The sequence below is a fragment of the Paenibacillus sp. FSL H7-0918 genome (genome assembly GCF_038007025.1).
Taxonomy (GTDB): domain Bacteria; phylum Bacillota; class Bacilli; order Paenibacillales; family Paenibacillaceae; genus Paenibacillus_AQ; species Paenibacillus_AQ odorifer.
Genome location: NZ_JBBOWJ010000003.1, coordinates 173,015 through 230,685 on the forward strand (window position 1 = coordinate 173,015; position 57,671 = coordinate 230,685).

Annotated in this window: 56 protein-coding genes (2 of these 56 running past the window's edge); 42 read left to right on the forward strand and 14 right to left on the reverse strand. The window is 43.4% G+C overall.

The genetic code is table 11. The features are described from left to right. From MHI15_RS20705 to MHI15_RS20730, 6 genes are all read left to right on the forward strand, one after another. Positions 1-486, forward strand: the 3' portion of a protein-coding gene (locus tag MHI15_RS20705; RefSeq protein WP_341164779.1) for a sugar ABC transporter ATP-binding protein. 1,014 nt of this gene lie to the left of the window's left edge; the window shows 486 of its 1,500 coding nt (coding positions 1,015-1,500); its start codon lies beyond the left edge, outside the window; its stop codon occupies positions 484-486. A 32-nt stretch (positions 487-518) separates the two neighbouring features. Beyond that, positions 519-1,511, forward strand: coding sequence for an ABC transporter permease (locus MHI15_RS20710; protein WP_051491519.1), 993 nt, complete (start codon positions 519-521; stop codon positions 1,509-1,511). 60 nt (positions 1,512-1,571) lie between these two features. After that, on the forward strand, positions 1,572-2,552 hold the full coding sequence (locus tag MHI15_RS20715; RefSeq protein WP_076277598.1) for an ABC transporter substrate-binding protein: 981 nt from the start codon (positions 1,572-1,574) through the stop codon (positions 2,550-2,552). 80 nt (positions 2,553-2,632) lie between these two features. After that, a complete protein-coding gene (locus MHI15_RS20720) occupies positions 2,633-4,243 on the forward strand; it encodes a response regulator (protein ID WP_076281748.1) in 1,611 nt (536 codons plus the stop codon). Beyond that, positions 4,240-6,024: a cache domain-containing sensor histidine kinase gene (locus MHI15_RS20725; RefSeq protein ID WP_341164780.1), complete on the forward strand. Its 1,785-nt coding sequence runs from the start codon at positions 4,240-4,242 to the stop codon at positions 6,022-6,024. The genes MHI15_RS20720 and MHI15_RS20725 overlap by 4 nt, the downstream gene beginning before the upstream one ends. Then, a complete protein-coding gene (locus tag MHI15_RS20730; RefSeq protein ID WP_341164781.1) occupies positions 6,021-7,010 on the forward strand; it encodes a substrate-binding domain-containing protein in 990 nt (329 codons plus the stop codon). The genes MHI15_RS20725 and MHI15_RS20730 overlap by 4 nt, the downstream gene beginning before the upstream one ends. 53 nt (positions 7,011-7,063) lie before the next feature. On the opposite strand, the gene MHI15_RS20735 is transcribed toward MHI15_RS20730, so the two are convergent. Further along, positions 7,064-7,954: a LysR family transcriptional regulator gene (locus MHI15_RS20735; RefSeq protein ID WP_076306014.1), complete on the reverse strand. Its 891-nt coding sequence runs from the start codon at positions 7,952-7,954 to the stop codon at positions 7,064-7,066. Positions 7,955-8,285: 331 nt separating this feature from the next. Here MHI15_RS20735 and MHI15_RS20740 point away from each other — a divergent pair, with 331 nt between their 5' ends. The 10 genes from MHI15_RS20740 to MHI15_RS20785 all read left to right on the forward strand — a co-directional run bounded on the left by MHI15_RS20740 (position 8,286) and on the right by MHI15_RS20785 (position 17,139). Beyond that, positions 8,286-9,221: a phosphate ABC transporter substrate-binding protein PstS family protein gene (locus MHI15_RS20740; RefSeq protein ID WP_076126671.1), complete on the forward strand. Its 936-nt coding sequence runs from the start codon at positions 8,286-8,288 to the stop codon at positions 9,219-9,221. 90 nt (positions 9,222-9,311) lie between these two features. After that, positions 9,312-10,214 (forward strand): phosphate ABC transporter permease subunit PstC, encoded by a 903-nt coding sequence (gene pstC / locus MHI15_RS20745; RefSeq protein ID WP_036687519.1) that lies wholly within the window; start codon positions 9,312-9,314, stop codon positions 10,212-10,214. Continuing rightward, positions 10,211-11,107: a phosphate ABC transporter permease PstA gene (gene pstA / locus MHI15_RS20750; RefSeq protein ID WP_036687518.1), complete on the forward strand. Its 897-nt coding sequence runs from the start codon at positions 10,211-10,213 to the stop codon at positions 11,105-11,107. Before pstC ends, pstA begins: the two co-directional genes overlap by 4 nt. Positions 11,108-11,145: 38 nt before the next feature. Continuing rightward, on the forward strand, positions 11,146-11,922 hold the full coding sequence (pstB, locus tag MHI15_RS20755; RefSeq protein ID WP_036687516.1) for a phosphate ABC transporter ATP-binding protein PstB: 777 nt from the start codon (positions 11,146-11,148) through the stop codon (positions 11,920-11,922). Positions 11,923-12,144: 222 nt separating this feature from the next. Next, positions 12,145-12,747, forward strand: a complete 603-nt coding sequence (locus MHI15_RS20760; protein ID WP_076099095.1) for a nitroreductase family protein — start codon at positions 12,145-12,147, stop codon at positions 12,745-12,747. 1,612 nt (positions 12,748-14,359) lie between these two features. After that, complete coding sequence (locus MHI15_RS20765; protein ID WP_036676881.1) at positions 14,360-14,563, forward strand: helix-turn-helix transcriptional regulator; 204 nt, start codon at positions 14,360-14,362, stop codon at positions 14,561-14,563. Positions 14,564-14,565: 2 nt separating this feature from the next. After that, positions 14,566-15,033 carry a DUF6773 family protein gene (locus MHI15_RS20770; RefSeq protein WP_341164782.1) on the forward strand — a complete coding sequence of 156 codons (468 nt, stop codon included), beginning with the start codon at positions 14,566-14,568 and terminating at the stop codon, positions 15,031-15,033. Between the two features lie 98 nt (positions 15,034-15,131). Further along, on the forward strand, positions 15,132-15,848 hold the full coding sequence (locus MHI15_RS20775) for an MBL fold metallo-hydrolase (RefSeq protein WP_341164783.1): 717 nt from the start codon (positions 15,132-15,134) through the stop codon (positions 15,846-15,848). Further along, on the forward strand, positions 15,849-16,421 hold the full coding sequence (locus MHI15_RS20780) for a TetR/AcrR family transcriptional regulator (protein ID WP_076190237.1): 573 nt from the start codon (positions 15,849-15,851) through the stop codon (positions 16,419-16,421). Positions 16,422-16,446: 25 nt separating this feature from the next. Then, a complete protein-coding gene (locus MHI15_RS20785; RefSeq protein WP_341164784.1) occupies positions 16,447-17,139 on the forward strand; it encodes an AlkZ-related protein in 693 nt (230 codons plus the stop codon). Positions 17,140-17,213: 74 nt separating this feature from the next. Here the strand turns inward: MHI15_RS20785 and MHI15_RS20790 are convergent, their stop codons facing one another. The 3 genes from MHI15_RS20790 to MHI15_RS20800 form a co-directional block, all read right to left on the reverse strand. Continuing rightward, positions 17,214-17,396, reverse strand: a complete 183-nt coding sequence (locus MHI15_RS20790; RefSeq protein ID WP_076126661.1) for a hypothetical protein — start codon at positions 17,394-17,396, stop codon at positions 17,214-17,216. A 227-nt stretch (positions 17,397-17,623) separates the two neighbouring features. Further along, positions 17,624-18,853 (reverse strand): aminopeptidase, encoded by a 1,230-nt coding sequence (locus MHI15_RS20795; RefSeq protein ID WP_076126659.1) that lies wholly within the window; start codon positions 18,851-18,853, stop codon positions 17,624-17,626. Between the two features lie 44 nt (positions 18,854-18,897). Then, positions 18,898-20,130 (reverse strand): aminopeptidase, encoded by a 1,233-nt coding sequence (locus MHI15_RS20800; protein ID WP_076281757.1) that lies wholly within the window; start codon positions 20,128-20,130, stop codon positions 18,898-18,900. Between the two features lie 178 nt (positions 20,131-20,308). Between MHI15_RS20800 and MHI15_RS20805 the strand changes: the two genes are divergently transcribed. Further along, positions 20,309-20,584: a hypothetical protein gene (locus tag MHI15_RS20805; protein ID WP_076280402.1), complete on the forward strand. Its 276-nt coding sequence runs from the start codon at positions 20,309-20,311 to the stop codon at positions 20,582-20,584. A gap of 57 nt (positions 20,585-20,641) precedes the next feature. Here MHI15_RS20805 and MHI15_RS20810 read toward each other — a convergent pair whose 3' ends face one another. Then, a complete protein-coding gene (locus tag MHI15_RS20810) occupies positions 20,642-21,958 on the reverse strand; it encodes a TrkH family potassium uptake protein (protein WP_076184980.1) in 1,317 nt (438 codons plus the stop codon). Between the two features lie 191 nt (positions 21,959-22,149). On the opposite strand from MHI15_RS20810, the gene MHI15_RS20815 reads away from it, so the two are divergent. Genes MHI15_RS20815 through MHI15_RS20825 form a run of 3 tightly spaced genes read left to right on the forward strand, consistent with a single transcriptional unit; the run spans position 22,150 to position 23,515 of the window. Continuing rightward, positions 22,150-22,503 carry a VOC family protein gene (locus tag MHI15_RS20815; protein ID WP_036677380.1) on the forward strand — a complete coding sequence of 118 codons (354 nt, stop codon included), beginning with the start codon at positions 22,150-22,152 and terminating at the stop codon, positions 22,501-22,503. Positions 22,504-22,528: 25 nt separating this feature from the next. Then, positions 22,529-22,957, forward strand: coding sequence for a GNAT family N-acetyltransferase (locus MHI15_RS20820; protein WP_076184843.1), 429 nt, complete (start codon positions 22,529-22,531; stop codon positions 22,955-22,957). Positions 22,958-22,984: 27 nt separating this feature from the next. Next, positions 22,985-23,515, forward strand: a complete 531-nt coding sequence (locus tag MHI15_RS20825) for a GNAT family N-acetyltransferase (RefSeq protein WP_341164785.1) — start codon at positions 22,985-22,987, stop codon at positions 23,513-23,515. Positions 23,516-23,564: 49 nt separating this feature from the next. On the opposite strand, the gene MHI15_RS20830 is transcribed toward MHI15_RS20825, so the two are convergent. Continuing rightward, a complete protein-coding gene (locus MHI15_RS20830; RefSeq protein ID WP_076126650.1) occupies positions 23,565-24,875 on the reverse strand; it encodes a hemolysin family protein in 1,311 nt (436 codons plus the stop codon). Positions 24,876-24,989: 114 nt separating this feature from the next. On the opposite strand from MHI15_RS20830, the gene MHI15_RS20835 reads away from it, so the two are divergent. From MHI15_RS20835 to MHI15_RS20870, 8 genes are all read left to right on the forward strand, one after another. Beyond that, positions 24,990-25,757 carry a DUF1836 domain-containing protein gene (locus MHI15_RS20835; protein ID WP_076190239.1) on the forward strand — a complete coding sequence of 256 codons (768 nt, stop codon included), beginning with the start codon at positions 24,990-24,992 and terminating at the stop codon, positions 25,755-25,757. A 90-nt stretch (positions 25,758-25,847) separates the two neighbouring features. Next, positions 25,848-27,050 carry an MFS transporter gene (locus MHI15_RS20840; protein ID WP_036677382.1) on the forward strand — a complete coding sequence of 401 codons (1,203 nt, stop codon included), beginning with the start codon at positions 25,848-25,850 and terminating at the stop codon, positions 27,048-27,050. 185 nt (positions 27,051-27,235) lie between these two features. Next, positions 27,236-28,792, forward strand: a complete 1,557-nt coding sequence (locus MHI15_RS20845; RefSeq protein WP_076306011.1) for a TerB N-terminal domain-containing protein — start codon at positions 27,236-27,238, stop codon at positions 28,790-28,792. A 15-nt stretch (positions 28,793-28,807) separates the two neighbouring features. Continuing rightward, positions 28,808-30,127: an ATP-binding protein gene (locus tag MHI15_RS20850; RefSeq protein ID WP_076126647.1), complete on the forward strand. Its 1,320-nt coding sequence runs from the start codon at positions 28,808-28,810 to the stop codon at positions 30,125-30,127. Next, on the forward strand, positions 30,124-32,322 hold the full coding sequence (locus MHI15_RS20855) for a DEAD/DEAH box helicase (RefSeq protein WP_076126645.1): 2,199 nt from the start codon (positions 30,124-30,126) through the stop codon (positions 32,320-32,322). The genes MHI15_RS20850 and MHI15_RS20855 overlap by 4 nt, the downstream gene beginning before the upstream one ends. Before the next feature lie 172 nt (positions 32,323-32,494). Then, positions 32,495-34,165 carry a spore germination protein gene (locus MHI15_RS20860; protein WP_076126801.1) on the forward strand — a complete coding sequence of 557 codons (1,671 nt, stop codon included), beginning with the start codon at positions 32,495-32,497 and terminating at the stop codon, positions 34,163-34,165. A gap of 37 nt (positions 34,166-34,202) precedes the next feature. Next, positions 34,203-35,306 carry a GerAB/ArcD/ProY family transporter gene (locus MHI15_RS20865; RefSeq protein ID WP_341164786.1) on the forward strand — a complete coding sequence of 368 codons (1,104 nt, stop codon included), beginning with the start codon at positions 34,203-34,205 and terminating at the stop codon, positions 35,304-35,306. After that, positions 35,299-36,489, forward strand: coding sequence for a Ger(x)C family spore germination protein (locus tag MHI15_RS20870; protein ID WP_341164787.1), 1,191 nt, complete (start codon positions 35,299-35,301; stop codon positions 36,487-36,489). Before MHI15_RS20865 ends, MHI15_RS20870 begins: the two co-directional genes overlap by 8 nt. A 76-nt stretch (positions 36,490-36,565) precedes the next feature. Here MHI15_RS20870 and MHI15_RS20875 read toward each other — a convergent pair whose 3' ends face one another. Together MHI15_RS20875 and MHI15_RS20880 are read right to left on the reverse strand one after the other, a co-directional pair. Then, a complete protein-coding gene (locus MHI15_RS20875) occupies positions 36,566-36,874 on the reverse strand; it encodes a DUF4190 domain-containing protein (protein WP_036676925.1) in 309 nt (102 codons plus the stop codon). A gap of 24 nt (positions 36,875-36,898) precedes the next feature. Beyond that, a complete protein-coding gene (locus tag MHI15_RS20880) occupies positions 36,899-37,585 on the reverse strand; it encodes a GNAT family N-acetyltransferase (protein ID WP_175620034.1) in 687 nt (228 codons plus the stop codon). 281 nt (positions 37,586-37,866) lie between these two features. Here MHI15_RS20880 and MHI15_RS20885 point away from each other — a divergent pair, with 281 nt between their 5' ends. Together MHI15_RS20885 and MHI15_RS20890 are read left to right on the forward strand one after the other, a co-directional pair. After that, positions 37,867-39,087: an MFS transporter gene (locus MHI15_RS20885; RefSeq protein ID WP_076126637.1), complete on the forward strand. Its 1,221-nt coding sequence runs from the start codon at positions 37,867-37,869 to the stop codon at positions 39,085-39,087. Between the two features lie 39 nt (positions 39,088-39,126). Then, the gene (locus MHI15_RS20890; protein WP_370510713.1) at positions 39,127-39,657 is read left to right on the forward strand and encodes a GrpB family protein; all 531 of its coding nucleotides are present in this window, start codon (positions 39,127-39,129) and stop codon (positions 39,655-39,657) included. Positions 39,658-39,667: 10 nt separating this feature from the next. Here MHI15_RS20890 and MHI15_RS20895 read toward each other — a convergent pair whose 3' ends face one another. Beyond that, a complete protein-coding gene (locus MHI15_RS20895) occupies positions 39,668-40,531 on the reverse strand; it encodes an AraC family transcriptional regulator (protein ID WP_076126635.1) in 864 nt (287 codons plus the stop codon). Positions 40,532-40,788: 257 nt separating this feature from the next. On the opposite strand from MHI15_RS20895, the gene MHI15_RS20900 reads away from it, so the two are divergent. The 12 genes from MHI15_RS20900 (at position 40,789) to MHI15_RS20955 (ending at position 51,471) form a co-directional block, all read left to right on the forward strand. After that, positions 40,789-42,087, forward strand: coding sequence for an alpha-glucosidase/alpha-galactosidase (locus tag MHI15_RS20900; protein WP_076132990.1), 1,299 nt, complete (start codon positions 40,789-40,791; stop codon positions 42,085-42,087). A 180-nt stretch (positions 42,088-42,267) separates the two neighbouring features. Continuing rightward, positions 42,268-42,945, forward strand: coding sequence for a M99 family carboxypeptidase catalytic domain-containing protein (locus MHI15_RS20905; protein WP_076280406.1), 678 nt, complete (start codon positions 42,268-42,270; stop codon positions 42,943-42,945). Positions 42,946-43,101: 156 nt separating this feature from the next. Continuing rightward, positions 43,102-43,482 carry a GntR family transcriptional regulator gene (locus tag MHI15_RS20910; protein WP_076126630.1) on the forward strand — a complete coding sequence of 127 codons (381 nt, stop codon included), beginning with the start codon at positions 43,102-43,104 and terminating at the stop codon, positions 43,480-43,482. After that, positions 43,479-44,348, forward strand: a complete 870-nt coding sequence (locus MHI15_RS20915) for an ABC transporter ATP-binding protein (RefSeq protein ID WP_076281762.1) — start codon at positions 43,479-43,481, stop codon at positions 44,346-44,348. The genes MHI15_RS20910 and MHI15_RS20915 overlap by 4 nt, the downstream gene beginning before the upstream one ends. After that, complete coding sequence (locus tag MHI15_RS20920) at positions 44,341-44,976, forward strand: ABC-2 transporter permease (protein ID WP_076280407.1); 636 nt, start codon at positions 44,341-44,343, stop codon at positions 44,974-44,976. Before MHI15_RS20915 ends, MHI15_RS20920 begins: the two co-directional genes overlap by 8 nt. Positions 44,977-44,993: 17 nt before the next feature. Next, entirely contained in the window at positions 44,994-45,632 is a 639-nt protein-coding gene (locus MHI15_RS20925) for an ABC-2 transporter permease (protein WP_341160063.1), read from the forward strand. A gap of 81 nt (positions 45,633-45,713) precedes the next feature. Next, the gene (locus MHI15_RS20930) at positions 45,714-46,808 is read left to right on the forward strand and encodes a HAMP domain-containing sensor histidine kinase (protein ID WP_036676951.1); all 1,095 of its coding nucleotides are present in this window, start codon (positions 45,714-45,716) and stop codon (positions 46,806-46,808) included. 188 nt (positions 46,809-46,996) lie between these two features. Beyond that, entirely contained in the window at positions 46,997-47,413 is a 417-nt protein-coding gene (locus tag MHI15_RS20935) for a MarR family winged helix-turn-helix transcriptional regulator (RefSeq protein ID WP_341164788.1), read from the forward strand. Positions 47,414-47,473: 60 nt separating this feature from the next. Continuing rightward, positions 47,474-47,686, forward strand: coding sequence for a DUF896 domain-containing protein (locus tag MHI15_RS20940; protein WP_036676956.1), 213 nt, complete (start codon positions 47,474-47,476; stop codon positions 47,684-47,686). Between the two features lie 278 nt (positions 47,687-47,964). After that, positions 47,965-48,903, forward strand: coding sequence for an alpha/beta fold hydrolase (locus MHI15_RS20945; protein ID WP_341164789.1), 939 nt, complete (start codon positions 47,965-47,967; stop codon positions 48,901-48,903). A 147-nt stretch (positions 48,904-49,050) separates the two neighbouring features. Beyond that, positions 49,051-50,928: an asparagine synthase (glutamine-hydrolyzing) gene (asnB, locus tag MHI15_RS20950; protein WP_341164995.1), complete on the forward strand. Its 1,878-nt coding sequence runs from the start codon at positions 49,051-49,053 to the stop codon at positions 50,926-50,928. Positions 50,929-50,943: 15 nt separating this feature from the next. Then, positions 50,944-51,471: a putative immunity protein gene (locus MHI15_RS20955; RefSeq protein ID WP_081383441.1), complete on the forward strand. Its 528-nt coding sequence runs from the start codon at positions 50,944-50,946 to the stop codon at positions 51,469-51,471. A gap of 1,018 nt (positions 51,472-52,489) precedes the next feature. On the opposite strand, the gene MHI15_RS20960 is transcribed toward MHI15_RS20955, so the two are convergent. From MHI15_RS20960 to MHI15_RS20980, 5 genes are all read right to left on the reverse strand, one after another. Continuing rightward, positions 52,490-53,308: an alpha/beta fold hydrolase gene (locus MHI15_RS20960; RefSeq protein ID WP_305953995.1), complete on the reverse strand. Its 819-nt coding sequence runs from the start codon at positions 53,306-53,308 to the stop codon at positions 52,490-52,492. A gap of 23 nt (positions 53,309-53,331) precedes the next feature. Further along, a complete protein-coding gene (locus tag MHI15_RS20965) occupies positions 53,332-54,531 on the reverse strand; it encodes an NAD(P)-dependent malic enzyme (protein ID WP_445668010.1) in 1,200 nt (399 codons plus the stop codon). Between the two features lie 71 nt (positions 54,532-54,602). Further along, positions 54,603-56,003 (reverse strand): M20 family metallopeptidase, encoded by a 1,401-nt coding sequence (locus MHI15_RS20970; protein ID WP_076307877.1) that lies wholly within the window; start codon positions 56,001-56,003, stop codon positions 54,603-54,605. Positions 56,004-56,019: 16 nt separating this feature from the next. Continuing rightward, on the reverse strand, positions 56,020-57,444 hold the full coding sequence (gene aspA / locus MHI15_RS20975; RefSeq protein ID WP_341164790.1) for an aspartate ammonia-lyase: 1,425 nt from the start codon (positions 57,442-57,444) through the stop codon (positions 56,020-56,022). Positions 57,445-57,608: 164 nt separating this feature from the next. Next, positions 57,609-57,671 carry the end of a DMT family transporter gene (locus MHI15_RS20980; protein WP_341164791.1) on the reverse strand. 819 nt of this gene lie beyond the right edge of the window, so the window shows 63 of its 882 coding nt (coding positions 820-882); its start codon lies beyond the right edge, outside the window; it ends in the stop codon at positions 57,609-57,611.

Sequence of the window (57,671 nt, forward strand, 5' to 3'; positions counted from 1 at the left end):
GACCGCAAACGTTTCGGATTGCTTGTGGATATGGATATCAGCATGAATAATGCGATTGCCTCCTTTTATAAATTCAGTAATTCATTTGGCTGGATGAAGGAGCGGGAGATGCGAAGCTCAGCGGAGCAGCATGTTGAAGCGCTAGCCACCAAAACTCCAAGTGTAGGTCAAAAGGTTAAGTTTCTGTCCGGAGGTAATCAACAGAAAGTGGTCATCGGCAAGTGGTTGACTAGAGACTGTGATGTACTCATCTTCGATGAGCCCACACGAGGTATTGATGTAGGCGCGAAAAGTGAAATTTATAAGCTGCTGGATCAGCTTGCGAGCGAAGGGAAGGCGATCATTATCATTTCTTCAGATCTTCCTGAGATTCTAAGAATGAGCCACCGGATTATCATTATGTGTGAAGGGCGTATAACAGGAGAACTCCCCGCAGAAGAAGCATCGCAGGAGGCGATTATGAAATATGCGACGAAACGTTCATAACTGTTCAAGAGTTAACCGGAGGTGTCAGGACTATGAAGATCGCGGATAAAGAGATTAGTCAGCCAGCGGGTATGAAGCAAACGGGAGGGCAATCCGGATTCAAACAAAAATTATTGGCATTTGCCAGTCTGATCATATTGGTCATCGTATTTTCTTTATCCTCCAGCAACTTTTTTCAATTCTCAAATCTTGTCGGAATTCTAGTTTCTACAGCTGTAATCGGAGTATTAGCGCTTGGAGCTACCTTTGTTATTATTACGGGCGGCATCGACCTTGCTCTCGGTACTGTAATGACATTCTCATCTGTTATGGTTGGAGTCATTATTACCTTCTGGGGTCTGCCCGTCCCGTTAGGCATTGTAGGTGGGATTCTGGCTGGAGCACTGTGCGGCTTTATCAGCGGTTTGATGGTGGCGAAGATGAACATTCCACCCTTCATCGCCACTCTGGCGATTATGATGGTGACCAAAGGCTTGTCGCTTGTCATCACCGGAGCCAAACCTATTTATTTCAACGATGATCCGATCTTCGCCAAGATCGCCATGGGTAAAATGATCCCTGGTATACCCAACACCATCGTTATCTTCTTATTACTCGGTATGATCGCAAGCATAATCTTGTCTAAGACGATTATTGGGCGTTACAACTTCGCGCTTGGCAGTAATGAAGAAGCTACTCGCTTATCAGGTGTGAACACAGTCAAATGGAAGATTATTATCTATTCCATTACAGGGATTTTTAGTGGAATCGCAGGTATTCTGATGGCATCACGTTTGAATTCAGCTCAGCCATCACTGGGCACTGGCTATGAACTAGAGGCTATTGCGGCAGTGGTCATTGGCGGAACTTCCTTAAGTGGAGGTGTAGGTTCTATTCTAGGCACGATTATTGGCGCACTGATTATGAGTGTGCTGACGAATGGCTTGCAGATTATGTCCGTGGCTCAGGAATGGCGGACGGTCATTGTCGGTGTTGTAATCATTATTGCGGTTTACGCTGATATTCTACGCCGCCGTAAGCAATAAACTTGGTATGATCTCCATCCGGAGTGATATACAAAGCAAATGACGAGGGGGAAGATTCAAATGAAACTGCGTCGTAGAGGGTTTATCATGCTTGCCTGTCTATTATTAGTCACTACATTGCTGAGTGCATGTAACAACAATGATAGTAACAAGAGTGCATCCGGTTCAGACAAACCATACATTCCAGTCATATCAAAAGGGTTCCAGCATCAATTCTGGCAAGCGGTGAAGCAAGGAGCGGAGAAAGCTGCTAAGGAATTTGATGTTGAGATTACCTTCGAAGGTCCAGAAAATGAGAGTCAGGTGGATAAACAAATTGAGATGCTGCAAACCGCTCTCGACAAGAAGCCAGCTGCAATTGCGCTTGCTGCACTGGACAGCAAAGCTGCGATTCCTTATCTAGAAAAGGCAAAGGAAAATAAGATTCCGGTCATCGGCTTTGACTCTGGTGTAGACAGTGATATCCCTGTAGCAACAGCAGCGACTAACAATAAAGCAGCAGCTGCTTTGGCCGCAGATAAAATGGCTGAACTGATTGGCAAGAAAGGTAAAGTGGGCCTTGTCATACATGACCAAACGAGCAGCACGGGGCAACAGCGTCGCGATGGCTTCTTGGAACAAATGAAAGCAAAATATCCGGATATTCAAGTGTTAGAGCCGCAATATGGAGGTGGAGATCAGTTAAAGTCCACAGACCTTGCGAAAGCGATGATGCAGGCAAATCCGGATCTGAAAGGAATCTATGGCTCTAATGAAGGCTCTGCTGTAGGTGTGGCTAATGCAGTTAATGAATTGCAAATGAATGGTAAGATCGTAGTCGTCGGCTTTGATTCTGGCAAGCAGTTGATGGATGCTATCCGCAGTGGTGTTGTGGCTGGTGCTGTTACACAAGACCCCATTGGTATTGGCTATCAAGCTGTGAAGGCAGCTGTGCAAGCGATTAAAGGGGAAGCGGTTGAAAAGAACATCGACACGGGGTTCCACTGGTATGATAAAAACAATATGGATTCCGATGAGATCAAACCTCTACTATACGAATAGAGTTTAATGATAGAGGTTGCCTCCCGCAGGCGGCCTCTATTATGCTTATGCTGATAAGTTCAAAGTTGTGGAGGTGTTGGATGTATAAGATAATTCTGGTTGATGATGAAGATGAGGTTCGTGAAGGGATCAAACAAAAGATCTCATGGAGTAAATATGGGTTTGAGCTGGTTGGTGATTTTGATAATGGCAGAGATGCACTGGAAGCAATCGAGCAGCATCGTCCTGACGTAATTATTACTGATATTTGTATGCCTTTTATGGATGGACTGGGATTGGCCAGAGCTGTGATGGATAGGTACCGGGATATGAAGGTCATTATCGTCACTGGATATGAAGACTTCGAATATGCGAAGCAGGCCATAACACTGAAGGTGACTGAGTACTTATTAAAACCGATTAATGCACGTGAGTTTGCTGAATTTCTAAGTAAGATGAAGCAGGATTTAGATGAAGAGCATCTACAAAAAGCGAATTTAGTTAAGCTTCGTATGCAACTTAATCAGAGTCTTCCATTGCTGCGGGAACGATTCTTGGAGCAGCTGGTAACTACTCGAATGAAAAGCGAAGAAATCGAGAATAAATTGAGTTATTTTCATATTCCGTTGCAGGGTCAAGTGTACCTTGCGCTCGTTATAGATATAGAATTGGAGAAACGAAGCCAGGACCTAGCTTTTGATGCAGAGCTACTGCGTTTCGGTGCCTTTAACATTGTTCAAGAGCAGCTGGAGAAAGAGCAAGAGGGAGTGGTATTCCAGACGAGAGATGGAAAAATCGCTGCGATATTATCCGGCAATTTAGAGACGGTAGAAGTAGCAACGCAGCATCTTGCAGAGCAAGTCCAGGGTAGCTTAAATAAATATTTGAAGCTGTCATCCACCATAGGCATCGGTAGAAAATATAATACTTTGCAACAAATTCCACAATCCTTCCAAGAAGCGATCTCCTCCATAGAATATCGTTACCTTTTAGGCATAGATAAAGTTATCTCCATACAGGATCTTGAGTTTGGGAAGGGATTGGATCAGGCGCATTTCACCTCATGGGAAAAGCAATTTATATCCGCTTTAAAGACAGGTAAAGCTTCTGCTGTATCGGAAATTCTGTTGAAGTGGTTTCAGGAGCTTAAAAGTAATACCTCCTCTATAGAAGGCTGCCGTAGCAGCATCTATCAGCTGCTGGTTTCTTTGATGAACTATGTGGTCGACATCGGCTTCCCAAATACAGTAGTTGTTTCGCATAATATGTTTGCAGAGGTTGCTACGCTTAAGACGTTAGATGAAGCAAGGCATTATCTGGAGAGGACTTGCCATGCGCTGATACTTAAACTATCGGAACAGAGAACAACGGTTCGGACTTCTCAGATGCAAGCCGCAGAAGCTTATATTCGCGAGAATTATTGTAATGACAGCTTTTCACTCAATGAGCTGTGCAGCCATATTTTTATGAGCATCAGTTATTTCAGTGCAACTTTTAAACAGCATACCGGTGAAACATTTATAGAGTATCTGACTCGACTCCGTTTGGAAAAAGCAAAAGAACTCCTTACGGTCACACAGTTGAAGACATATGATATCGCTGCCAGAGTTGGTTATGCTGATCCACAGTATTTTAGTGTTATTTTCAAACGTAATGTAGGAAGCACACCGAAGGAATATCGACACCGGCAGAAGGAGAATCTCTCTCTATGAGATCACAGCGCTTTTTCCGCAGCCGAAGTATTCATACTAATATTGCTATCTCCTTTTCACTTCTTATCCTCTGCACAACTATTGTCCTGAGTTATACTTCCTATCGCCTGTCCTCAGCCGCGGTCAAGGGCAATTCTGTAGCCTATACTTCACAATTAATAGAACAAGTAAAACTAAATATCGAGAATTACATTGGTAATATGGAAAGCATAGCTGCTCTGGTGTTAACTAGCAGTGATCTAGAGAAATATATAAAAGGCTCGAAATTAGATGAAGAAGAGGCGCTTAAGAATAAACTGCTTGCCAGTCATTATTTCCGGTCAGTCGTTCAGTCCCGCTCGGATATTTCCTCTATATTATATGCAGGCTCAGATGGCATGACCGTTTCGGATCGACAGCATGCTGTTTTGAAACCGCTTCCTGAACTAATAGCTCAAGATTGGTATCAAAAAGCTATGAATCAACTTGACGTTGCAGTTTCTTCCTCTCATGTGCAGCACATCTTTCAAGATGAATATCGGTGGGTAGTGTCGATCAGCCGAAAACTCTCGAATGCGATTGCTATGACGGAAGCGGATCAACAAGGTGTACTGCTCGTAGATCTCAATTACAGTGTAATTAATAATCTATGTAAACAAATCGAACTGGGAAAACGAGGTTATGTTTTTATCGTCGATCCCGCAGGTAGCCTTGTCTATCATCCACAACAGCAGTTGATCTACTCCCAGCTCAAGTTCGAACAATTGGAGACGGTCCTTGGGATCAAGAGTGGATCTGTTACGGTTAACACGGGGAATGATCAAAAACTGTACACTGTGGACACTACCAGCTTTGGCTGGAAAATAGTTGGAGTCACTTATCCGGATGATTTGGTCGCGAACAAGCAACGTATGCAAGGAACCGCCGCCTTATGGGGAGCAATTAGTTTGATTTTTGCTATGGCTATATCGATATTTCTCTCTTACGCACTGACCAAACCGCTGAAGAATTTGGAGCTGAATATGAAAAAAGCGGAACGTGGAGAGTTCGACATACGCGTGGAGATTGAGAGCACGAATGAAATCGGCAAGCTTGCTCGTACGTTTAATCTTATGATTATGAAGATTAAAGAGTTAATGGGACAGATCGTTCTGGAGCAAGAGATGAAACGTGTGAGTGAACTGAAGGCACTGCAAGCGCAGATTAAACCTCACTTTTTGTACAATACACTTGATTCGATTATTTGGATGGCAGAGACAGGAAAGATGGAGGAAGTGGTGGAGATGACTTCATCTCTATCTAAGCTGCTTCGTTCAACAATTGGTGAGGGTGAGGAATTGATTCCGCTGGCCAAAGAATTAGAGCATATTCGGCACTATTTAACGATTCAGAACATGCGTTATCGTAATAAATTCACTTATTCAATAGAGGTACAAGAAGATATCCTAACCTGCAGCATTTTAAAAATGGTACTTCAGCCTTTGGTTGAAAATGCGATCTATCACGGCATAAAACATAATCCTGAGCAAGGGCACATTCTGATCCGAGCAAGACAAGAACAGAACGATATTATCGTACAGGTCATTGATGACGGTATTGGGATGGATGAAGAGCAAATGGGTAAGGTACTGCTGCAAAAATCAGATTTCAAGACTGGCAGCGGTGTAGGTGTCGCGAATGTGAACCATCGTATCCAGCTGTATTTCGGTGTGAAATACGGTTTGTCTTTTGCAAGCGAGATGGAGGAAGGAACGACGGCCACTTTACGAATACCTGTGATTTATGAGGAGGAGAGTCAATGAGCGCTTTACGGTCAAAAATTGGCCTGTATACTCTGCTACTGCTCTTCATTGTTACTTTGGGTTCATTAGCCTATCGTATGTTTACAAATGAGCTTGACGCAAAGGTTAGGACCATTATTTATGTGCCCAAGACTATCGATAGCAGTATTGAATTCTGGGAAGTGATGAAACAAGGTGTGGCAACAGCGGCTAAGGAGTTCGACGCAGAGGTTCGCACGGTTGGAACGGATACAGAGCTTGATGTAGATCAACAGATAGAACTGCTGGAGCAAGCAATTAAGGAGAAGCCTGACGCCATTATTTTATCTGCTACAGATTATTATCGCCTCATTCCAATCGCGGAAAAGATCAAATCAGCTGGCATTACACTTATTACTGTAGATTCGGGCTTGAGCGGTGGTGTATCAGAGAGTTTTATTGCTACAGATAATTATGAAGCAGGACGTAAGGCAGGGCAGGAGTTAAGAAAATATATCGATCCAGAGGATAAAGTCGCTATCGTTAACTTTGTACAAGGCTCTGCCACCGCAATAGAGAGGGAAAGAGGGGCTCGTGATGCCCTTTTAGAGAATGGAGTTCATGATGTGCAGCCTACATTATACAGTGATGGTTCCGTGCGAAAAGCGTACCAGTTAACTGTTGATTTACTAAAGGACGAGCCAAATCTAAAGGGGATGATAGGTCTTAATGAACCTTCTACACTAGGTGCTGGGCAGGCGATTATGGATATGGGATTTCAGGACAAAGTGAAATTATTTGGGTTCGACAATTCTAGCAATGAGGTGAAGCTCCTCGAAAAAGGGATCTTGCTTGGCACGGTAATGCAGAAGCCTTTTAATATGGGGTACTTAGCTGTGAAGACGGCGATTGAAGCTGTTGAGGGTGAGAAAGTGGAACGGATAATAGATACAGGCTCCGTGATCATCACGAAGGAGAATATGTATTTAAGTGAAAATGAGAAATTAATGTTTCCTTTTATAGAATAAATGAACAAGGAAGCTTCTAAAACCGTTTGCGGCTTTAGAAGCTTCCTTGTTTTTTAAAGATCAAGAGTCGTTACTATATCAACAAAGGATTGCTGCAACGGTGTTAAAATATGATCTTTACGCCAGCCGAGCACAAACCCGCCGCTTTCAGGCAGAATCCCTGGCAGGTTGGCATAGCTAAGCTTGCCTAGCTCAATCTCAGCTTTAACCGCCGCTTTAGAACATATACCAACACAATCACTCCCGCTAACTAACTGCTTAATCACTTCTGGAGAATTCAACTCGGATCGGTTCCATAAACGGATTTGATTGAATTGTGCCCATTGATCGGCATACCCTCGTAAACAAGATCCTTGCTCATGCTGAATCCACGGCTCATTGGCAATTAGTTCAGGTGTTAATTTCTCTAGGCCTTCAAATGGATGACCAGTTGCAAAAATTAGGACAGGTTCATCACGGACAATAAGCTGAAAATCAAAAGATTCGTCCTGCCAATCCGCAGTATGTAAAATGGCCATCTGAATATCCCGACTACGGAGACGCTCACGTAACAAAGCATCGCTTTGAACAGTCAAAGAGTTGTTAATCCCCGGATAGAGTTTCATGAATTGGATTAACACATTAGGTAAAATATAAGTTGCAGGAATAAAACTGGCTTCCAGCTCTAATATTCCTTTTGAGGGGGAAGAAAATTGTTTAACTGTGCGCTCAGCTTCTGCTGTGAGAGAGACGATTTTGAGGGCGTATTGATAAAGGGCCCGTCCAGCATCCGTAAGCAGCACTCTTCCGCTTCGGTAAAGAAATAGAGGGGTTCCGAGCTCAGCCTCCAGATTCTTCATATGAAAAGATACAGTAGGTTGTTTAAGGCCTAATTCTGCGGCTACATCGGTTACTTTTTTATATTTTTCAATTAGAACTACGATGTTCAATTTCATAATATTCATGACTTTCCTCCACATAATGCTAAGTTGGATTATAAATTATATCTCCATTATAGATTATATCTATACAGATATACACTTTATATTGGTATTTTTTTCGTTCGCTTTACAAAGATAAGAAGTTTCTCTAACGAACGAGCTCTAGAATAAGAAGAGTCAGAGGGGCCAAGAAGTCCCGGACAACATATAACATATGCGTTTGATGAACTTTTACAGTAACCATGCATATGGGGGCCAAGCTCCACAACACCATGTTAAAGCTTTCGAAGCCAGTTTGGTGGTATGAACTGATCAGGGAGCCATGCTAACAAACCATTTAGGAGGAGACAAAACAATGCAATTCAAAAAATCATGGATCATGACTTTGGCTTTAACAAGCGTACTGGCACTATCGGCTTGCGGTAACGGCGGGGCTAACAACACGGGAGGAAACGCTGCAGCAACTAACGAAGGAAGCGGCGGCGCTGAAATAAGTGGTTCGATTCTGGCTTCAGGTTCAACAGCATTACAACCCTTGGTTGAGCTGGTAGCAGAGAATTTCATGGATAAAAACACTGGCGTGGACATTCAAGTTCAAGGCGGTGGCAGTGGTACTGGTCTTACTCAAGTAGCTGAGAAACAAGTAGATATCGGAAACTCTGACGTATTCGCAGAAGAAAAATTAAAAGATGCAGATGCGGAAAAAGCAGCAGCACTCGTAGATCATCAAGTAGCAGTAGTAGCGATCGCAGCAGTATCTCATCCTGATGCTGGTGTGGATAGCTTGACTAAACAACAACTGGTGGACATTTTCACTGGTAAAATCACTAACTGGTCTGAAGTCGGCGGAGCGGATCAAAAAATCCAAATCATCAACCGTCCAGGCAGCTCCGGTACTCGTGCTACCTTTGAAAGCTTTGCACTTGGAACCAAAACAGAAGATATCCCAGGTTCGATTCAAGAAGATTCCTCCGGTACGGTTAAGAAAATGATCGGTGAAACTCCAGGGGCAATCGGATACCTTGCTCTTTCTTACCTGGATGATTCCATTAAAACACTTAGTCTTGACGGTGTAGAAGCATCTGTTGACAATGTTGTTTCTGGTAAATACCCAGTATGGGCTTACGAGCATATGTACACAAATGGTGAACCTAATGCAACAGTAAAAGCATTCCTCGACTTTTTCTTAACTGACGAAGTGCAAACAGGTGAAGTTGTTGAACTTGGATACATCCCAGCTGTTAAAATGCAAGTTGTTCGCGACGTTGCAGGAACTGTTACCGCTAAGTAATTTAATTCTAGGCAATGTTATTGATTAGAATCTCAAGTGATTAGAGGCGGATACATCTGCCTCTCTTTTCACTTTAGAAAGAGGGAGCAATTGAGGGTGAAACTAAAGAACTCACGATTCGAAAAACATCATATTGAAGATTTTGTTGGACGTACTTATATGTCCTTCTGTGTATTACTGTTGATAACAATCATTGTATCGATGGTATATTTTGTAGCGTCTAAAGGAATTTCAACCTTCACAAGTGGCAATGCTACAGTTTCTGAATTTCTCTTCGGTACAAAGTGGTCGCCTGAAGCGGATACGCCTTCCTTCGGAGCTTTTCCATTTATCTCGGGTTCCTTCCTGGTTACTTTGCTTGCCGCATTGATTGCTAGTCCACTTAGCTTATGCGCTGCGTTATTTATGACTGAGATTGTTCCAGGGTGGGGCAAAAAATTACTTCAACCTGTTATTGAGCTTTTGGCAGGGATTCCTTCGGTAGTATATGGTTTCATCGGATTAAGTGTAATTGTACCGTTTTTACGCAACAACCTGCCGGGCCAAGGCATCGGGGTAGCTGCAGGCGCGCTTGTGCTCTCGGTAATGATTCTTCCGACGATTACAAGCGTGGCTGCAGACGCGCTGGCTTCATTGCCGCAAAACTTAAAAGAATCTTCCTATGCGCTTGGTGCCACCCGGTGGCAGACGATTTCGCGGGTGATTATTCCAACAACCTTTCCTGCCATAATGACAGGGATTGTATTGGGAATGGCTCGTGCTTTCGGTGAAGCACTCGCTGTACAAATGGTTATCGGGAACGCGCCATTCGTACCAAAATCACTCTTTGAGTCAGCTTCTACCTTGACCAGTGTGATCACACTCGGTATGGGGAACACGACCATGGGCTCACCTCACAATAATGCACTGTGGAGTATGGCACTGGTTCTCATGTTGATGACTTTCGTATTTGTCTTCTTTGTGAGAATGCTTGAAAGGAGAAATAAAATTTGAAGCCGAGAACCGTAAATAAAATTGCCACCAGTCTTATTGTATTTTTCGCGATGCTCATCGTTGCCATTCTACTTGGACTTTTGGGATATATCCTCTTTAGAGGCTTAAGCCATATCAGTTGGGATTTTCTTTTCTCCGCACCGCAAAAGATTCGTGCAGGTGGAGGGATCGGACCGCAGCTATTTAACTCCTTATTCCTGTTGGTACTGACACTTATTATTACAGTTCCGCTTGGACTGGGTGCCGGTATTTATATGGCGGAATATGCTCGTCCCGGTAAGATTACCGGCTTTATTCGCTTGATTGTTGAAGTATTGTCATCTTTTCCTTCCATCGTAGTCGGCTTGTTTGGTCTATTGCTGATTGTTAACTATTTCAATCTAGGCTTCTCCTTAATCTCCGGTGCGCTGGCATTGACGGTCTTTAATCTACCGCTGATGGTGCGGATTACAGAGCAAGCTTTCCGTAGTGTTCCAAAACAACAAAAAGAGGCCGGTTTTGCACTAGGATTGTCAAAGTGGAAAATTGTTACCTCGGTGTTGTTTCCGGTAGCATTACCTACAATTATTACAGGTACTATCTTGTCCGCTGGCCGTGTCTTTGGGGAAGCAGCTGCGTTGATGTTCACAGCAGGGATGAGTAGTCCAAGATTAGATTTCACTAACTGGAATCCACTTAGTGCGAATTCACCACTGAATCCCTTCCGTCCAGCGGAAACGCTGGCTGTCCACATTTGGAAGGTCAACAGTGAAGGTCTAGCTCCAGATGCTGCACAAATTGCTGCGGGAGCTTCGGCGGTGCTTGTAATTATGGTGTTAATCTTCAATCTGGCAGCACGTTATTTCGGAAGATTTATTTATCGTAAGCTTACAGCTTCAAAAAGAATGAACTAATCATACAAATTAAAGTAGAGATGTAGGAGGAGTAATCGATGGGAACGTCGGCAACAGCAGTGCGTGAATCTTTTCAAACCGAAGACCTGAGTATTTTTTACGGAACATATGAGGCAGTAAAGGGGATAAGCCTTCCATTTGCTGAAAATACGGTTACTGCACTGATCGGCCCCTCCGGCTGCGGTAAATCAACCTTTCTTCGTTCTTTGAACCGGATGAATGACGAAATTTCTGGCTCAAAAACAAAAGGAAGCATCTGGATTGATGGAGTGGATATTAATGCTCCGGGTACGGATGTGATTAAGCTGCGTCAGAAGATCGGGATGGTATGGCAAAAGCCAAATCCGTTCTATAAATCGATTTACGATAACATCGCTTTTGGACCTAAGTATCATGGCATTAAAGGTAAAAAGGCTCTTGATGAGATTGTTGAGAGCAGTCTTCGCAAAGCAGCATTGTGGGATGAGGTAAAGGATCGTTTAAAAGATTCAGCGCTTGCACTTTCCGGTGGACAACAGCAGCGTCTTTGTATTGCTAGAGCGTTGTCGGTTAACCCGCAAATCCTACTCTTGGACGAACCAGCATCAGCTCTAGACCCGGTCTCCACAGGTAAAGTAGAGGAGCTAATCAAGGAGTTAAAAGAAGAGCTTCGCATCGTTATTGTGACACATAATATGCAACAGGCAGCTCGGATCTCTGATTATACCGCATACTTTTATCTAGGCTCCCTTGTCGAATATGATAAGACGGATAAAGTCTTTACCAATCCAGAGAATCAAATGACGCAAGAATATATCATGGGCCGATTCGGCTGAAGCTGTGAACATCGTTCCTTCGGGAACGGTGTTTTTTTGTGAATTCAAGAGTTAATATGCAGAGAAACAATAACATCCGAAAGTTTCTGCGAAGTATATCGGTTGTTTTTAAATGAAATTACCTGTGATTCGAATGGTTACCTGTTATTTGCAAAAGGTAGAAAGATGCTGTATCATTTGTGATAATGATTATCATTATTACTATAATAGGGAGTGGATCTTATGACGCAATCTCAACAGACTCAACAGAATAGTGTGGCCGAAATAATAAAAGAACGACGCTCGATTAAGCTTTTTAAAAAAGATCCACTTCCACAAGGCCTTTTAGAGGAATTATTAAATGTAGCGGTATGGGCACCGAATCATGGTGTGCGTGAGCCGTGGAGATTTATTGCTTTTCAAGGGGAAGGTTCGAAATTCCTAGCTGAATCTGCATTTGCTTTTGTAAAACGTGCTATAGCTGATCCAGAAGTGGCTGCTAAACGTAAAGAATATATCTCGAATATTCCATTAACAGTAATCGTAGTGATGCCTGAAGATCCTCGGCAGAGAGAGTGGGACGAGGATTTTGCAGCAGCGTCCGCACTTGTACAGAACTTCCAGCTCGCAGCTTGGGAGCAAGGTGTAGGAACGATTTGGAAGACTGATCCATACATCAACAACCCTGAATTCCGCACTAAAATTGGTGTGAAGCCCGGCGAAAAAATTGTAGCCATGATCCATGCCGGATATCCGGAGACTGTACCTGACAGCCGTCCACGCACAGACGCTTCGGAGCTGCTGAAGATCGTAGACTTCTATCCAGAGAATGGCGTAGTGGAATAAGGAAAGTCGAAGGCATTCGTATATTAAAAGCGGCGAAAGATCAAAAAGATCGAAAGATCATAATTATCGAAAGATCAAAAGTATCGAAAAAGCGTCGAAAGATCAAAAGTATCGAAAGATCATAAGCGTCGAATTATCAAAAGTATCCTTAGGGATGCTTTTTTTTGTTGCTTAGACTAGCCGTAGTCGGGTGAGGGGGGAAGGGCTGCTGGGTGCTGATCACGTTTCGCTGCTGGTCCTCTGCTTATGTGGCTCAACCTTCTACTTACTTCCTAGTGATCTCCTATTGACCTTCTGCGGGCTTCCTACTGACCTCTTACTGACCTCCTACTGACCTCCTAGTGGCTTCCTAGTGATATCCTACTGACCTCTTGTGGGCTTCCTACAAATCTCCGTATCGGACTGTATTGCAGCTATTTGAGCTTTTTGAGTCATTTTGCCGATCTATCGGACCGCATAGCTCTTATGACCATGCAACTGTACAGAATTGGTGTGGTTATGAGTAAATAGCTGTAACTGGGTCCGATAGCACGTCAATTAGCTGCAAATCTACGAAATAAGGACTCCTCAGTCCGATGCAACGGCGAATATGTGAACTAACTCCAAACTAACCTAAACTACCCAAACTAACTAAAGACCCTCAGTATGTTACGGACCGTATAACAGCTATTTGAGCTTTTTGAGTCATTTTGCAGATGTATCGGACCGCATAGCTCTTATTACCATGTAACGTCGCAGAATCAGTGTGGTTTTGAGTAAATAGCTGCATCTGAGTCCGATAGCTCGCCTAAAACGTTTGAAATGGTGAAATAAGATCAACTGAGTCCGAACCATCGGCAAAAGTGTGTTCACAAGCATGGGGGATAGTTCAAATCGCGCAAGAACCCAAAGTAACCTAAGAACCAAACCAATGATGTCCAAGTTACCGAATTAACCCAAGTAAGCAAAGAAACTCAAGTCACAAAAGTAGTCAAAAAAGTAAAAAGAGCCAAGATAACCTCAAGAATTTGATGAAGCTATTGAAGCTAATGAAGCTATTGAAGATCAAGTAGGCTCAAGTAGGCGAATAACCCAAACTAACTAAAGACCCTCAGTATGTTACGGACCGTATTGCAGCTATTTGAGTTTTTTGAGTCATTTTGCAGATGTATCGGACCGCATAGCTCTTATTACCTTGTAGAGGCGCAGAATCTGTTTGGTTATGAGTAAATAGCTGCAATTGGGTCCGATAGCTCGCCTAAAAAGTGCGAATTGGAGAAATAAGGTCATCTGAGTCCGAACCATTGGCAAAAGTGTGCTTACATACTAGCAAAGGCGGCGAGTTAGGCATCGCAACTGACTGGCTATGGACTCAGTTACAATCACTCTTCACCATTTGATCCAACGGTGGGGAGAAAGTATTTCCTGACGGAGAGGGAATGGAAAATGAAGTCTGGATCCTAATATGAAACGTTGATCTTAATAAGAAACGTCGATCCTAATATGACACGTCGATCCTAAAGTCAAACGTTGATCCCACCAATTAAATGCAATATATAATGTACATAATGACCGATATAGATTACAATGGTGGAAAATGGAATGCATGACAAACATTAAAAGGGGTTATGGAGTGGGAGAGAACAAAAACATCAAGTTGAAGCTGGCTAGGATCCAAAAGAATCTTTCCCAAGAACAGTTAGCGGAAGTTGTAGGGGTTACACGGCAGACGATCGGCCTGATTGAAGCTGGTAACTATAATCCAACGATTAAGCTGTGCATAGCCATCTGCAAGGCGTTAGATACGTCATTAAACGATATTTTTTGGGAGGATTAGTTGTGAAAGGGCCAAAGATTAAAGACGAACGAATTATCACAGAAATTCAGAAGTTTAGTACGCACGGATTGTTGATTGTGTTAGTGGGATTTATGATTAGCCTTTTGGTAAAAGTATTTATCCTGGAGTGGGACATCAAATATTGGGTTGATACTTTTGGGATTATGCTGTTAGGTTGCTTGTATGTTACCGTTCGTTGTGTCAAAGATGGGATATACCTGCTGCCAAGTAAGGAAGGAGAACTCAAACGGTTTAAGAAGATTCATTTAATATCGGGAGTTATCAGCACGATTATTTGGGCCACGCTAACATTTTTGCTTGATTTTAGAGAAGCGGGAGAAGTGGATATTAGAAAAAATATATCGAGTACTCTCGTGGGGGCGGTTGTTTTTTTCATAGGGATCACTTGGGCGATGTGGTACATAATTAATAAATCCAACAAAAATGCTGACAAGAACATTGAGAATTAAAGATTAAAGATTAAAGATTAAAGATAACCACCTCTTGCAAAACTAATGTTATTAGTTTATATTTAAGCTAATACCATTAGTTTATCGGAGGGGTAAGTATGAGAGTAACACGTGAAGGTCATTTATTGCAGTTGACTTGGATGCCTAATTTTTTTCCAGTGAATTGTTACATTATTGAGGAAAACGATGGATTGACTTTAATAGATGCCGCTATGCCATTTAGTCTAAAAGGAATTATGGAGACCGAAGCGAAGCTAAATAAGAAGCTTACACGCATAATCTTAACGCATGCGCATGATGATCATATTGGGGCACTGGATGGACTGAAAAAGCAACGTCCAGAGGCTCAGGTGTACATCTCTGAGCGAGATTCGGCATTACTACGTGGAGATCGTTCACTTCGGGAAGGAGAACCTCAGACCCCTATTAAGGGAGGTGTGCCGAAGAAGATAGCTACCAAGCCAGACGTCCTTCTCCACGAAGGGGATACCATTGGCTCATTATCAGCGATTCACACTCCAGGACATACCCCCGGCTCTATGTCTTTCCTTGATTCACGCAGCGGTGCTGTAATCGTGGGGGATGCTCTTCAGACCTTCGGGGGAACTGCGGTGGCTGGAACCATCATCCCCCTGTTTCCTTTTCCAGCAATGGCTACATGGAATAAAGCTCAAGCTCTGAATAGTGCGATTAAGCTTCTAGAGTTCTCTCCAGCTTTACTTGCTGTGGGTCACGGCAACTTACTTAAAGCGCCAAAGCAGGAGATGGAGAAAGCCATACGTAAGGCACAAATGATTCAGGATAGGAGTAATTAAATGTCACCTAGAGCAGGATTAGATCGTCACACGCTAGTGATTAGAGCAGCAGAAATTGCCGATGCTGAAGGTATAGAAGCTGTTACCTTGGCTGCACTAGCAGCTAAACTAGGTGTTCGTTCCCCGTCACTATATAACCATATAAATGGCCTGCAGGATTTGCGGACTGGGCTCGCAATTTACGGTTTAGAGTTATTATTTACATGCATGTCGAACGCAGCTGAGGGATTAAATGGAGATGCTGCTGTACACGCGATGGGCCGAGCATATGTGGATTTTGCTAGAAGTAGACCAGGTTTGTATGAGACTACACTACGAGCGCCTGAACAGGAGAACACGGAGCTTGAAGCGGCTGGTGAGCATATTTTGCAGTTTATAATTCAGGTGATGAAGAGTTATCAATTAGGTGAAGAAGGAGAACTTCATGCCGTAAGGGGATTACGGAGTATCCTACATGGATTCGCCTCTTTGGAGCAAAAGGGTGGATTTGGTATGGCGCTCGATACTAACGAGAGTCTAACCCGCTTGATTAGCACTTTTATAACCGGAATTGGAAATATGAAATCAGATTAAATTAGATCTAGGAGATGATGAACGAATGGGTCAGGAATATGAACAAGGTAGTGTCACCACTTATGGGGAAACAGCAGAGATTATTGCGAAATTGGGGATTTTACCGCTTGCTGCGCTGATTCCCGGGCACCCGTCTTTAAACGGCTTAACTAAGCCCGAGAATTGGCATACTGGAACAGATTTAGATCCGTGGTCATGGCGTGCGCAGTTTCCAGGTGAGGGTCTTGCAGGATACGGAAAGTTTATTAAGAAAAAGGCTATTTTGGTCTCAAGGGAGTGGTTTCCGGCATTTGTAGCAGCAGTAGGCAGTACCAAATCTATTGAAGAGCGGTATAAGGATGGGTTGGCTAGTAAAGAAGCTGTGACCTTACTGCAGATTGTTCGTGAACATGAAGGCATTGATACACGTAAACTTCGGGCAGAGGCTGATATGAAGGCAAAAGAAAAGAAAACAGCCTTCGATAACGCGGTTACTGAGCTACAAAGATCGTTAGATATGGTGATCTCAGGCATCAAGCAACGCCTGAATGATGAAGGTGAAGTAAATGGTTGGAGCAGTACCTCGTTCGAGACGGTCAGTCACTGGATGTCAGATAACGGTTTATCCGCTTTTGAAGGGGATAGAGAAGAGGCCATAGCTTGGATACAAACGAAGATGAACGGGGTATGGTCGCCAACAGCAATAGCTTGGACAAACAAAGCATTCTCATGGAATTAATAAAAACGGTTAATCACTGCTCCATAGAGAGTGATTAACCGTAAGCGTTTTCCAATAAAATTATATCCATCACATTAAGGTTCCAACATAGGCGCCAAGTAAGCAATCAGGAAATACAAGAATCCAAAAAGCAGCATAACATAGGCAGTGTATTTAATAGCATTAGATGCAACAATTCTTGAATCTACCGGTGGTTGAATTTCTAGCTGTTCTTCTTCGAGGCTGTCAACTTCTTTGGATACTGGGTCTCTCAACATGATAATCCCCTCCTTGGAAATTCAATCCTTAACTGTATTGTGACATATTTGTGAACGGAAATCAACAATAGTGTGAACAAATATTGAACTTTTATTCAAATTTGGGCATTTTACCACCTGAAATGTTGCTGTTAAAACAAAAACAACCCGCTTACTCTCTAATTAGAGAGCTAAGCGGGTTGTTTGAAGTTGGTTCTATCTAGGATCTAACGGGTGTTGTTTATACCTTAAGCCCAATCCCCATTACGGAAGATAGGTACTGTTGTTCCATCATCGTTAATTCCGTCAATATTCATTTCAGGTGAGCCCATCATAAAGTCAACATGGGTATGGCTTTGATTCATTCCTTTTTCCAACAGCTGTTCTTTAGTCATCGTAATTCCTTCTTGAATTGTGAAGGCATAAGCTGCACCTAAAGCCAAATGACAGGAGGCATTCTCATCATACAATGTAGTGTAATAAAGAATACCGCTCTCAGAAATCGGAGAGTGGAAAGGCACCAAAGCAACTTCACCAAGATAGGAAGAGCCTTCATCCAGTGCGATTAGTGATGCCAAAGTTTCTGCGCCTTCTTCAGCAGTAAAATCAATCACTTTACCGTTCTCAAAGGTCAGCGTGAAGTTATTGATTAGATTGCCGCCGTAGCTAAGTGGCTTAGTGCTGCTCACTTTACCATTAATACCAGACTTCAGAGGGGCAGTAAACACTTCTTCCGTAGGAATATTGGCTAAGAAAGGGACGCCCTTACCGTTCACAGCTCCAGCCTGACACCAGATGTGTCCTTCCGGCAACTCAATAGTTAAATCTGTACCAGGTGCTGTATAGTGCAGCTTGCGAAACTTACTTTCATTCAAGGAAGCGCAACGAGTTTTGAGTCCATCTAAATGGCGGCTCCATGCTTCAATAGGATCTTCCTGATCCGCACGTGTGGCTTTAAAGATGGCGTCCCATAATAGTTCAACCTGCTGCTCTGATGGAGCGTCAGGGAACACTTTTGCTGCCCAAGAGGCTGATGGGAAGGCAAGGCCGCTCCAGCTCGCATGATTCCCCATTAAGTACTCACGATAAGGTGCTAGGGTCTGCCCAGAGATACGTTGATTATCGGCAATTCTTCCAGGTTCAACGCCTTTTAAAAGATCTGGGTCAGCGGAGATAATGGTTAGAAATGCGGCTCCCTTTTTAGCAAGATCCTCTAATTCATCGGCTTGCCACTGCGGCGGCTCCAGGAAGGAATCGGATGGAGCAAGATCATAACGTGTACGTAATACAACTTCATCACTATAATTTACCTTTACAAGTCTCGCGCCGGCTTCATAGGCTTTACGAACCACAAGTCGCACAAGCTCTGCGGATACAATATCTGCATTCACAACGAGTGTCTGACCCGGTTGAATATTAACGCCAATCTTCACGGCCAGCAATGCGTAATTCTCCAGCTTTTGCTTGAAATCCAACATAGTTTCTATTCCTCCCAATATCCTGTATCTCTTGTGTGCTTAAATTAGAACGCCCAGTTTCCATTCAGGAAGACAGGTTCTTCAGTTCCATCAGCAGTTATCCCGTAAATGTTCATCTCAGCTGACCCGATCATGAAATCCACATGGGTTACACTATTGTTGAGACCATGCTCAATTAACTGCTCTGGATTCATGTCTTTACCGCCTTCTAAACAGAAGGCATAAGCCATACCTATAGCAAGGTGATTAGAAGCATTTTCGTCAAACAATGTGTTGTAATAAAGAATGTTGGATTCAGAAATAGGGGATTTATGAGGAACCAAGGCAACCTCCCCTAAGTATTTCGCTCCTTCATCCATGCTAATGAGGTGCTCTAGCGCTTCTTGACCTTGCTCAGCAGTAACACTTATAATACGGCCGTTCTCAAAGCTAATAGAGAAGTCATCGATGATGTTGCCGCCATGACTAAGTGGCTTTGTGCTTCTTACAGTGCCATTAACACCAGTCTTTAGTGGTGCAGTGAAGACTTCTTCGGTAGGCATATTGGCTACAAAAGAATGACCTTTTGCATTAATGCTGTCTCCTTGTGCCCAGATATGGCCTTCAGGAAGCTCGATGCTAAGGTCAGTGCCAGGTGCTATGTAATGCAGCTTTTTATATTTTTTTGCGTTGAGTACATTCGCTTTTTGCTCCAAGGTGTCAAGATGCTCCTGCCATGCAGCTACTGGATCTTCACGGTCAAGACGCACGGTGTGGAAAATGGCTTCCCAGAGTTTATCTACACGTTCTTCGGCTGGAACCTCAGGGAATACTTTATCCGCCCAAGCTTGACAAGGAACAGCTACAATACTCCAGCTCACTTTGTCGGACATTTGCATTTCACGATATTTGGTGAGGGCAGCTCCGCGAACTTTTTGGAAATTGGAGATACGTACTGGATCAATACCTTTAAGTGCATCAGGATCTTCAGCGATCACGTTAAGGATAGCCGCACCTTTTTCGGCGAATTCAGTCATTTCACCTGCGTACCAAGTAGGAGGCTGAGTGAATACCTCTGGTGCAGCGTGTTCAAACTGTTGGCGTGTAATGCTTGCATCACTCCAGTTCACCTTAACTAAACTTGCTCCGATAGCATATGCCTTAGCGGTAATTAGACGTACGAAATCAGCGGCAAGAATCGGTGCATTCACCACTAGAATTTGCCCGGGTTGAACATTAACACCTATTTGTACAGCTAAATCTGCATATTTACTAAGCTTAGCCTGAAAATCAGTCATTGTAATTTCCTCCATTTACTAATAGTTTAGTACTTTACAAGCATTGTACTAAATTATTAACCGCCGGATGAAAAAAGTCAATTACGTGGAATTTACAGTGCAAAGAGAAGGAATTACATTCATTTCAATGATATACTGAAAGGGTAGCTGATTTGATGATAGGAAGGAAGATAAGTGGATGAATTTAGAGATCGTAAGTGCTGAAATGAGCCGTAAAGAAGATAAAAGTTATGTAGGGAGGACTGTATTCACTCTCGAAAATCATAAGGCTCCATATGAAATCACTTTCTTCAGTACAAGAGGAACGGAATGGGATTACAGTCTAAGCTTTGCGGGTGAGCCTGGGAGCGAGGAACAGTTCTTAGAAACGGATGCATTGCTGGAGAATAACGATGATGTGTACAATCAGTTGCTGGATGCTGCACTTGATCAACAAGAAATCGTGGAAGAATAATAATATTATTGATATGACGCCAGCGGCATTATCTGGTAGCCGCTGGCCATATCATGATTATCCAATCGTTATCTTACCTTCTGGGTAACGGTACAGTTCTTTACTACCTTTTGGTTTCAAAGCATAAGCAAGTGTAAGTGGTCCGGTCCGGCCCATAAACATCAGGATAATCACTAGAACCTTTCCTGCCGTAGTCAGTTCCGGAGTAAGGCCCATAGATAAGCCTGAGGTTCCAAAAGCAGATACTGCTTCAAAAAGTACAGTTAGAAATTCAGCGCTCTCGGTTAAGGATAATAACATCGTAGCGATGACAAGCAGCATAAGAGACATTAATGTGATAGTAAGGGCTCTATATACATTTTCTTTAGCGATCCGGTGGCGGAACATTACAATATCTTCTTTCCCCCGTAATCGCGCAGCTACTGCAGTAACCAGTACGGCGAATGTAGTGATCTTGATTCCTCCACCCGTCGACCCAGGTGCAGCTCCGATAAACATCAATAGAATCATCAGAAATTGTGTAGATTGCCGTAAAAGTGGAACTTCAATGGTGGTGACACCACCAGATCGCGGAGTTACCGCTTGTAAAAAGGTCGCCCAAAACTTTCCGCTTGCACTCAAGGGCTTCAGCGTAGAATTAAACTCCAGTAAAAAAAACAGCCCCGCACCAATAACAATCAATATAAGAGAAGTCCAAAGAACAACCTTTGAATGAAGAGTGAGTCTTCTGCGTTTAGGAAAGTCCATAAGATCAGACAGAACGATAAAACCAATCCCTCCAAGAAATATGAGACTCATTGAGGTAAAGTTAACAATGGGATCATTTACAAAACGAGTAAGTCCGCTAAACGGCCCATGAATATCACCGAAGAGATCAAAGCCTGCATTATTAAAGATAGATATACTGTGGAAAATCCCATAATATGCTGCTTTCCCAAAGGGCATATCCATCATAAACCTTCCAGCAAACAACACGGCCCCCGACAGCTGAATAACAAGAGAATAGATCAGGACTCTACGGATTAAGAGTACAATTCCCTGCATCGAATTTTGGTTCATGGATTCTTGCAAAAGGATTCGCTCTTTCAAGGATATCCGTTTATTAAGGACCAAGGTAATCAAAGTAGCCATCGTTACAAAGCCTAATCCTCCGATTTGAAATAAAATGAGTAGAACAACTTGTCCGAAGGTAGTTAGCTGAGTTCCCGTATCAATGACCGCAAGGCCTGTTACACAAGTGGCTGAAGTCGCCATAAACAAGGCATCGATAAAGGATATTTGTCCGGATGTTGAGGAGACCGGGAGACTAAGCAGAAAAGTCCCGGCAGTGATAAGGATTAAGAATCCTAGTGATAAAACTTTGGGTGGGGTCATTTTAAAACCACCGAAGTTCAGGTTAGCCAATGTAATTCTCCTGACGTACGTGATATTGGAGTAATGCTCACAGAATTATAACACAACTTACCAGCCCTTCCCTAAATGGAGGGAGGTAATTGACATATTTTATCGAATTATTCTAGAATAACACCCTATCCGTCAACTTAAAAGAGGAGGCTTTCTTAATGATTATAAGTCCGATTCTGAATCAGATTGGTGCTGTTTTTATTCCGGTAAAGGATATTGAGAAATCAAAACAATGGTATTGCCAATTGCTTGGACTCCCATTAGATGGAGAGGTATTATTCGGTCATTTATATGTAGTCCCTATGCAGGGACCGGGCATCGTTTTGGACAGTAAGATTTACACCGCTGAATCTGTTCTAAACATCCCTTCGTTTCATCTTAACACCGAGGATATTGATGCTGCTTATGATTATGTAAAGGCCAACGGAGGAGAGATTCTCACGGATATTGAGCATGATCATTGGTTTAATTTTAAAGATCCCGATGGAAATGTGATCATGGTCTGTCGTTGTTAATCGTTGTATAGAAGGGAGTAGACGAATGATAAGAGAAGCAGTGCCCGAAGACGCTACCTTCATTGAAGAACTTTATCGGATTTTGCTGCCTGAGCATCCAGCTATTCATGTATCTCCTGAGCGGCTGAAGCAGATCGCAGATCATCCGGAGAGTTTTCTATATGTGTGCGAAGAACAAGAAACAATTGTCGGGTCGTTACATCTTCATTTTTGTATGGATGCTTTGTGTGACGATAGGCCCTTTGCTGTCATAGAAAGAGTCATTGTGGCTGAAAAAGTACGAGGAAAAGGGTATGGCGCAATGCTAATGAGACATGCCGAGAATGTAGCAATCTCCAAGGGAGCCCTTAAGATTATGTTATCAAGTGCTGCAAAGAGAGAAGAAGCGCATCGTTTCTACGAAATTCTTGGTTATGATAGCAGCTCCAGTAAGGTATTCAAGAAGTATTTATAGTTATTTACGATTGGAAGTGATGATATGATGGTTACACTTAGAGAACTGGTGCCGGAGGATGCAGGTGAACTGCTTCGACTTCAGCATCAGTTAGACCAAGAGTCCAAATTTATGTTATTGGAACCGGATGAAAGACAAGCTAGTCTTTGTCAGGTCAAAGAAATGCTCGAAAGCTTTCTGGCAGCAGAAACTTCAATTCTTATAGGGGCAGAGGTTGACGATCATTTGGCAGGTTACTTGTCTGTTAGAGGTGGAAGTGTTAGACGCAATACACATAGCGCGTACATAGTGATTGGGATTCAGAAACAATATCAGGGGAATGGGATTGGGGCTGGCCTGTTCCGGGAGATGGACATCTGGGCTATGAACAATGGGATTGTTCGTCTTGAGTTATCCGTCATGACCCATAATCAAGCTGCTTTGGGGCTGTATACCAAGAGCGGGTTTGAAATCGAAGGGACGAAGCGGAAATCTCTTATTGTCGATGGTGAGTGGGTGGATGAGTATTATATGAGCAAAATTCTCCAAAAAGAAAAAAGGATAGAGTGTCAGATTTAATCTGATGACCCTATCCTTTTTTTATGAATAAAGGTTATGATTTCGTGATTTATGATGATTCAGTGTTGCTTGATTGTTCGATAACAACTTCAACCTTGCGGACACGGTATCTGTTCATCTCGCGGATGGTCAATGTTACATGGTCACGAACAATACTTTTGCCAATGGCTGGATCTGCGATATGACTGTATACCCAGCCTCCAACTGTGGTCACTTCTTCATCTTCGAAATCAAGCCCTGTAAGATCCTTGACCTCTAACAGAGATACCTTACCGTCGAACAGATAGTTAGTATCGCTTATTTTTTCGACTTCTCTGCGTTCATCACCGTCAAACTCGTCACGGATTTCACCAACGATTTCTTCCAAAATATCTTCAATCGTGATGAGACCGGATGTTCCACCATATTCATCAAGCAGCAAGGCAATATGCACACGCTCCAACTGCATACGAGTTAGAAGATTCTTGACCGGTGTCACCTCAGATACTGTCAGTACGGGTTGAATTAAGCTATGAAAATCAAAATCAGGATTGTTATCATACTGCAAATAGAGCTGTTTCGTGTTGATCATTCCGATAATATTATCCTTGCTGCCTTGTGCCACAGGGAAACGAGTATATTGCTCCTTGCGGATAATTTCGAAATTTTCTTTCAACGAATGATTGGTGAAAAGACATACCATATCGGTTCGCGGAACCATGATTTCTTTGGCGAGCATCTCATCAAAAGTAAAGATTCGGTTAACATAGCCATATTCGGCTTTATTGATTTTCCCGCTTTCGTAACTCTCGGACAGGATCAAACGAATCTCATCTTCACTATGCGCGTCTCCATGCTCACTAGCTGGTTTCATCCCAAAAAGACGAACAAGCATATTAGCGGAACCGTTCATGAACCAAATGAGAGGGTACAAAATTCTGTAGAACCAAATAATCAGCGGTGAAGTAATTTGACCGATTTTTTCCGGAATGTTTATAGCTGCCGTCTTCGGAGCAAGTTCTCCGACAACGACGTGCAAGAATGTTGCAATGATGAATGCGAGTAAAAACGCAAGAGGGTGACTCACACTAGAACTGATATTGGCCCAGTCGAAAATAGGAAGCAATAACTGTTCGAATGCAGGCTCTGCCAGTGCACCAATACCCAGCGCAGTGATGGTAATCCCGAGCTGACAAGCGGATAAATAGCCATCGAGATTAGCGGATACCTTCTGTACTGCCAAGGCATTCTTCTTTCCGTCAAGCACCATTTGACTGATCTGGCTACCTCTAAGTCTCACCAATGCAAATTCTGTTGCTACAAAAAAAGCGGTTAAAATAATCAAAATAACCACCAACGTCAAACTAAGTCCTATACCCATATAATCTTTACCATCCCTTTCGTTCCTAAAATAGGTTATACTCATTATTATGAGTTCTTATGAACTATTCTACGAACTTTTCAGTAAAATATCAAATGGTGGAGGGAAACAGATATGGAATCATTTGCATTGACTCGTGTGGAGATGTCCAGTCTACTGCTCTCATTGACCGGATTGTCAGACCGGAAACCGCTGAATATCCTCCAAGAGGCATGGGCAAAGTTTCACCGTGAAGAATTACAAAAGGGGACTTCGTTGCCCGCTTTTTTATCAACCAATGTTCCACCCATATTACAAAAGATCATTAAAGGCGGCCATGTAAAAGGCTTTTCACTTGGTGAAATTGCTTCATTGGGCCATCTTATAGAGTATTCCACATTGACCGTCACAGCTATGCAAAATTGGGTCAAGCGCGACTTCAAGGAATATCTCGGTTCGCCTAAAGAAGGAAAGAAATATTCGGTTAATCAGGCGGCGCTTTTGTTTATTATCGATGATCTCAAATCTGCTCTTAACTTTGAAAGTATCCGCCAACTGTTCCAGCTAATGTTCCTAAAGCCGGATCGCGATGATGATGATCTAATTGAACCGGCCAAGCTGTATTACGCCTATGCAGGGCTTTTTGAGGAGATCAAAAGCAATCCATCGATTCAGACGCAATGTAAAGTAGATCAAGTGTTGCACAAGGAGTTCTCTTGGAAAGATGATACCTCATTAAAAAGCTCTATAGATCGTGTGATTAACCGGCTGACACATTTGTCGAGAGCGCAGAGAGAATCCGTTCGTAATATGCTGCTTATCGCCACAATTTCTGTGCAGACCTGTTATTTTCAATCGCTGGCTAGGCAATACTTTAATGCTGCTTTATTTCTTGATTTTTGAGCACTTCAATTTTAAAATGTATAAGTGAAACAATCAAAAGTAAGTTTATTGGTTAACAGGTTGAAATAAGGGGGCTTCGAAGTGAATCAAATGACACTGCTGCGGAATCCGAAACAAAGGAAATTACTCTTCAGCGCTGGCTTGAGCTGGATGTTCGATGCGATGGACGTCGGAATGATTTCTTTTGTTGTAGCAGCTTTAGCTAAGGATTGGAATCTGGGACCGGAGCAGATCGGTATATTGACTAGTATTAATTCCGTCGGTATGGCAGTAGGTGCTGCAGCGGCAGGGATATTAGCAGACCGCTTTGGCCGTAAACCGGTATTGCTGTGGACACTCCTTATTTTCTCGGCGGCAAGCGGATTATCTGCATTTGCAACAGGCTTTGCGATCCTCTGTGTGCTTCGTTTTATTGCTGGGTTTGGTCTTGGCGGAGAGCTGCCTGTCGCTTCTACCTTGGTCTCAGAGAGCATGCCTGCTCAGGAGAGAGGCCGTGCGGTTGTGCTTTTGGAGAGCTTTTGGGCAGTCGGTTGGATTGCTTCGGCATTAATCGCGTTCTTCATTATCCCTGATTATGGCTGGCGTATAGCTTTCGGAATTGGGGCTGTACCTGCACTCTACGCTTTATATCTAAGACGGGCGATTGATGATTCACCGAAATTTGCTGAGATTAAAAAGGCCCCCGTTTCCTTAAAGAAACGAATCGCTACCGTATGGTCGCCAGAATATCGCCGTTCTACAATTATGTTGTGGATTTTATGGTTTACGGTGGTGTTCTCGTATTATGGCATGTTTCTATGGCTGCCTACAGTTATGGTACTTAAAGGCTTCAGCTTGGTCAAAAGCTTCGAGTATGTGCTTATTATGACGCTCGCTCAGTTGCCTGGATATTTTACTGCCGCTTACTTTATTGAAAAGTTCGGACGTAAATTTGTCCTAGTCATCTATATGCTGTTCACTGCGGTTAGCGCTGCATGGTTCGGAAATGCGACTACTGAAGGCATGCTGATGGCTGCCGGAATTTGTTTATCCTTCTTCAATCTTGGCGCTTGGGGTGGCATGTATGCTTATACGCCAGAGCTGTACCCAACGGCTATTCGTTCCACAGGCGCTGGTTTAGCAACTTCCTTTGGCCGGATTGGGGGCATTATCGCACCTTTGCTGGTAGGGGTTCTAGTAGGTAAATCTATGGCGATTGGCTCGATCTTTATGCTATTTTTTGTAACGATTATTATCGGTGCATTAGCGGTATTGTTCCTTGGCAAAGAAACAAAGGGAACCGAGCTTCTCTAAAGTGTGATTCTGCATTACATACTTGATGTTAATCTATCAACAATGCTAAAATATCAAGAAGAAACGATGTTGTCGTCCTGTATGGATGACCACTATTCACGTAAGAACAAAACGGTTCCTTCACAGTTGTGAACAGGACCGTTTTTTTACATTAATCCTTATTTATAAGGACGGAGCGATCGCACATGAGTAATGATAGGAAGCAACCGCATTTCACAGAATTAGTCTGGGAAAGTACGGAACAAAATGTACCGATTCCGCCGCGAAATTCCCCTGAACCTGCGCTGCCTAAGTCATCTTCTAAGAATAATGGCAAAACAAATTCAACCCCTGAACCTTCATTACAGCTGCAGCTTTGGGATACAGAGATGGAAACGCCGGAGCCTGTGACTACCACCGAAGGCCAGTTCGTAACAAGAGCGAAGGAATTAGTTGAAAAAACTGAGGACTCAGCGCTTTTTGTTCCTTTTAAGAGTTACTGGCCTACATATGGCCATATGACAGGCACGCAAAGCAGATGGTATTTTTATTGGCGGAATGAAGTTAGACAAGGCAGATATCTGAAAACAGATCTTTCTTATATTTTTCTGCATGTATATGAGCTTATTAATGGCGTGGGGTGGAGTGACCCTAATGATGGCTATAGGCAGCTAAATCTGATCTGGGAAGCTTACCGGGAAAGTTATAAACGTTTGGATCAATATCTTGGCGGCTGGATCGCGGACTTCTCTTTTGTACATCATTTGGATGTCCCGCTTTCTATCATTGTGGCTCGTTCACGTGGTCTTGCTGGGGATCTGGCGGAGCTTGAATTAATGAGAGGACTGACGACTGCTCCTGAGCAGCTAACCTTCGCAGTATTAACGGCAATGTCGGACTATGATATTAGTAAATCCAAGTTCTACATCGGAGAAGGCAATGAGGCTCTTGAACAATACATTCCGCAGGTCGTGGCGTTAATTAATGCTTATGTCACCCGGAAACACGGCTCCAATCTAGTTGAAATGTTTCCGCCTGGACCAGCGGTGATGCGGGAGCGTTATTTATTCCGAAGTGCCGTATATGATATTTCATTATATGGCTATTCTGTTCTTATACCGGTTGTACGTATTAGTAAATCTCCACCACTTCGCAGTCTGATTACAAGGCTATTTCGTCTGACTGAGAATAAACTCCGGGAACTGATGGGCTACCGCGGACGACTTAAAGGTATTAATGTAGATGCCGATATGGACGATTTGATCACTCGTTTTCTAAAGCGTGAGTACCTTAAAGAGACACAGGAAGACAAAGGGCCGACAGTCGTCATAGATCCTGAGAAGCTAGAACGCCTGCAAAGTGATTCTGAAATTGTACGGACAATGCTTACGGTTGAGAATATGGACGAGCAAGATTACGAGGCTAGCGAGCTCGAAGCAACTATCGGTGAAATCGATCCAATACAAGATAGTAAGGAAGAATTGTTGCCTGTAGAGGTGATTGAAGAAGCTCAAGCGGTTAGCATAGGATCGGAGGCAGAACAGTTTGCCAATGCTTTAAGTCCACTACAACGGGAAGCACTGCTTGCTCTTTTGGATGAGAATGGAAGTCAAGCTTTACTGAAGCTGGCTGCTGCTAATGGCACGATGTCAGAGCTTCTAATTGATGAGATTAATGAGATCGCAATGGACATTCTTGGTGATCTGATCATTGAGGGGGAAGACATTGTTGAGGAATATATCTCTATGCTGCGCAATATTTAATGAGGTGAACTTTGGATGAGTGAATTAAAAATACCTAAACGAATGACAACTGCGCTAGTCAATTCGTTGACGGCTGGTGTTGTTCCGCGTATCGGACTAGAGCACATAGCCGTTGGCCGTCGGCCGGAGATTGAGGCCATATTAAGAGATATGGAGAACATTGCAGAGGGTGGAGCAGCTTTTAAGCTGATTACAGGCAAATTCGGCAGCGGCAAAAGCTTTCTGCTTCAGATGATCCGTAATTACGCGATGGATCGGGATTTTGTAGTAGCAGATGCTGACCTGTCCCCTGAGCGTAGGTTAGTAGGAACTAAAGGACAAGGCCTAGCGACTTACCGGGAGCTAATGAGCCATTTATCGACCCGCACACGTCCAGATGGTGGAGCGTTGGAGATCATCCTGCAGAAATGGATTATTACGCTACAGCAGTCCGTGATGCAGGAGAAGGAATATGGGCCTGATCACCCTCAGCTTGGTGAAGAAGTAGAGAAGCGAATTTACGCTGTAGCCTCTGAAATGCGTGGTTTGGTACATGGTTTTGATTTTGCCAAAGTACTCGCCTCTTATTGGAATGCACACAAGCTGGCCGATGATGACCAGAAACAGGATTCGCTTCGCTGGTTGCGTGGAGAATTTGCAACTCGGACAGAAGCCCGCAAAGCGCTTGGAGTTGGCGTGATTATTGATGATGATAATTGGTATGACTATATGAAGCTTTGGGCGGAATTTACTGCGGCTATAGGCTATAAAGGTCTGCTGCTGTTTATTGATGAAGGTGTCAATCTCTATAAAATTACGAACAGTATTTCCCGCCAGAGCAACTATGAAAAGCTGCTTACCATGTTCAATGATACGATGCAGGGGAAGGCAGAGAACTTAGGGATTTTTATAGGGGGAACTCCGCAATTTGTGGAAGATGGACGGCGTGGTTTATTTAGTTATGAGGCACTGCGATCGAGATTGGTTGCTGGCCGGTACGGGGCGGCGGGGCTGAACAATTATACTGGACCTATCATTGCTCTGGACATGTTATCACACGAGGAAATTCTGGTACTGCTGCAAAAGCTTAAAGAGATTCACGCCCTACATTATGGTTATGAAGCACGTTTATCACAGGAACAATTGGTTCATTTTATGGAGGAAGCGGTTGGAAGATTAGGGGCTGAGGAACTCTTGACGCCACGGGAGGTAGTTCGTGATTTCATGGATCTGCTGCATACGCTCCACCAGCATCCGGAGATTACTTTTGAACAGCTAGTGGGCGAAAAAACGGCTAAGCCAGCTGAGACTGAGCAAAATGAACTGGATGGATTCCTGGCGGAGTTTGAATTATGAGTGATAATCCGTTCTATAGGCTGGCTCCCTTCATTAAAGAGTTTATTTATAAGAACCGCTGGGAGACTTTGCGTGAGGCACAGGTGGATGCCTGCCGGGTGCTTTTTGATACCCCGCATCATCTGCTGATTGCCTCAGGTACCGCTTCAGGTAAGACAGAGGCAGCTTTTTTCCCAGCGCTTACTGAGCTGTATGAACGTCCTTCCGGTTCGGTTGGCATTTTGTATATCGCCCCTTTGAAAGCTTTGATCAACGATCAATTTACACGTTTGAATGATTTGCTTCGTGAAGGCAACATTCCGGTGTGGCACTGGCATGGAGATGTACCACAAGCCGATAAAACAAAACTGGTGCAGAATCCTTCAGGCGTGCTGCAAATCACCCCTGAATCGCTTGAAGGATTGTTGATGAACCGCCCGAATGCTATTCCAGCGTTGTTCCATGATCTACGTTTTATTGTCATTGACGAGGTGCATGCCTTTATGGGAGCTGACCGGGGGATCCAGGTGTTAAGCCAGCTGGCGAGAATCTCACGAATGGCGGGATGTCATCCTCGCAGAATTGGTCTATCAGCTACGCTGAGTGACTACGCTTCTGTCACAGAGTGGCTGGCGGCGGGCACACGGGAGAGCGTTGAAGTGTCCGCTCCACAAGGCGGGCGTAAGCTCCGTTTAAGTGTGGAGCATTTCTCTTTCCCGGATGCACGGGATGAGGTGCAGGCGGAGCATTTAGAACGTGCGAAGCAGTCTTATTACGATTTTATTTATGATCATACGCATCTGAAGAAGGCGTTGATCTTCACCAACAGCCGTTCAGATGCGGAGACGGCGACCCTAGAGATGCGGAGAACGGCCGCGAAGCGTGGTGAACGGGATGTATTTCACGTTCACCATGGCAGCATCTCCGCGATGCTGCGTGAAGAGACGGAAGCCGCGCTGCGGCAAGGCACCGGACCGGCTGTTGCCGCAGCGACATTGACGCTGGAGCTGGGTATTGATCTGGGCGAGCTGGAGCGAGTGCTACAGGTCGGCGCTCCCTATAGCTGCGCAAGCTTTGTGCAGCGGTTAGGCCGCTCGGGCAGGCGTGGAGACGCTGCATCCGAGATGATCTTTGTCACGCCCGAGGAAGAGGACGAGGAAGCTCAGCTTCCGGCGCGGATGCCGTGGACACTGCTTCGAGCGATAGCGGTAATTGAGCTATATGTGCGCGAGAAATGGGTGGAACCCCTGGTCGTGCGTCAGCTGCCAGTTGGACTGCTGTACCATCAGACGATGAGCATTTTGAAAAGTATGGGTGAGGCCGAACCGGATGATTTAAAAGAAGCGGTTCTGAGTTTGCCTTCGTTTAAAACCATAGATCCTACTGATTATGATATTTTCATGACCTATATGTTAGGCATGGGACAAATTGAGAAGATGGACGAAGGCAGCTTGATCATCGGGATGGCGGGAGAGAAGATCGTGAATAACTTCCGCTTCTACGCGGTCTTCAAAGATGATGAAGAGCATGTGGTCTATAACGGGACTGAGGAAATCGGATCGATCACAACGGTTCCACCACCAGGCTACTGTTTTACTCTGGCAGGTAAGCTTTGGAAGGTAGAAGAGGTGGATAATCGCCATAAAGCCGTTTATGTGAAAACCTCACGCGGCAAAGTAGATACGTTGTGGCTTGGTGCGGGTGGGGATGTACATACACGCATCATGAACAAGATCCGTGAAATCTTAGGAGCCACTTCATTGTATCCGTATTTAGCTCCGAGTGCGGCTGCGCGTCTTGAACGAGCCCGTCGTTTAGCGAAGGAAAGCGGAATGCTTGTGCGGTCCGTTATGCCGGCGGGTGGAGATTCCATGTTCATTCTGCCCTGGGCCGGTAGTCGGCAATTCCGTACGCTGGAGCGCCTTCTGAAGAACAATCTGAAGAGCCCTCTGGGACTGCGTTCTATCGTTCCCATGGAACCTTATTATATGGTCGTTGCGGGTAAAACAGATGCAGAAACGCTGGAAGCAGAGATCATTGCCGAAAGTATGGCTGCCACAGATCCATTATCATTGTTATCCCCAGATGAAGCACCCTACCTCGGAAAATACGATGAGTTCATACCGCATGAGCTGCTGCGCAAAGCTTTTTCCTTGGATGGATTAGATGTCCCGGGTCTGATTGAGGTTTTAAAGCAGTGGCAGCAACCTAATTAACCTTAAGCAGTACCCGTTGAAAATACTCTAAATTGCAGACGTCCGCTTATGCGGGCGTTTTGTTATGTCCGGACCAATGCTGATATATGATCTTTCCTTAAGTTTCAAATGTTGCATAAGAATAGGGTGGAAGGAGAATAGTACTAACAGATTCCTATAGAGGATGATTGCGATGTGGCCTAAAATAGTCTCTTATATTCCGGACTGGACAATTTTTATGCAGGCGGCGATTACGCTGCTCTTTCCCGTAGGGATTTTTTATCTTTACAGGCATTTGTATTTTTATGTTGGAAGCGGACGCTCCAAGGAAACAGAGGCCAAATCACAGGATGCGGAACTGAAGAAGAATGACAATCGGGAAGTAAATCCGCAGCCTCCTGTGTCTACTGCTTTTACCCAGGACTATGATGCCGACCTGACAGCGATAAAAACGGCGTTAGGGGAAAACAGTGATGTACATTTTCGTGAATTCTCAGTTAAAGGTATACAGGCACGTGCCGCATTGGTCTATGTAGAGGGGATGCAGCACGAGGAGCTAATCAATCAGCAGGTGCTGCAGAATCTGATGTATGCCGGCGAAACGCAGGCTTCAGAAGGAATATACAACTACTTGAAACAGAATATGCTCCCCTTAGCTCAGCTTAGTGAAGCCAAGGATTTAGACCAACTGCAGGAGTTTGTCCTATTCGGATACACTGCGCTGATTGTCGAAGGCATGCGTGAGATGTTGCTGGTGGGTTCTCCGCATGGATCCGTGCGTGCGATTACTGAGCCAACCTCGGAGGCTTTACTGCGTGGGCCTCGGATTGGCTTTACCGAGGTGCTTAGTGAGAATACCTCTATGCTGCGGCGCCAAGGGCTTAATAAGAATCTGGAAATGAAAATGGTTGAAGTAGGCAGCGAAATCAAGAAGAACCTGGTTATCGCTTATATGAAAAACATTGTAAATCCTGATCTGCTCCAGGAAGTGAAGGAACGTATCTCCAAAATTGATATGGACTTTATTCTGGAATCCGGCTATGTGGAACAGTTGATCGAGGATGATTATTTAAGCCCGTTTCAGCAGACACAGAATACGGAAAGACCCGATCGGGTAATTGCATCCTTGTTAGAGGGAAGAGTCGCGATTTTGCTGGATGGCACACCGTTTGCACTCGTTGTTCCAGTGACGTTCAGTATGCTTTTGCAGTCTCCTGAGGATTATTATGAGCGCTGGATTCCGGGTACACTTTTGCGGATACTCCGGTTTTGCGCATCATTTCTGGCTCTGTTGGCTCCGGCGCTGTATATTTCCTTTATCTCTTTTCATCCGGGACTGATTCCTACACAACTGGCGATCTCCATTATCGAAACACGCCAAGGTGTACCCTTTCCTGCATTAATTGAAGTGTTGATTCTGGAAATTTCCATTGAAATTTTGCGTGAAGCTGGAATCCGGCTGCCGAAGCCCATAGGTCCGGCAATGGGGATTGTCGGAGGTCTAATCATTGGAGATGCCGCGGTACAGGCTGGTATTGTAAGTCCTTTTTTGGTAATTGTTGTAGCTGTGACAGCGATCTCTTCGTTTTCCATACCGATGTACAGTGCGGGGATTACTCTCCGGATCTTACGATTCGCAGGCATGTTATTTGCGGCGGTCCTGGGCATGTTCGGAACCATCCTTTTCTTCCTGCTTATTTGCAGCCATCTGACTCGGCTTTCAAGCTTTGGAGTTCCTTACGTCACCCCTATTTCCCCTTTCCGCTTAAGTGACTGGAAGGATTTGTTCGTTCGTGCACCGTTATCGATCATGAAGCGAAGACCGGAGATGCTGAAGACCCAGAAGAAAAAGCGCAGGTCCTAGAGAATGTATTCTTAGCAGGAGCAGAGGGGAGACCACAGTGTTTAAACGAACTGATGATAAGATCACAACCTCGCAGGCTTCCATAATCTTGACCAATTCAATGCTAGGTGCGGGAATTTTGACTTTGCCCAGAAATGTTGTTAAGGCTGTGCAGACTCCCGATGCCTGGATTTCAGTAGTGCTGGGAGGTATCGTCGTATCTTTGGTCATATTGGTTATGGTGAAGCTTAGCCAGCAATTTCCAGGGAAGACTGTCTTTCAGTATTCTAAAAGAATTGTTGGGAATTTTCCAGGCAGTGTAATGAGTACAATATTGATTCTTTACTTTATTGTGATTGCGGGTTTCGAAATCCGCGTTCTGGCGGAAGTAACATTGTTCTTTCTTCTGGAAGGGACACCGATCTGGGCGATTGTGATGCCGTTCATCTGGGTGGGCACTTATTTGGTGTATGGCGGGATTAATTCCATGGCCCGCGTGTTTCAGATTGTATTTCCGATCAGTATTTTTATTCTGATTATTTGTTATATCTTAAGTACCAGAATATTTGATATCCAGCATTTGCGTCCTTTTCTGAGTGAAGGCATGATGCCGGTGATCCGAGGCATGAAGTCGAGCATCTTGATTTTTACCGGTTGTGAGGTTGTGATGACAATGACGGCCTTTATGGAGCATCCGCAGCAAGCGGTCAAAGGAATGATGGTCGGTTTAAGTATCCCGCTGGTATTGTATCTGGTTACTGTTGTGATGGTTATCGGCGGCCTATCCATCAATTCTGTAATCACCAGCACCTGGCCTACGATAGATTTGGTACGGAGCTTTGAAATATCAGGGTTCTTTTTTGAACGATTTGAATTTCCGTTGCTCGTCATTTGGCTGATGCAGATGTTCTGTAATTTTTGCAGCTTTTTCTTTAATGCGTCACTTGGCATCTCTCAGGTATTCCACCTAAAGATCCATCCGGTTATGTTCGCTTTAATGCCCATCATCTTCATCTGTACGATGATCCCTCAGCGCATCAATGATGTCTTTGGTCTTGGTGATGCGATTGGCTATATGGGTGTGCTGATCTTTATAATGCTGCCACTGTTATTGTCGATTGTATTAATCATTAGGAAGAAAGGACTCAAGCAGAATGTTTAGACAGCGGGTTATTCGCCTACTATTGGTATTCGTGATTCTGCTTACGCAGTCTGGCTGCTGGAGCAGTAAGGAGATTGAAGACTTGAGTGTTTATACGGGATTGGCGCTTGACAAGGGGGAGCCGAAAGGAGTCGAACGGGAGTTTGAGGAACTCGGAGGAAGCTATTTTAAGAAAAATAAATTGACGGCTACGGTACAAATTGTGCCTGAAAAAATACTCGGAAACTCTGGCAAAGATGGCGCAACACCACAAACTCATTATCACAATATTTCTGAGACAGGGGATTCTCTGCTTGAGATATTCCGCCAAATCTCAATACGTAAGAACCGTCCGATTATAGGTCATCACCTCAAGGTTGTTGTCATATCTGAGAAACTGGTGCAACAGGAGAAGATCAGACGGCTAATGGACTTTTTACTGCGAGATAATGATATCCGCCCTAGCTGTCTTATATTTCTTAGCCAAGGGCCTGCGTCCGACACACTTAAAACAACCTCGGAGGAGATTCCATCTTTTCGTCTGGCAGACATGATTCATAACCACTTCAGAACCAGTAAAGTTATGAAGGGCATAACGTTGTCTAATCTAGATGCACTTATGTACTCCAGGCAAAGCTTTGTTTTACAAAACATCGTGGAGGCACAGGGTGAGGTGGAATTTTCCGGAGCAGGTATTATCAAGGGAGACACAGGACAGTGGATTGGCAATATTGATCAACAGGATGTGGAGAGTATAGCCTGGATCAAAGGGGACATAAAAGGTGGGAGCATTAAAACCTATAATCAGTTGAATGAAGCGATTACTTATGAAATTAAATCAGTTAAGAGCAAGATTACGCTGAAGGAGACTGCGGATGAGAAGTTCTCTATTCATGTAGCCATTGAGTCTGATGGACGTCTTATTGAGAATTGGGATGATAATGAGCATTCCGCGGAAGTTGCCTATTTCAAAGAATTGGAGAAGATATTCGAGGAGAGATTAACCGAAAAAATCAATGCTCTTATTCACAAAATGCATTCCACCTATAAAGTAGATGTGGCAGGGTTCGGAAATTGGTTTAGCATAGAAAAACCGCAGGTTTGGAAAAAGATCAAGGATCATTGGGACGAGGAATTTATTCGGATGCCATTGACCTTTGATGTTAAGCTTAAAATCACCGATTTTGGTTCCACGACTGAATGAAGGGTTCACTTGATAGCGTGTTAACTCGAAAAAGGATCTCAGCAGCCGATGATGGCTATTGAGATCCTTTTCGTGGTTAGTAAGTAGAAGCTGCAAAAACAAACACAACGACGAATAATATAATAATTGCGTACATCAGCGTGCCCACAATTCCACATACCAGGCCTGCAATCGCTAGGCCTTTGCCTTGTTCATAACGATTACGGATTTCCTTCAGCGATAAGGCGGATAGAATAATCGCAATAATTCCTAACAGAAAACCAATATAAGGCACAACAATAGAGAGGATTCCCAAGACAAAACCAGCGATTGATTTACCATTCGTCGGTGCCGGAGGGGGTGGAGGCTGATAATAGTTCAAATTGTCGTTTGGTGGATAGCTCATTAAAATCACCTCCAATAGAAATTGTTATTGAATGTAGTTAATCCAGTGCTCTAGCTGCACACAAGGGACAAGCCCAATAGATTCAGCTAGACGAATGGACGCTTGATTTCTTTCAAGGACGTGATAGCGTGGAATAAAGCCTCGTTCTAACGTTTCTTGTATGGCTGTGCGAACTACCATTTTCGCGTATCCGTATCTTTGAAATGCTTCTAAAGTATGAACAGCGCCGATTTCCCAAATCTGCTCTTCATTTCGGAACGCTAGGCAGGTACTAACCGGATTGTCGCCCTGAAAGATTGAAACGGAAAACGCTCCTTTTTGGAAATATTCCTCAATTTCTTCCTTATTGTAATGGTTAGCAGCCCAAAGTGGAAGTAGTCTGTCGTCAAATGAATGATTGATTGACACCTCTTTGTCCTTACTATACCTTAACCCCTCAGTTGTGCTGTAAGAGAAAAACCCCCGAGTTTTTTCTAAAGAAAAATGCGCAGACAGTGCCTCTTGGTACTTCACATCCTGTAGTTTAAAAACAAGCTTCGCCTGTGCTGGGAGCAGTGGTAGTAAAGCTGGAAATATATCGGGGCAGCTGTAATCCAAAAATACGATGTAATCCGCTTGAGGATATACCCTATGATCATATGCGTATGCTGTGGCTGGAAGAAGTAATACAATACCCCACTGATCACCATGCTCAACTAGATGTGTTTCCATGACTTCGTGGAAGGAGTTTAACATTTTTAACAAGCTTACATTCTTTAAGGGATTCGTTTGTAATTTGTTTATGATTCGTTCGTTCTGGTGCACGTTCATCCACTCCTAGCTCAGATTTATATATTTTACTATAAATAGTACTTATGCAGATATTTATATTTTTCCCTTTACTAATCATTAATCTATTGAAGAAGGAAGGTTGACATTGACTGTTATAATATATTAGGGAAAATAAAGCTCGCTGTTTGAAGCAGCATACGTGAACGGAGGCACATAATTTCATGACACAATCTATCACAGGCGCTGCTGTTCGTGTAGGAGAAGGTCTATCTAAGCAATTCATCCTAATTCTAGCCATTGCATCAGGACTAAGCGTGGCAAATATGTATTATAATCAGCCGCTCCTAGCTGAGATAGGACGCACATTTAATGCTTCCTCTAACGCAGTGGGATATGTATCGATGCTTACTCAAATCGGCTATGCGCTGGGAATGTTATTTTTTGTTCCACTAGGTGACATTCGTGAACGCAGAACACTGATATCAGGACTTCTTATTGCTGTATCACTGTCACTAATTGGTTTCGCTACCGCACAAAACCTCACTTGGATGTATATCGCCAGCTTTGCTATCGGCATAACTACGGTGGTGCCGCAGGTCATCATTCCTCTCTCGGCTGAGTTAGCTTTACCGGAGGAGCGGGGGAAGGTTATAGGCACTGTAATGAGCGGATTGTTTTTTGGTATTTTGCTAGCAAGAACAATATCCGGAATTATAGGGGATATGTTCGGCTGGAGAGCGATGTACTGGATTGCCGCAGTAGTCATGTTATTGTTATCCCTTATTCTTTATCGGCTAATCCCGGCAACGAAACCAGACAATAATTCCTCGTACTCAGATCTGCTGAAATCAATGGGACAACTGATTCGCAGATATTCGACGCTTCGTGAGTCATCTTTAATTGGGGCTTGCATGTTTGGCGGCTTTAGTGTGTTCTGGACTTCTCTAGCTTTCTTTCTGGAAGGAGAACCTTATCACTACAGTAGCTCTATTACAGGATTGTTTGGTCTTATTGGTGTAGCAGGTGCTGCTGGTGCTCCATTTATCGGGAGGTTAGCAGACAGAATTGCTCCCAAAAAGATTGTAGGAATCCTACTATTAATTACCTTAATTGCTTACGGATTTTTTGGTTTAGCCGGATTTACGATCTGGAGTTTGATTGCTGGAGTTATTATTCTGGATCTTGGGGTACAGGGGTCACAGGTCAGTAACCAAACACGGATATATGCACTTGAACCAGCGGCTCGCAGTCGTATTAATACTGTTTTTATGGTCAGCACTTTTACAGGTGGAGCGATTGGATCCACGCTGGGAAGTTTTGCATGGCAGCATTGGGGCTGGAGTGGTGTCTGCTTAATGGGGGGAACGCTAGTTGTAGCCGCTTTATGCATATGGATCGTCTATAGAGTGATCGAGAAAGAGGATATACCAGAGACTAGCTAGAAACGTATTACAGTACCTTTTATTATACCCGGGAGGTGTTTGATCATCGCTGAGAAGACGAAAGTTATAGAGGTTGTCCCGTATAACCCAGAGTGGAAGGCAGAATTCAATAGATTAAAAGAACAGCTCTTATCTTATGTCGGAGATCTTATTATTTCTATCGAGCATGTGGGCAGTACTTCGATTGAAGGGCTAGCTGCTAAACCTATCATCGACCTTGATCTTGTGATGGACAGCTACGATGTACTCCCACAAATCATAGAACGTTTACAACAGCATGGATATGAACACCAAGGGAACTTGGGAATAGAGGGAAGAGAAGCGTTTCAAAGACTTCAGGATGATGGATTTATGAAATATCATCTGTATGTATGTCCTAAGGATGGAAAAGGATACTTGGAGCATATCGCTTTCAGAGACTATCTGCGATCGAATACAGCAGCGCGTCAAGCGTATGCAGAGGTCAAACAACGCTTGGCAGAACAACATCGTTATGACATTGATGCTTATTGTGAAGGAAAGACAACGTTTGTTAGCTCAATTTTATCTAAAGCCATGAAAGAAACGTAAGATACATCAATCACTTGCCCGTTCGAAGATGATTTCGAAATTCACTGGGAGACATGCCGCTCCACTTACGGAACTGCTTGGAGAAGTATAACGCGTCATTGAAACCGACCGAGGAAGAGATCTGGTCGATGGTCAGCGTGCCTCCTAGCAGTTTTTTTGCTTTATCCATACGAACCTTTAATAAATATTGTTTGGGAGACATGCCGATCTTTTGTTTAAAGACTTTAGAGAGGTGCGCCCTATGATAGCCTAGAGACGATGCCATATGGTCGATACTGATCTGTTGATGAAACTGTAGAGAAATCCAACGGATCGCTTGATCGATCTGACGGTCGATAACATCCGGTAATTCTATCGATTGAGAGGGAAGCGAACTTATGTTCGCAACACCGAATTTGTGCACTAGCAGCCGCAGCCAACCCGAAGCTTCTAAGCTCTCCAGTCGAGGATAAGCAGATTGCTGAAAGGATAAACGAATATGTTCATATACTTTATGTATCTCTATTAGGTTATCTAAGTGGATTATTGGCTTGTCCCTTGTAATTCCCACTTCGTGTAGTAGCTGTTCAACCGCTTCCCCTTGTAAGGCCACCCATACATATGTCCACGGACGATCCATGTCTGCCTGATAGCTAAATAACGCCCCCGGAAAAATAACAAAGGTATCCCCCTTACTACATCCCTGCGAATTACTGCCACTTTGAAAAACTCCTTCCCCATCAATTACTGTATGAATGAGATAGTAATCATGAACAGAGGGGCCCATTTTATGGCCAGGAACGGGTTTGCCTTCTCCGCTGAATAATACAGATAGGTCATGATCATCGGGAGCCAGATTAAACCCTGCTGTAAAATGATAATGCTCTGAAGCCATTTACTTAGAACCTCCCCAAGATTGCTTTTATAATACATTTAGATTATAGGATTGAATATACAAATGCAACAAACGTCCATATATCTCTTGTATTTCTCCATACTCATTGGGACCGCTCTCATTTATAGTGATTAGTGAAGAGAGCAGACGGTTATGATCTGACATCCTAGTGTTTATAAGGGAATTATAGTTTACTCTATTCCATAAAACTGCGATGTTAATACCGTTCACCTCACCTATAAGGAGGAATATTTCACATGTCTAAAATTACATTTATCGGAGCGGGTAGCACTGTATTTGCCAAAAACGTGTTGGGAGATTGTATGAGAACGCCAGCCCTGCAAGGGTTTGAACTTGCCCTGTATGATATTGATCTACAACGCCTGAAAGATTCCGAGAATATGCTAAATAATATAAAAGAGAGCAGCGGCAGCACTTGTGTTGTGAAATCCTATACGGATCGTAAAGAAGCTTTGCGTGGAGCTAAATATGTCATTAATGCAATCCAAGTGGGAGGTTACGATCCTTGCACCATCACAGATTTTGAAATTCCGAAGAAATATGGCTTGCGGCAAACGATTGCGGACACAGTTGGCATAGGTGGGATTTTCCGTAACCTGCGTACTATTCCAGTGATGCTGGACTTTGCTGCGGATGTACGGGAGGTTTGTCCGGACGCACTCTTTATGAACTATACGAATCCTATGGCAGTTCTGACCAATGTGATGAATACCTATGGCGGTGTAAAGACGGTGGGATTATGTCATAGTGTGCAGCATTGTATTCCGGGCTTGTTCGAGCATCTGGGTATGGATCAGACAGGTGTTCAGGCTAAGATCGCTGGGATTAACCATATGGCTTGGTTATTGGAGGTTACTAAAGACGGCGAGGATTTGTATCCGGAAATTAAACGCCGTGCCGCTGAGAAGCAACAAGAACATCACGGAGACATGGTCCGTTATGAAATGATGCTTAAATTCGGTTATTACATTACGGAATCTTCGGAACATAACGCAGAGTATCATCCTTATTTTATCAAACGTAATTACCCTGAGCTTATCGAACGGTTTCAAATTCCACTCGACGAGTATCCACGCCGCTGTGTAGATCAAATTGAACGTTGGCAACAAATGCGTGAAGAATTGGTTAATAACAAAGAACTTAAACATGAACGTTCGCATGAATATGCGTCTTATATTATGGAAGCTATCGAAACTAATGTGCCTTTCAAAATAGGTGGCAATGTTATGAATACAGGTCTCATCACCAATCTGCCAAAAGAAGCATGTGTAGAGGTCCCTTGTTTAGTAGATAGAAGCGGAGTAACTCCGACCTACGTGGGAGATCTGCCTCCACAGTGCGCCGCACTGAATCGTACAAACATTAATACACAGTTGTTAACGATCGAAGCAGCGATTACCCATAAGAAAGAGCATATCTATCACGCCGCAATGCTTGATCCACATACAGCAGCTGAATTGTCGATGGATGACATTACAAATATGTGCGACGAGCTGATCACAGCCCATGGAGACTGGCTCCCGGCGTATAAATAAATTAACTAGTTAGGACTAAGGAAGCCTGAGAAATCAGGCTTTTTTTGATTGTATTTCTACGAAAAACGAATGCTATCTTTAAAAAAGACCACGTCGTTTCTTCTTGCTTATCTGTCTAGGACAACTGGGGGACATCGGAATACACATATATGGATTATCTAAATGTGGAGGTGATCCTTTATGATCGTTGAAAGCTATACCTTAGCATCGTCCACAGCTTATGCTACTCCTTATTATGTGATTAGAGGTGAGCTTCCTGGTCCTGTCTTTATGGTGGTGTCGGGGATACATGGGAATGAGACAGGAAGTATTCGTGCCGCACAGATCATTGTAGAACGTTTTAACCAGAGAAGGTTGTATATACACCGGGGCACGATCATTGTAGTACCTCTAATGAATCAAAAAGCTTACCGCAAACGGATCAGAGGTGTACCCGATTTAAACCGCACCTTTCCACGTTCTAGCAAAACAGCGGCAAAACATCCATTAGCTTCAGCTTTGCTACAGCTAGTACTAAGATATCGTCCCACCTGGTTTCTGGATCTTCATGAAGCAAATGGGTTGTCACAAAAAAATCCGAAGCGACTTGGCCAGTCGATCATCGTCACTCCGGGAAGCCGAGGAACAGGTACAGCAAAACGTGTCATCAAAGGCATTAATCGAACGATTCCAAAAACCGCTTATCATTTTAATATCCGTTTACGGGAGCGCCCCGGCTCCTCAAGGGCAGCCGTTACCCGTATATTAGGGGCTAAAGCATTTACTGTGGAAACCTGCTGGAGCCTTGATCGTGAGCTACGGATTCGCTATCAGATAGATATTGTTAGCCGTTTTTTAAAAAGTGCGGGATTATTGTGATAGAGAAAATATCTGATAACTGTGTAAGCTGGTTCTTAGATCCTAGGAATCAGCTTTTTCGCCGATACTAGAAAGTTAATTGACAACAATGGGTATAGTGTATATATTACATATATACATTGATAACACATAAACTAGGAGTGAGGGCACGATTCCATGAACATATTGATATCCAACACTTCCGGTGAACCCATCTATGCACAGATTGTCAGCCAGATCCGCCAGATGATTCTGCAAGGAGAGTTAGTGTCTGGCACCCCATTACCTTCTATCCGGCTATTAGCCAAAGAGCTGCAGATTAGCGTAATTACAACGAAACGAGCCTATGAAGAACTGGAGAGAGAAGGGCTTATCAATTCAATTGTGGGGAAAGGTTCCTTTGTTTCTGGTGCAGATCAGGAGTTTATTCGGGAACAACGGCTACGGATTATGGAGAACAAAATGAAGGAGATTATCGACGAGAGTAAAATGCTGGGGATTAATTTTGCTGAGTTTAGTGAGATGTTGAAATTGCTTTATGAGGAGGAGACAGAATGAAAGAAGTCATTCAATTGGACCAAATATCTAAAAAATATGGCCATTTTAGCCTATGCGAACTTACGTTCGGTATTAAAGAAGGGTATATCACGGGGCTAATTGGACCGAATGGGGCAGGGAAAACAACATTAATAAAAATGATGATGGGGATGGTGTTTCCTGATCATGGCAGCGTCAAGATTTTTGACCAGGAGATGTCTATCCATGAAGCAGAGAATAAGGATCGGATTGGCTATGTCTCCGATGAGAATTACTTTTACGATCAATTAACCATCGATCAGATGAGTAAGATTATTGCTCCTTTTTATAGTCGTTGGGATCAAGAAACGTATAGGAAATACATAGAGATGTTCAAGCTTTCCCCGCGGAAAAAGATTAAGGAGCTCTCCAAAGGAATGAAAATGAAGTATTCGCTCGCCATTGCCTTATCACATGGTGCAGATCTGCTCATTATGGATGAACCTACTGCAGGACTTGATCCTATATTCCGAAGAGAGTTGCTTGATTTGCTTAGTGAGCATATCCAGGATGAGAAGAAGTCTATTCTTTTTTCAACGCATAATACGACTGATTTGGACCGGATCGCGGACTATATTGTTTTTGTGAACGAAGGGCACCTAGTATTTAATGAAATGAAAGAATCTCTAGCCAACAAATACATGCTGGTAAAAGGCAATAAAGAGTTGCTTGATCGGGATGTACGAAAATGGTTCATCGGGCTTAGAGAGACGGAAGTTGGTTTCGAGGGGCTTCTGAACAATCGCTCTGAGGGGGAACACTTCTTTAGAGGTCATGCCATATGCGAAACACCTACTCTGGAAGAAATCATGTATTTTACGGTAAAGGGAAACACTTTGTATGTTTAATCTCTTGTTGCTGATTCGAAAAGACTTTATTCTCCTGCGGAATTTTATCCCTATATTTCTCTTGAGTATCTTGTTCATCGCATATGTTCAACTGGATAACTCCAGCATGTTTGCTACTTTTCAATCTTTACTGTTGCTCGTATACTCCTGTTCTATGGATGCACAGAATAACAACACAAAGTTTGTGATAGGGTTACCAGTAAGACGGCAAGAGATTATCTTGGCTAAATACTTATCACTTATTCCTTATTGTTTCATCGGTTTGGTTTGCTCTTTAGCTTTGTTACTAATTTCCTTTTCATTTGGATATTCCATTAGCCCGTTTTATTGGATAGGGGTATCTTTAACGTTACTTATGATTCCTTTGGCTGCGTCTATTTATCTGCCGATTCATTATTGGCTTGGTTCCAAAAACTATTACTTCAATATCCTTTTTAATGTAGTAATAACGATTACCACCCTGAACACTGGATCTTCACTCTCAAATTCATCCTTTTTCTTAACAATTACCGACATAAAGCTGCAGGATCATCTGTTGTCGATTGGTTTGATAGGGATTGTTTATCTCTCCATATTGTACTGCTCTTATAGGATTTCACTACGATTGTTTAGCAAGGAAGAGTTATAAGCTAAGGAGGACGTAAAGTGTATAAATCATTTTTTTTAATTCAAAAAGACTTCATTCTTCTGCGTAAATTTCTGATGCTGCTAATCCCCTTTTTTATTTTTATAGCTTACTCGAACTATCATAGCTTCAGTTTATTTACGGTAATGCCACCCATGCTGTTATTGATAAGCTCCTGCTCAATGGATACTCAGCAGATGACGCAACGGTTTCTCGTTAATCTCCCTGTAAGGAGACAAGAGCTTGTCCGTGCCAAATATTTTTCGATCCTTCCGTATGCGCTTGTTGGGCTGGCAGCCACGTCCTTTACCTATCTCCTGATTATTATGACAGGTAAAGCCGTAACCCCTCATTTTTGGCAAGAGGTTGGTATTACGTTATCCATATTCCCTCTCCTTGCCATGCTTTATTTACCGATTCATTACTGGTTAGGGGCAAAGGGAGCACAAGTGGTTAATCTTGTTTTTATGATGATTGTTATGTTTGGACCGAACGTGTTTAGCTTTTTGATCCAGTGGATACCTGATGTGAACAGATGGTTGAGTTTTGGAGTGAAAGGTACGGTCATTCCCTTTATAATCCTAGGTCTGGCTTATGTATTCTTGCTTAGCTGTTCATATATCATTTCTCTGCGGATTTTTGTGCGGAAAGATCTTTGATTCGAAGGATTTGAGATTTTGAATGAATTCATATACCATTGTCACTACAAAGATAAATAGTAGGGGAAGGGTATACAACCAATGCCTAAAATGATCTATAGCTTTCGCACAAAAATGATTATGCTGCTGATGGCCAGTATGCTTGTATCCGGTGGAATTACCTTTTCAATCTATAAAATTCTGCAGAGATATTATCGATCAGAGGTCTTATTAGAAAATCCATTGACTAAAGTTCGCTACTTGATGCGGGATATCGGTGATGTTAATGCATTTCTGATTATCTTCATTCCTTTGGCCATCTTATTCTTTTTTATATTTACTAAACCATATGCAAATTATTTCAAGGAAATCTCGAAAGGGATCCATCAGCTGGCGTCGGGTGATTTCTCGGAGCGGGTAGATATCCCATCTAAAGATGAATTCGGCCTTATTGGCCATGATATCAATCTGGCTATTGACCATCTTCAGGAAGCTATTGAGCGGGGCGACTTTGCGGAGAGCAGTAAAGATCAACTTGTATTAAATCTGGCACATGATCTGCGTACACCACTTACCTCCGTTATAGGTTATTTGGATTTTATCCTTAAGGACAATGAATTAACGCCAGAACAGACCAGACATTATACAACGATTGCTTATACTAAATCTCAACGTTTGGAAAAATTAATTGATGAGCTATTTGAAATCACAAGAATGAACTATGGTAAGCTTACGCTTGAAAAAACCTCGATCGACCTGAGTGAGCTTCTTTTGCAGTTAAATGAAGAGTTATATCCCGTTTTTGAGAAAAATGGTCTTACTTCCCGCTTGGATGTAACCCAACCTCTGAAGATAGAGGGTGACGGTGAGCTGCTGGCACGTGTATTTGAGAATCTCCTCACCAACGCAGCGCGATATGGAAGCGACGGTCAATTTATTGATATTCATGGGTATTTAGAGGAAAATGAAGTCGTTATTGAGATCATTAACTATGGAGATTGTATTGATCCGGAAGAGCTGCCGCGTATTTTTGATATGTTCTACACCGGGGATCGAGCGCGAACGCATCCCACAGGGAGTACGGGACTGGGCTTATTTATCACTAAAAACATTGTGGAACAACATGCTGGAACAGTTTCTGCACAAAGCAGTGTAGTGCGGACGATGTTTGAAGTGCGGCTTCCACAAAATAATTGAGAACGAAGTCAAGTGTCGACTGGGCAGGAGTAAAACCGAGATCTACGTGATCTTGTGGTTATACTCCTTTTTTAATGGTTTGGTCAGCAAACAGGATGAATGTTAGGGACATTTATTTGAAATTTTTAATAAATCGTGATATTATTAGCTTGCTAAGTAATTTGTAAGGCAGTACGGAGGAAATATCTGTGATAGAAGATGAGATAAGGGAACTACTGGATAGAATATCAGCGGAAATGCGTAGAGATTATGCAGAGCTGCTTAGAGAACTTAATCTTCATGTGGGTCAAGAACAGTTATTATGCCGGTTATGGAGAACAGATGGAATGACACAAATACAGCTAAGTGAAAGCTTGAATTGTGAGCCTCCAACCATAACAAATATGGTGAAATCTCTTGAAAATCATGGGTTTGTTGTTCGAAAAAGAGATTCTGAAGATGGCAGAGTTAGCCGAGTGTATCTAACCCCAGCCGGACGTAATCTCTGCGAACCTGTGGAACAGATCTGGAACAAACAGCTGGATAAATTACTAGCCGGAATTATACCTGAAGAACGTTTATTATTAAGAAGACTTATGAAACAAATGGCCGATAATTTAGCTTGAATCTGGAACTACGCCATAACCGTTAGTAAGCTAATTAAAACTAAGAAAAGAGGAACATAGATGATTACAAGTTTGACTCGCATCAATGAATTAGCTAAGAAAGAACGTGAAGTAGGCTTGACACAAGGCGAATGGGTTGAACAGATCGCATTGCGTGAAGACTATCTGCGTGAAATTCGTGGACAAGTTCGTAACAGTCTTTCTGGCGTGACAATTTTAGATCCGGATGGAAACGATGTAACCCCTGAGAAGCTTCGTGCAGCGCGTAAATAATCAATGAACTAATAAGTGGAAACTACACCTTTAGATAACGTTAGATTAGCCTATGGCTGATCGACGGATATCTAGAGGTGTTTTTTGTTATATAAATCTTAACAGAAGCTTAATTCGTTATCCTTAGGAGCTGTTGAAAGTTAAGAATCAATTAAACTTGCGTTACACAGGATCTAAGACTGGATTGTTAGAATGAAGTAGACAAAAGATAAGGGATAACATGAAGGGGTGCAGAAGTTGGAGAAACTAAAAGAAACATCAAGGAAGGAAATGAAAGTATGAAAAAAACATTATTAATTTTACTTAAAGTAATAGTCGCTATAGTCATACTCCTAGCACTTTTTCTGGTCATCGTTTTTACAGTCAATGTGATCAGCAATAAAGTGGAGAAAGGAAAAATAGAACCCTATGGTCAGCTTGTACCTGTCGACGGGAAAAAGATGAATGTTACCATACAAGGGCAAGGCAAGGAAACAGTCGTGTTACTCCCAGGGTTTGGAACCGCATCACCCGTAATTGATTTCAAACCACTTGTAGATGAACTGACTCCTTTCTATAAAGTTGTAGTAGTTGAGCCGTTTGGTTATGGACTAAGCGATGTCACCACAAAAGAACGAACGGTCGACAATATCGTGAGTGAGCTTCATGAAGCTTTACAAGAATTAAAGATAGATCGTTATATTCTGATGGGACATTCTATAGCGGGAATTTACGGACTGGACTATGTGAACAAATACGAAAACGAAGTTAGTGCATTCGTAGGCATCGACAGCAGCGTACCCACACAAGGGGGCAACGATGAAGAATTTCCATCAGGAACCTATAAGCTGCTTAAAAACTCAGGATTTATGAGATTGCTGGTAAAGCTCAATCCAGCCCAAATCGTTACACCAAGTGATGATGAGGAAACTAAAGAACAAAATAGAATGATTTCACTTAAAAACATGATGAATCCAAATATCATCAGCGAAGCAGAGCATTTTAAAAGTAATTTCAAAGCCACGGAAACATTAAATTTCCCAAAAGATCTTCCTGTTATTTTCTTCCTAGTGAAAGAAAATACGGATGTTCTAGGCTGGGAATCCCTGCATAAAGAACAGATTAAAGACTCCTTACACGGGAAATTGATGTTGCTTGATGGGGAGCATTATTTGCACCATACCCGATCCAAAGATATCGTCGAGAACTTTAGAAGCTTTATGGGAGAGATAAAGTAAGAATGAATGAGAAAAGCCTGCTAATACAGGCTTTTCTTTTTTTGTATTTTCAAATAAGTGAATCCTTTAGAAAAAAATGATAAATTTATCAAAGCAATTATGGGCACTCTATATCCTAATCTTTATTATAGGAAGGACTACCATAGTATGTGCGGAATAGCAGGAATATTAAAATATAATGGACAGCCACCACATGAAGAAACCTTAAAACAAATGACAGGGGTTATGAATCACCGAGGTCCCAATCATGAGGGAGTATGGCTCGATTCTCACATTGGACTTGGTTTTCGCAGATTGTCTGTAATTGATTTACGTGATGGTAATCAACCGATGACGAATGAAGATCGTACCCTTTGGATTGTTTTTAATGGTGAAATCTATAATTATAAAACACTACGAGATCAGTTAAAGCTAAAAGGACATCACTTTCAGACGCAATCAGATACAGAGGTCATTGTGCATTTATTTGAGGAATACGGCAAGGACTGTGTCCATCATTTACGTGGAATGTTTAGTTTTGCGATTTGGGATCTTAAGGAACAATCTCTTTTTGCTGCTAGAGATCATTTCGGGATCAAACCTTTTTATTATTACAAAGACGAAAATAATCTTTTATTTGCTTCGGAAATTAAAAGCATACTTGCAGTGCAAGGAGTACCCAGAAAGCTTCAATATCAAAGTTTATTCAGCTACTTAACTTTTCAGTATGTCCCGCATCCTGATACGATGTTTGAACACATTCATAAATTAGGACCTGCGGAGCGATTATTTGTTAACTCGGATGGTGAAATGAAGATCGAGAAATATTGGGAACCCCATTTTCAACCGGTAGAACGATCTTTAGCAGACTATGCCGAAGAAATTCAGTGGAAATTGAAAGAGTCTGTAAATCTTCATTTACAAAGTGATGTGGATAGAGGATGTTTTTTGTCCAGTGGAATTGACTCCACCGCAATAGCTGCAATGATGAGAGCAGAAGAATCAACAAAAACCTTTTCGATTGGATTTGAAGGGCTGAACAATGAAACAATCATTGCAAATCAAACGGCAGCCAAACTGGGGACAGATCATTATTTTCACATTTTATCGCAAAAAGTTTTTTTTGAAAGTATCCCGAAAACGGTCTGGCACCTAGATGAGCCTGTTGCAGATCCTTCCGCTATTGCACTCTATCATCTAAACCAGCTTGCAAAAGAACATGTCACGGTGGTCCTATCAGGGGAAGGCGCTGACGAATTATTCGGAGGGTATAGAATCTATAGAGAGCCAAATGCATTAAGACCGATAACCTGGATGCCTAACTTCATAAAGGATTCGTTACGAAAATCATTATCTGTATATCCCTATCATTTTTATGGCAAAAATTATTTACTTCGGGGTCTGACACCTTTAGAAGAGCGTTTTTTCGGTAATGCTAATATTTTTAACAAAAGCGGTAAAATGAACTTGCTTCACGAATCGGTACACGCTCAGAATAGCTTTTTACATCCCATGGATATCGTTAAGCCTTTTTATGATAAGACAGCTCACCTAGACCCTACGACAAGAATGCAGTTTATTGATCTGAATTTTTGGTTACCTGGAGACATTTTATCAAAAGCAGATAAGCTGTCCATGGCACATTCATTAGAATTAAGAGTCCCGTTTTTAGATAAAGAGGTTTTTGAAACGGCTAGTAAAATACCTGTGTCCAATCGGATTGGGCAAAAAACAACAAAACTTGCTTTGCGTAAAGCTATGGAAGGAATCGTTCCGGAAGCTATTGTGAATCGCCCGAAACTAGGATTTCCCGTACCCATTCGTGATTGGCTCAAAACTCCAATTTCAAATATAATGTTTGAACAAATCCGCTATAGTGGCATTGAAGAAATATTCAATATGAATATCATCGAAGAGATGTTTACCCAGCATCGGAGTAATAAAGGCGACTATTCGCGTAGAATATGGATAATTTACATTTTTTCAGTATGGTACACTCTTTTTATAAAAGAAGATCTGAAGCAATTAAATAGTGCCGTGTTGTAATGGGGGAGTGATTCGTTGAATATTGAGGAATATGCATGGAATAAACATGAACAGCAATTAAGAGAAACTAACATGTTTACTTATACTAGTCCAAAGATAAAGATTGTAGATAACCATGAATTAAGAAATCGGCTTGAAGAAACGCTTGAAGAGCTGCCGCAGAAGTTTCTGGCCAAATGGGCTTTGAAAGTAGCAGTTGAGCACCTGGATCATCTGGTTCAGCAGCTTGTAAATGACCCGCGGATTGATTTAGGTATAGAAACGCTAGAAAAGCGTATAACTGGTGAGATTAGAGCCTTTGACTTAAGAAAAGTTGGATTTATTGTCAATGAATTAGCCAAAGAGTCCACAACCGAGGCTAGTAAGTATGCTGCCCGTTCTTTTGCACAAGCCATTGCAACTGGACATATGCGAGGACACGCTATGGTTTGCAGTGACTATGCAGTAAAACTGGTGAATTACATATCAGATCATTCTTCAGTTGCAGAGGCAGCTACTAAAGAACGGGAAAGACAATTAAGGATAGCTGAAGAGTTGCTTTGAAATTAAAGCTTTAAAGATGAACATGTATGAGGATGATTAAAAAAGTTAAATACTGGTAATAATTAACTTTTTATAATCGAGAGTTATGTAATCTAATGCAACAATAAAAACATGATCAGCACTTAAAGTTTTATGCGAGACTTGATGAGCTTTAAAGCTTAATACTCGTTTTAGATAATACGATTACTAAATAAGAATCAATTGCTAAGGAAAGGGCAGTTATTTTGAACAGGTTTGAACATTGATTAGATATCAGTAATGGATAGTTAATTAGTAATATTATGGAACTAATTGGTTGCTTCCATTAATTTATACACTACTTCCTCACAAAACCCGTATTTTGTACATATGTCTATGAATAGTATTTCAGCTTGGGAATACCTGCTTTCGCTCGTTATGCTCTAAGGACACAATTCCTCCTCATTAATGAGACGACATTTTTTTTAAGGTAGGCGACCTTTCCATCATTCAGATAAACCTCTTCGGTAGAATATCGATTTATTGATACCTCGCCTATTTTTTCTCCATTAGTGTATTCAATATACGGAGTAATCCAATCCCAAAACAACTTGATTTCTTTATCGTAATTTTAAAATTTGCTTGGGTATTTATATGCTATCTGTCACCATCAAGCTCAATTTCTGTGTACTTTTCGTTATTAAAATAAGCAGACGTGCAATTGAATTATACTTTTATGTCGATTTGCGAAAATGTGGGCACTTTTGTGTATTTCTCAGTGACACAATGTACCTACACAACTCCTCTTATTGCTGATATTTCGATACTCACTATGTAGGAGGATTTGTGTCACTGGACTGGGGATAAAATGGCAGCCAATCGATCAATGTATTCACTACATAAAAACCACATTCCATATTATACGATTCGTACAACACAAACTAAAACAGCCTTCTATTAGGTAGTAATAGGAGGCTGTTTTTAAACTACTAATTATTTGTATCCGGAATTTGCTTGAAAATCAAGTGGAGAGTTTCATTTCCTCTTACAAGGGTATAACTCAGCAATTTATATATCCGCTCTCAAGTTCATCAAGCCAATTGTTTACTAAGGCATTGAATATATTGGGCTGTTCTATTTGTAGATGATGTCCAGCCAAATCCAGCAATGAAAAAGCTCCGTTTGGATATTCATCCAATATACCCCATGCATCCTTGTATCCGACAATATGGTCATGACGACCAGTAATAATAAGTACAGGATACTCGTTTATCGTTGTATCAGTGTCCATTTCAAATGTGAACCCGTATCCATTGTTGCGGACTTGAGTTAAAAATGAGTGATCCGCTTTTCTTGAGGGTAAGAGAATTTCGCGATTAAACCTGACCCATTCCTCTTCTCCCTGAATAACGGACACGGCAGCAAATTCAGAGGCATCTTCCAGGGGGAGACGCGACAGCAATGAACTATCGGCCTTGATGACTCTTTTCTCCGGCAAGTTTCTTTCCGACGGTTCACTTACAATTACTGGTGCAATTAAGAGCATGCCACGTACATCTTTTTGAAGATAATGTGCAACACCCCGTGCAATAAGGCCGCCGTATGAATACCCGAAGATCAAAAAAGGTTCATCAGGAATTTGTAAAGTTATGAAGTCAAGAACCGCTTGCAGCATATCATCTGAATTACGAATGTTTGCTTGAGCTTTCGATGCTCCCATTCCTGGTAAATCGATGTAGATTCTTTTCCAGCCCTGCCGTTTCACAAAATTCGGCTCTAGGCAGCCAGACATTACGCTGTGATCCAAAGACCAGCCATGCAAAATAACTACCGGGAATCCTTCACCTACAATTTTGCAGTTAATGACAATAAAATACACAGCCCTTCCCGTTATTATTTGGATTACGACACTCCATCCATTAAGTCTACAGGCATAACTCTCGCTTGCCCAGATGAAACAGCTGCTCTAATCACAGCAACCCTCACTCTCGCGACGACTTCTCTGTCCAATACAGCAGGAACAATATTCACCGGGCTTAATTCTGCATCCGGAATGGCTGAAGCTATGGCATAGGCAGCAGCAAGCTTCATCTCTTCATTAATGGAGGAAGCCCGGCAGTCCAGGGCTCCACGGAAAATCCCGGGAAAAACAAGGGCATTGTTGATTTGATTGGGGTAGTCACTGCGTCCTGTAGCGAATACTTGAACATAAGGCAGAGCTTCCTCCGGTGCAATCTCCGGGTCCGGATTGGCCATGGCAAAGACGATGCTGCCGGGAGCCATATACTGCACATCGTCAGCCGTAAGAACCCCTCCTCTGGACACCCCGATAAATACATCCGCATCCCTGATAACTTCCTTGAGCAGCCCAGGAATGGCTTCCACTTCTGGCCGCTCCGCCAGCCATTGCCACATGGGCTGAGAATAACGGCCGCCTAGTACGATAGCTCCTTCCCGGTCCACGGGGACGAGTCTGGTGACACCGGCTCTTAGCAGCATTCGGCATATCGCCATTCCCGCCGCTCCGATACCGTTGACGACAACGCGAATTTGATCGATCTGCTTGCCTGCCACCTTCAGCGCATTGAACAATCCGGCAAGCACCACGATCGCAGTACCATGCTGATCATCATGAAACACAGGGATATCCAACAGATCAGCTAATCGGCGCTCTATTTCAAAACACCTTGGAGAGCTAATATCTTCTAAATTGATCCCGCCGAATATAGGACTGATTCTTTGAATCGTACGAATGATTTCCTCTGTATCGGTAGTGTCCAGACAGATCGGAAAAGCATCCACCCCAGCCAGTTGTTTAAACAGCATGGCTTTGCCTTCCATTACAGGAGCGGCTGCATATGGCCCGATATCCCCCAAGCCCAGCACGGAAGTTCCGTCTGAGATCACGGCAACGGTATTCTTCTTGATAGTTAATGTGTGGGCCTTATCCGGTTCCCTATGAATTGCAGAGCAGACTTCTGCAACACCGGGAGTATAGATTCTTGCCAAATCCACACTGTTGTGTACAGTCTGCTTAGGCTCTACTGATAATTCCCCCCCTTGATGAGCTGCGAATATTTGCTCGGACATGCTGAAGCTCATGGTCCCTAGAATCACGTTGTCCTTCACTCTTTCCAACCCCTTCACACTCTTGATGGTCTCGATTTTCTCTGCTAGACCGCTCTGCTTGCTGCCGGCTGCACTTCCGGCGGAATCAGTGACTGGTACACCTCTCCGTCCAACTGTTCCTTCAGCTCAGATTTCGCAGCAGCAATCACTGCGGGATGCTGCAGCACATGTATAGCTGAAGCAGCCAGCACCTTGCCTGCCAGCAGCATGCCTTTATGGGCTGCAGAAGATTTGCCCTGTGTCACCAGCTGCCAGCTATGCGGCTGGGTGCCGTATGCACAGGTGGTCACATAGACCTGCCCTGTAGGCACAATCCAGCTGACATCCCCCACATCTGTCGAAGCATACACATATCCCTGCTCCTCTGAATACGGCTGAAGCTGCTCCGACAGAATCCTTCCGCCTCCGTTCCGCACTATGCGCTTTTCTTCCGCCGAGAAGCTGTCCTGAATCCCCCGGGCAAACCGCTGCTCATCTTCTGTAAAAGCCGCACCACCGAGTTCAGTGAAGCACTGGTGCATCACCCGGCTTAAGGTGAAATTAGGAATCAGATCTGCGGAGGCACCATCCACCTGATGTTCTACACGGGTTCCCGTCATCATGGCTGCGCCACTGGCGATATCGCATACCCGTTGGATCATTTCCTTCACCTGGCTCATTCTTGGAGCACGGAGCTTATACAATACCGAGGCTTTGGCCTGCACAACATTGGGCGAGTGTCCGCCGGCATCCGTAATGGCATAATGCAGCCTTGCCTCAGAAATCAAATGCTCTCTCAGATAGTTGGCTCCTGCATTCATAAGTCCGACAGCATCCAGTGCGCTGCGGCCCAGATGGGGACTTGCAGATGCGTGCGAGCTGTTGCCCCTGAAGGTGAACTGGATCTGGCAGGTGGCCAGCATTCTGCTGTTATATGCCAGATTCTCATCCCATGGATGCCAGGTAAAGGCTGCATCGACATCCTTGAACAATCCCGCCCGCGCCATATAGGCTTTACCGCCGCCTCCTTCTTCAGCAGGACAGCCGTAATAACGGATGGTTCCCGGCAGGCCGCTTCTCTCCAGATAATGCCGGACGGCAACCGCAGCGCCAAGCGAGCCTGCACCCAGCAGATTATGTCCGCAGCCATGTCCGTTTGCACCTTCTTGCAAAGGTTCTTTGAAGGTTACACCGGCAACCTGGCTCATCCCTGACAAGGCATCAAATTCACCAAGTATGGCGATTATAGGCGCCCCCTTGCCGTAAGTGCCCACAAAAGCCGTTTCTATCTCTCCCGCGCTTCGCTGAACACTGAAGCCCTCTTCTTCTAGTACCTTGCATAAGACCTCCGCTGAGCGGTGCTCCTGGTAACGTGTTTCGCAGAAGTCCCAGATTTGATCACTGGCCTCCGTGAGCTTCCCTTGCTTCTGGTCGATGATATCCGATATAAATTGATAATAATCCATAATCCTCACGTCACTTTCAGCTATATTCCAAACGTTCCTTACCGGCAATGCCGGGTTCGGTCATTTGGTAGGGATCGAGAATCAGATCCAGCTCCTCCTCCGACAGCACATTGTACAGAAGGCAGAGCTCGCGGACGGACTTCCCGGTGGCAATTGCTTCATTGGCGATTCTTGCCGCCGTTTCATAACCCAGATGCGGGTTGAGCGCTGTCATTATGCCTACGCTCTGATCCACATAACTTCGGCAGCGTTCTTCATTAGCTTCAATTCCCTGCACACAGAGGGTGTTAAATACATCCAATGCCTGATTCATGATTGTTAAGGATTGGAGGAGATTGAATACAAGCACAGGCTCCATCACATTCAGCTCCAGCTGCCCGGCTGCTGAAGCCTGGCAGATCGTATGATCATTTCCCATGACCTGAAATGCCACCTGGTTAACCAGCTCACACATCACCGGATTTACCTTGCCCGGCATAATTGAGGAACCCGGCTGCCGGGCGGGCAGCGTAATCTCACTCCATCCGGCCCGCGGGCCGGAGGCCATTAACCGCAGGTCATTGGCTACCTTTGACATATTGATCATGCAGATTTTCAGAGTAGCAGACACTTCAGTATAGGCATCCGTGTTCTGCGTAGCGTCTGGTAAGTGTCCCGCACGAATCAGCGGGAACCCGCTGATGTCCGCAAGCGATTCCACAGCTCTTACAATATATTGCGGGTCTGCGTTGAGACCCGTCCCCACAGCAGTCGCACCGAGATTCACTTCATATAGCAGCTCTTTCGTTCTGCTGATCCTCTGGATGTCCCGGCCCAGTACACTGGCATACGCCTGGAATTCTTGCCCCAGCCGGATCGGAACAGCGTCCTGCAGATGGGTGCGTCCCATTTTGATCACGTGATCGAACTGCGCTGCCTTCCTCTCGAACGCCGCATGCAGCCCGTGTAAAGTTCCAATTAGCTTCTCCAGCATGGAGAGAACCGCCAAGTGAATCGCTGTAGGAAAGCTGTCATTAGTTGACTGTGACATGTTGACATGAGAATTTGGGCTAACAACCCTATAATCACCTTTACGTCCACCGAGAAGCTCAATGGCCCGGTTCGCAATGACTTCATTCGCATTCATGTTAATGGAGGTTCCTGCTCCGCCTTGAATCGGATCAACGATGAACGAACCATGCCACTGTCCCGCTATAATCTCGCCTGCAGCCTGTATAATCACTTCGCCGAGTCTCGGCGTCAACTGCTTGAGCTCCATGTTCGCGGCTGCAGCCGCCTTTTTAACCATAGCCAGTGCAACAATCAATTCCCCGTGAATGCGGTAACCGGTAACCGGGAAGTTCTCCAGGGCGCGCACCGTCTGGATACCGTAATATACATCAAGCGGAACCTGTTTCTCTCCAAGAAAATCCCTTTCAATCCGAAATGCTTCCTCTGTCATTTCCTTGCCTCCTAGATTACTTGGGCGTTTGAGCTCTGCGGGTATGAAGCGTCATCGAGGTTCACTTCCCGCTATGGTTAGTCCGCAGTTCCATAGGACGGTACTGGGGCAACTATCCACAAGTGTGAGAAATGAACAAGAGTTATATCTCTCTATCTTCTTTTTTAGGGATCTTTGACTTTCGGCTGCCGGTTGATGCAATACAAGCTGAAGGCAATCAGCATTAG

Excerpts from the sequence above, each read along its gene's own strand:
- MHI15_RS20885 (WP_076126637.1), top strand. The coding sequence starts at position 37,867 with ATGACACAATCTATCACAGGCGCTGCTGTTCGTGTAGGAGAAGGTCTA.
- MHI15_RS20970 (WP_076307877.1), bottom strand. The coding sequence starts at position 56,003 with ATGGATTATTATCAATTTATATCGGATATCATCGACCAGAAGCAAGGG.
- MHI15_RS20910 (WP_076126630.1), top strand. The coding sequence starts at position 43,102 with ATGAACATATTGATATCCAACACTTCCGGTGAACCCATCTATGCACAG.
- MHI15_RS20735 (WP_076306014.1), bottom strand. The coding sequence starts at position 7,954 with ATGAATATTATGAAATTGAACATCGTAGTTCTAATTGAAAAATATAAA.
- MHI15_RS20715 (WP_076277598.1), top strand. The coding sequence starts at position 1,572 with ATGAAACTGCGTCGTAGAGGGTTTATCATGCTTGCCTGTCTATTATTA.
- MHI15_RS20880 (WP_175620034.1), bottom strand. The coding sequence starts at position 37,585 with ATGGAAACACATCTAGTTGAGCATGGTGATCAGTGGGGTATTGTATTA.
- MHI15_RS20875 (WP_036676925.1), bottom strand. The coding sequence starts at position 36,874 with ATGAGCTATCCACCAAACGACAATTTGAACTATTATCAGCCTCCACCC.
- aspA (WP_341164790.1), bottom strand. The coding sequence starts at position 57,444 with ATGACAGAGGAAGCATTTCGGATTGAAAGGGATTTTCTTGGAGAGAAA.
- MHI15_RS20825 (WP_341164785.1), top strand. The coding sequence starts at position 22,985 with ATGGTTACACTTAGAGAACTGGTGCCGGAGGATGCAGGTGAACTGCTT.
- MHI15_RS20775 (WP_341164783.1), top strand. The coding sequence starts at position 15,132 with ATGAGAGTAACACGTGAAGGTCATTTATTGCAGTTGACTTGGATGCCT.
- MHI15_RS20945 (WP_341164789.1), top strand. The coding sequence starts at position 47,965 with ATGAAAAAAACATTATTAATTTTACTTAAAGTAATAGTCGCTATAGTC.
- asnB (WP_341164995.1), top strand. The coding sequence starts at position 49,051 with ATGTGCGGAATAGCAGGAATATTAAAATATAATGGACAGCCACCACAT.
- MHI15_RS20780 (WP_076190237.1), top strand. The coding sequence starts at position 15,849 with ATGTCACCTAGAGCAGGATTAGATCGTCACACGCTAGTGATTAGAGCA.
- MHI15_RS20840 (WP_036677382.1), top strand. The coding sequence starts at position 25,848 with ATGACACTGCTGCGGAATCCGAAACAAAGGAAATTACTCTTCAGCGCT.
- MHI15_RS20860 (WP_076126801.1), top strand. The coding sequence starts at position 32,495 with ATGTGGCCTAAAATAGTCTCTTATATTCCGGACTGGACAATTTTTATG.
- MHI15_RS20855 (WP_076126645.1), top strand. The coding sequence starts at position 30,124 with ATGAGTGATAATCCGTTCTATAGGCTGGCTCCCTTCATTAAAGAGTTT.
- MHI15_RS20895 (WP_076126635.1), bottom strand. The coding sequence starts at position 40,531 with ATGGCTTCAGAGCATTATCATTTTACAGCAGGGTTTAATCTGGCTCCC.
- MHI15_RS20835 (WP_076190239.1), top strand. The coding sequence starts at position 24,990 with ATGGAATCATTTGCATTGACTCGTGTGGAGATGTCCAGTCTACTGCTC.
- MHI15_RS20820 (WP_076184843.1), top strand. The coding sequence starts at position 22,529 with ATGATAAGAGAAGCAGTGCCCGAAGACGCTACCTTCATTGAAGAACTT.
- MHI15_RS20720 (WP_076281748.1), top strand. The coding sequence starts at position 2,633 with ATGTATAAGATAATTCTGGTTGATGATGAAGATGAGGTTCGTGAAGGG.
- MHI15_RS20740 (WP_076126671.1), top strand. The coding sequence starts at position 8,286 with ATGCAATTCAAAAAATCATGGATCATGACTTTGGCTTTAACAAGCGTA.
- MHI15_RS20810 (WP_076184980.1), bottom strand. The coding sequence starts at position 21,958 with ATGACCCCACCCAAAGTTTTATCACTAGGATTCTTAATCCTTATCACT.
- MHI15_RS20805 (WP_076280402.1), top strand. The coding sequence starts at position 20,309 with ATGAATTTAGAGATCGTAAGTGCTGAAATGAGCCGTAAAGAAGATAAA.
- MHI15_RS20965 (WP_445668010.1), bottom strand. The coding sequence starts at position 54,531 with ATGAGCTTCAGCATGTCCGAGCAAATATTCGCAGCTCATCAAGGGGGG.
- MHI15_RS20760 (WP_076099095.1), top strand. The coding sequence starts at position 12,145 with ATGACGCAATCTCAACAGACTCAACAGAATAGTGTGGCCGAAATAATA.
- pstB (WP_036687516.1), top strand. The coding sequence starts at position 11,146 with ATGGGAACGTCGGCAACAGCAGTGCGTGAATCTTTTCAAACCGAAGAC.
- MHI15_RS20915 (WP_076281762.1), top strand. The coding sequence starts at position 43,479 with ATGAAAGAAGTCATTCAATTGGACCAAATATCTAAAAAATATGGCCAT.
- MHI15_RS20940 (WP_036676956.1), top strand. The coding sequence starts at position 47,474 with ATGATTACAAGTTTGACTCGCATCAATGAATTAGCTAAGAAAGAACGT.
- MHI15_RS20920 (WP_076280407.1), top strand. The coding sequence starts at position 44,341 with ATGTTTAATCTCTTGTTGCTGATTCGAAAAGACTTTATTCTCCTGCGG.
- MHI15_RS20870 (WP_341164787.1), top strand. The coding sequence starts at position 35,299 with ATGTTTAGACAGCGGGTTATTCGCCTACTATTGGTATTCGTGATTCTG.
- MHI15_RS20845 (WP_076306011.1), top strand. The coding sequence starts at position 27,236 with ATGAGTAATGATAGGAAGCAACCGCATTTCACAGAATTAGTCTGGGAA.
- MHI15_RS20730 (WP_341164781.1), top strand. The coding sequence starts at position 6,021 with ATGAGCGCTTTACGGTCAAAAATTGGCCTGTATACTCTGCTACTGCTC.
- MHI15_RS20725 (WP_341164780.1), top strand. The coding sequence starts at position 4,240 with ATGAGATCACAGCGCTTTTTCCGCAGCCGAAGTATTCATACTAATATT.
- MHI15_RS20785 (WP_341164784.1), top strand. The coding sequence starts at position 16,447 with ATGGGTCAGGAATATGAACAAGGTAGTGTCACCACTTATGGGGAAACA.
- MHI15_RS20900 (WP_076132990.1), top strand. The coding sequence starts at position 40,789 with ATGTCTAAAATTACATTTATCGGAGCGGGTAGCACTGTATTTGCCAAA.
- MHI15_RS20795 (WP_076126659.1), bottom strand. The coding sequence starts at position 18,853 with ATGTTGGATTTCAAGCAAAAGCTGGAGAATTACGCATTGCTGGCCGTG.
- MHI15_RS20905 (WP_076280406.1), top strand. The coding sequence starts at position 42,268 with ATGATCGTTGAAAGCTATACCTTAGCATCGTCCACAGCTTATGCTACT.
- MHI15_RS20850 (WP_076126647.1), top strand. The coding sequence starts at position 28,808 with ATGAGTGAATTAAAAATACCTAAACGAATGACAACTGCGCTAGTCAAT.
- MHI15_RS20930 (WP_036676951.1), top strand. The coding sequence starts at position 45,714 with ATGCCTAAAATGATCTATAGCTTTCGCACAAAAATGATTATGCTGCTG.
- MHI15_RS20800 (WP_076281757.1), bottom strand. The coding sequence starts at position 20,130 with ATGACTGATTTTCAGGCTAAGCTTAGTAAATATGCAGATTTAGCTGTA.
- MHI15_RS20710 (WP_051491519.1), top strand. The coding sequence starts at position 519 with ATGAAGATCGCGGATAAAGAGATTAGTCAGCCAGCGGGTATGAAGCAA.
- MHI15_RS20790 (WP_076126661.1), bottom strand. The coding sequence starts at position 17,396 with ATGTTGAGAGACCCAGTATCCAAAGAAGTTGACAGCCTCGAAGAAGAA.
- MHI15_RS20830 (WP_076126650.1), bottom strand. The coding sequence starts at position 24,875 with ATGGGTATAGGACTTAGTTTGACGTTGGTGGTTATTTTGATTATTTTA.